This window comes from Inhella sp. (genome assembly GCF_041912635.1).
Classification (GTDB): domain Bacteria; phylum Pseudomonadota; class Gammaproteobacteria; order Burkholderiales; family Burkholderiaceae_C; genus Inhella.
The window spans coordinates 1-49,504 of sequence record NZ_JAYRMO010000038.1 but is presented as its reverse complement, the minus strand read 5'-3'; the positions used below and the strand labels follow the sequence as shown (position 1 = coordinate 49,504).

The 49,504-nt window shown below is 69.0% G+C and carries 62 protein-coding genes; 22 read left to right on the top strand and 40 right to left on the bottom strand.

Features of this window, described 5'->3' with window-relative positions:
* Positions 1-61: 61 nt before the first annotated feature.
* The 3 genes from ACE3QP_RS18930 to ACE3QP_RS18920 form a co-directional block, all read right to left on the bottom strand.
* Entirely contained in the window at positions 62-325 is a 264-nt protein-coding gene (locus tag ACE3QP_RS18930; RefSeq protein WP_374438209.1) for a VOC family protein, read from the bottom strand.
* 335 nt (positions 326-660) lie between these two features.
* Positions 661-885 (bottom strand): hypothetical protein, encoded by a 225-nt coding sequence (locus tag ACE3QP_RS18925; RefSeq protein WP_374438206.1) that lies wholly within the window; start codon positions 883-885, stop codon positions 661-663.
* Between the two features lie 169 nt (positions 886-1,054).
* A complete protein-coding gene (locus tag ACE3QP_RS18920) occupies positions 1,055-1,285 on the bottom strand; it encodes an RNA-binding S4 domain-containing protein (protein WP_374438205.1) in 231 nt (76 codons plus the stop codon).
* Positions 1,286-1,333: 48 nt separating this feature from the next.
* Between ACE3QP_RS18920 and ACE3QP_RS18915 the strand changes: the two genes are divergently transcribed.
* The 3 genes from ACE3QP_RS18915 (at position 1,334) to ACE3QP_RS18905 (ending at position 4,168) form a co-directional block, all read left to right on the top strand.
* Positions 1,334-2,179, top strand: a complete 846-nt coding sequence (locus ACE3QP_RS18915) for a rhodanese-like domain-containing protein (protein WP_374438203.1) — start codon at positions 1,334-1,336, stop codon at positions 2,177-2,179.
* Complete coding sequence (locus tag ACE3QP_RS18910; RefSeq protein WP_374438202.1) at positions 2,169-3,116, top strand: pseudouridine synthase; 948 nt, start codon at positions 2,169-2,171, stop codon at positions 3,114-3,116. The genes ACE3QP_RS18915 and ACE3QP_RS18910 overlap by 11 nt, the downstream gene beginning before the upstream one ends.
* A gap of 155 nt (positions 3,117-3,271) precedes the next feature.
* The gene (locus tag ACE3QP_RS18905) at positions 3,272-4,168 is read left to right on the top strand and encodes a TIGR02285 family protein (protein ID WP_374438200.1); all 897 of its coding nucleotides are present in this window, start codon (positions 3,272-3,274) and stop codon (positions 4,166-4,168) included.
* A 252-nt stretch (positions 4,169-4,420) separates the two neighbouring features.
* On the opposite strand, the gene paaZ is transcribed toward ACE3QP_RS18905, so the two are convergent.
* From paaZ to ACE3QP_RS18850, 11 genes are all read right to left on the bottom strand, one after another.
* Positions 4,421-6,472, bottom strand: a complete 2,052-nt coding sequence (gene paaZ / locus ACE3QP_RS18900) for a phenylacetic acid degradation bifunctional protein PaaZ (RefSeq protein ID WP_374438198.1) — start codon at positions 6,470-6,472, stop codon at positions 4,421-4,423.
* Positions 6,473-7,067: 595 nt separating this feature from the next.
* Positions 7,068-7,604, bottom strand: coding sequence for a GNAT family N-acetyltransferase (locus tag ACE3QP_RS18895; RefSeq protein ID WP_374438196.1), 537 nt, complete (start codon positions 7,602-7,604; stop codon positions 7,068-7,070).
* On the bottom strand, positions 7,601-7,996 hold the full coding sequence (locus ACE3QP_RS18890; RefSeq protein WP_374438195.1) for a VOC family protein: 396 nt from the start codon (positions 7,994-7,996) through the stop codon (positions 7,601-7,603). The genes ACE3QP_RS18895 and ACE3QP_RS18890 overlap by 4 nt, the downstream gene beginning before the upstream one ends.
* Before the next feature lie 32 nt (positions 7,997-8,028).
* Positions 8,029-8,610 (bottom strand): TetR/AcrR family transcriptional regulator, encoded by a 582-nt coding sequence (locus tag ACE3QP_RS18885; protein ID WP_374438193.1) that lies wholly within the window; start codon positions 8,608-8,610, stop codon positions 8,029-8,031.
* The gene (paaE, locus tag ACE3QP_RS18880) at positions 8,607-9,686 is read right to left on the bottom strand and encodes a 1,2-phenylacetyl-CoA epoxidase subunit PaaE (protein ID WP_374438191.1); all 1,080 of its coding nucleotides are present in this window, start codon (positions 9,684-9,686) and stop codon (positions 8,607-8,609) included. The genes ACE3QP_RS18885 and paaE overlap by 4 nt, the downstream gene beginning before the upstream one ends.
* Positions 9,683-10,174, bottom strand: coding sequence for a 1,2-phenylacetyl-CoA epoxidase subunit PaaD (gene paaD / locus ACE3QP_RS18875; protein ID WP_374438189.1), 492 nt, complete (start codon positions 10,172-10,174; stop codon positions 9,683-9,685). Before paaD ends, paaE begins: the two co-directional genes overlap by 4 nt.
* A complete protein-coding gene (paaC, locus tag ACE3QP_RS18870) occupies positions 10,174-10,950 on the bottom strand; it encodes a 1,2-phenylacetyl-CoA epoxidase subunit PaaC (protein ID WP_374438188.1) in 777 nt (258 codons plus the stop codon). Before paaC ends, paaD begins: the two co-directional genes overlap by 1 nt.
* Positions 10,950-11,237: a 1,2-phenylacetyl-CoA epoxidase subunit PaaB gene (gene paaB, locus ACE3QP_RS18865; RefSeq protein ID WP_374438186.1), complete on the bottom strand. Its 288-nt coding sequence runs from the start codon at positions 11,235-11,237 to the stop codon at positions 10,950-10,952. The genes paaC and paaB overlap by 1 nt, the downstream gene beginning before the upstream one ends.
* Positions 11,234-12,235: a 1,2-phenylacetyl-CoA epoxidase subunit PaaA gene (gene paaA, locus ACE3QP_RS18860; protein ID WP_374438184.1), complete on the bottom strand. Its 1,002-nt coding sequence runs from the start codon at positions 12,233-12,235 to the stop codon at positions 11,234-11,236. The genes paaB and paaA overlap by 4 nt, the downstream gene beginning before the upstream one ends.
* Before the next feature lie 3 nt (positions 12,236-12,238).
* Positions 12,239-12,685, bottom strand: coding sequence for a hydroxyphenylacetyl-CoA thioesterase PaaI (gene paaI / locus ACE3QP_RS18855; protein ID WP_374438183.1), 447 nt, complete (start codon positions 12,683-12,685; stop codon positions 12,239-12,241).
* The gene (locus tag ACE3QP_RS18850; protein ID WP_374438181.1) at positions 12,675-13,472 is read right to left on the bottom strand and encodes an enoyl-CoA hydratase-related protein; all 798 of its coding nucleotides are present in this window, start codon (positions 13,470-13,472) and stop codon (positions 12,675-12,677) included. The genes paaI and ACE3QP_RS18850 overlap by 11 nt, the downstream gene beginning before the upstream one ends.
* A gap of 181 nt (positions 13,473-13,653) precedes the next feature.
* Between ACE3QP_RS18850 and ACE3QP_RS18845 the strand changes: the two genes are divergently transcribed.
* The 4 genes from ACE3QP_RS18845 to ACE3QP_RS18830 all read left to right on the top strand — a co-directional run bounded on the left by ACE3QP_RS18845 (position 13,654) and on the right by ACE3QP_RS18830 (position 15,785).
* Positions 13,654-14,274 (top strand): phenylacetic acid degradation protein PaaY, encoded by a 621-nt coding sequence (locus ACE3QP_RS18845; protein ID WP_374438180.1) that lies wholly within the window; start codon positions 13,654-13,656, stop codon positions 14,272-14,274.
* Positions 14,275-14,512: 238 nt separating this feature from the next.
* Positions 14,513-14,827 (top strand): nucleotide pyrophosphohydrolase, encoded by a 315-nt coding sequence (locus ACE3QP_RS18840; RefSeq protein ID WP_374438178.1) that lies wholly within the window; start codon positions 14,513-14,515, stop codon positions 14,825-14,827.
* A complete protein-coding gene (locus tag ACE3QP_RS18835; protein WP_374438176.1) occupies positions 14,824-15,492 on the top strand; it encodes a PolC-type DNA polymerase III in 669 nt (222 codons plus the stop codon). The genes ACE3QP_RS18840 and ACE3QP_RS18835 overlap by 4 nt, the downstream gene beginning before the upstream one ends.
* 107 nt (positions 15,493-15,599) lie before the next feature.
* Positions 15,600-15,785 carry a hypothetical protein gene (locus ACE3QP_RS18830; RefSeq protein ID WP_374438174.1) on the top strand — a complete coding sequence of 62 codons (186 nt, stop codon included), beginning with the start codon at positions 15,600-15,602 and terminating at the stop codon, positions 15,783-15,785.
* A gap of 24 nt (positions 15,786-15,809) precedes the next feature.
* On the opposite strand, the gene ACE3QP_RS18825 is transcribed toward ACE3QP_RS18830, so the two are convergent.
* On the bottom strand, positions 15,810-16,868 hold the full coding sequence (locus tag ACE3QP_RS18825; protein WP_374438173.1) for a hypothetical protein: 1,059 nt from the start codon (positions 16,866-16,868) through the stop codon (positions 15,810-15,812).
* A gap of 109 nt (positions 16,869-16,977) precedes the next feature.
* Between ACE3QP_RS18825 and ACE3QP_RS18820 the strand changes: the two genes are divergently transcribed.
* Positions 16,978-17,961 carry a helix-turn-helix transcriptional regulator gene (locus tag ACE3QP_RS18820; protein WP_374438172.1) on the top strand — a complete coding sequence of 328 codons (984 nt, stop codon included), beginning with the start codon at positions 16,978-16,980 and terminating at the stop codon, positions 17,959-17,961.
* A 47-nt stretch (positions 17,962-18,008) separates the two neighbouring features.
* On the opposite strand, the gene ACE3QP_RS18815 is transcribed toward ACE3QP_RS18820, so the two are convergent.
* Positions 18,009-19,235: a DEAD/DEAH box helicase gene (locus ACE3QP_RS18815; RefSeq protein ID WP_374438171.1), complete on the bottom strand. Its 1,227-nt coding sequence runs from the start codon at positions 19,233-19,235 to the stop codon at positions 18,009-18,011.
* The gene (locus ACE3QP_RS18810) at positions 19,232-19,825 is read right to left on the bottom strand and encodes a cob(I)yrinic acid a,c-diamide adenosyltransferase (RefSeq protein ID WP_374438169.1); all 594 of its coding nucleotides are present in this window, start codon (positions 19,823-19,825) and stop codon (positions 19,232-19,234) included. Before ACE3QP_RS18810 ends, ACE3QP_RS18815 begins: the two co-directional genes overlap by 4 nt.
* A gap of 57 nt (positions 19,826-19,882) precedes the next feature.
* Between ACE3QP_RS18810 and ACE3QP_RS18805 the strand changes: the two genes are divergently transcribed.
* Positions 19,883-20,479 (top strand): lysophospholipid acyltransferase family protein, encoded by a 597-nt coding sequence (locus ACE3QP_RS18805; RefSeq protein ID WP_374438167.1) that lies wholly within the window; start codon positions 19,883-19,885, stop codon positions 20,477-20,479.
* 1 nt (position 20,480) lies between these two features.
* Here the strand turns inward: ACE3QP_RS18805 and ACE3QP_RS18800 are convergent, their stop codons facing one another.
* Complete coding sequence (locus ACE3QP_RS18800) at positions 20,481-20,756, bottom strand: hypothetical protein (RefSeq protein WP_374438165.1); 276 nt, start codon at positions 20,754-20,756, stop codon at positions 20,481-20,483.
* Between the two features lie 102 nt (positions 20,757-20,858).
* Here ACE3QP_RS18800 and ACE3QP_RS18795 point away from each other — a divergent pair, with 102 nt between their 5' ends.
* The 3 genes from ACE3QP_RS18795 to ACE3QP_RS18785 are packed head-to-tail and all read left to right on the top strand — an operon-like array spanning position 20,859 to position 22,960.
* Entirely contained in the window at positions 20,859-21,014 is a 156-nt protein-coding gene (locus ACE3QP_RS18795) for a hypothetical protein (protein ID WP_374438163.1), read from the top strand.
* The gene (locus tag ACE3QP_RS18790) at positions 21,011-21,550 is read left to right on the top strand and encodes a protein tyrosine phosphatase family protein (RefSeq protein ID WP_374438161.1); all 540 of its coding nucleotides are present in this window, start codon (positions 21,011-21,013) and stop codon (positions 21,548-21,550) included. Before ACE3QP_RS18795 ends, ACE3QP_RS18790 begins: the two co-directional genes overlap by 4 nt.
* Positions 21,551-21,574: 24 nt before the next feature.
* On the top strand, positions 21,575-22,960 hold the full coding sequence (locus tag ACE3QP_RS18785) for an FAD-binding oxidoreductase (protein WP_374438159.1): 1,386 nt from the start codon (positions 21,575-21,577) through the stop codon (positions 22,958-22,960).
* Between the two features lie 18 nt (positions 22,961-22,978).
* Here the strand turns inward: ACE3QP_RS18785 and ACE3QP_RS18780 are convergent, their stop codons facing one another.
* The 6 genes from ACE3QP_RS18780 to ACE3QP_RS18755 form a co-directional block, all read right to left on the bottom strand.
* Complete coding sequence (locus tag ACE3QP_RS18780) at positions 22,979-24,481, bottom strand: SpoVR family protein (RefSeq protein WP_374438211.1); 1,503 nt, start codon at positions 24,479-24,481, stop codon at positions 22,979-22,981.
* 107 nt (positions 24,482-24,588) lie between these two features.
* Positions 24,589-25,842 (bottom strand): YeaH/YhbH family protein, encoded by a 1,254-nt coding sequence (locus ACE3QP_RS18775; RefSeq protein WP_198113381.1) that lies wholly within the window; start codon positions 25,840-25,842, stop codon positions 24,589-24,591.
* 13 nt (positions 25,843-25,855) lie between these two features.
* The gene (locus ACE3QP_RS18770; protein ID WP_374438157.1) at positions 25,856-27,778 is read right to left on the bottom strand and encodes a PrkA family serine protein kinase; all 1,923 of its coding nucleotides are present in this window, start codon (positions 27,776-27,778) and stop codon (positions 25,856-25,858) included.
* A 248-nt stretch (positions 27,779-28,026) separates the two neighbouring features.
* Positions 28,027-28,914 (bottom strand): ParB/RepB/Spo0J family partition protein, encoded by an 888-nt coding sequence (locus ACE3QP_RS18765; RefSeq protein ID WP_198113321.1) that lies wholly within the window; start codon positions 28,912-28,914, stop codon positions 28,027-28,029.
* A gap of 19 nt (positions 28,915-28,933) precedes the next feature.
* A complete protein-coding gene (locus ACE3QP_RS18760; RefSeq protein WP_374438155.1) occupies positions 28,934-29,479 on the bottom strand; it encodes a hypothetical protein in 546 nt (181 codons plus the stop codon).
* A complete protein-coding gene (locus tag ACE3QP_RS18755) occupies positions 29,476-30,009 on the bottom strand; it encodes an RBBP9/YdeN family alpha/beta hydrolase (protein ID WP_374438153.1) in 534 nt (177 codons plus the stop codon). The genes ACE3QP_RS18760 and ACE3QP_RS18755 overlap by 4 nt, the downstream gene beginning before the upstream one ends.
* 55 nt (positions 30,010-30,064) lie before the next feature.
* Between ACE3QP_RS18755 and argC the strand changes: the two genes are divergently transcribed.
* From argC to ACE3QP_RS18740, 3 genes are read left to right on the top strand one after another with little or no spacing between them, the layout of a single operon-like run.
* Entirely contained in the window at positions 30,065-31,006 is a 942-nt protein-coding gene (gene argC / locus ACE3QP_RS18750) for an N-acetyl-gamma-glutamyl-phosphate reductase (protein WP_374438152.1), read from the top strand.
* On the top strand, positions 30,996-33,134 hold the full coding sequence (locus ACE3QP_RS18745) for a protein kinase (protein WP_374438150.1): 2,139 nt from the start codon (positions 30,996-30,998) through the stop codon (positions 33,132-33,134). Before argC ends, ACE3QP_RS18745 begins: the two co-directional genes overlap by 11 nt.
* Positions 33,131-33,655 carry a hypothetical protein gene (locus tag ACE3QP_RS18740; protein WP_374438148.1) on the top strand — a complete coding sequence of 175 codons (525 nt, stop codon included), beginning with the start codon at positions 33,131-33,133 and terminating at the stop codon, positions 33,653-33,655. Before ACE3QP_RS18745 ends, ACE3QP_RS18740 begins: the two co-directional genes overlap by 4 nt.
* On the opposite strand, the gene ACE3QP_RS18735 is transcribed toward ACE3QP_RS18740, so the two are convergent.
* Genes ACE3QP_RS18735 through ACE3QP_RS18685 form a run of 11 tightly spaced genes read right to left on the bottom strand, consistent with a single transcriptional unit; the run spans position 33,646 to position 40,979 of the window.
* Positions 33,646-34,098, bottom strand: coding sequence for a hypothetical protein (locus ACE3QP_RS18735; protein WP_374438147.1), 453 nt, complete (start codon positions 34,096-34,098; stop codon positions 33,646-33,648). The genes ACE3QP_RS18740 and ACE3QP_RS18735 overlap by 10 nt on opposite strands.
* Complete coding sequence (locus tag ACE3QP_RS18730; protein WP_374438145.1) at positions 34,088-34,930, bottom strand: dienelactone hydrolase family protein; 843 nt, start codon at positions 34,928-34,930, stop codon at positions 34,088-34,090. Before ACE3QP_RS18730 ends, ACE3QP_RS18735 begins: the two co-directional genes overlap by 11 nt.
* The gene (locus ACE3QP_RS18725; RefSeq protein WP_374438144.1) at positions 34,920-35,711 is read right to left on the bottom strand and encodes a GNAT family N-acetyltransferase; all 792 of its coding nucleotides are present in this window, start codon (positions 35,709-35,711) and stop codon (positions 34,920-34,922) included. Before ACE3QP_RS18725 ends, ACE3QP_RS18730 begins: the two co-directional genes overlap by 11 nt.
* Positions 35,711-36,067, bottom strand: a complete 357-nt coding sequence (locus tag ACE3QP_RS18720; protein ID WP_374438142.1) for a DUF86 domain-containing protein — start codon at positions 36,065-36,067, stop codon at positions 35,711-35,713. The genes ACE3QP_RS18725 and ACE3QP_RS18720 overlap by 1 nt, the downstream gene beginning before the upstream one ends.
* 3 nt (positions 36,068-36,070) lie before the next feature.
* Positions 36,071-36,367 carry a nucleotidyltransferase family protein gene (locus ACE3QP_RS18715; RefSeq protein WP_374438140.1) on the bottom strand — a complete coding sequence of 99 codons (297 nt, stop codon included), beginning with the start codon at positions 36,365-36,367 and terminating at the stop codon, positions 36,071-36,073.
* A 13-nt stretch (positions 36,368-36,380) separates the two neighbouring features.
* The gene (locus ACE3QP_RS18710; RefSeq protein WP_374438138.1) at positions 36,381-37,151 is read right to left on the bottom strand and encodes a ParA family protein; all 771 of its coding nucleotides are present in this window, start codon (positions 37,149-37,151) and stop codon (positions 36,381-36,383) included.
* Between the two features lie 29 nt (positions 37,152-37,180).
* Complete coding sequence (rsmG, locus tag ACE3QP_RS18705; RefSeq protein ID WP_374438136.1) at positions 37,181-37,825, bottom strand: 16S rRNA (guanine(527)-N(7))-methyltransferase RsmG; 645 nt, start codon at positions 37,823-37,825, stop codon at positions 37,181-37,183.
* Positions 37,822-38,355, bottom strand: a complete 534-nt coding sequence (locus ACE3QP_RS18700; RefSeq protein WP_374438135.1) for a cysteine hydrolase family protein — start codon at positions 38,353-38,355, stop codon at positions 37,822-37,824. The genes rsmG and ACE3QP_RS18700 overlap by 4 nt, the downstream gene beginning before the upstream one ends.
* Positions 38,352-40,328, bottom strand: coding sequence for a tRNA uridine-5-carboxymethylaminomethyl(34) synthesis enzyme MnmG (gene mnmG, locus ACE3QP_RS18695; protein WP_374438134.1), 1,977 nt, complete (start codon positions 40,326-40,328; stop codon positions 38,352-38,354). Before mnmG ends, ACE3QP_RS18700 begins: the two co-directional genes overlap by 4 nt.
* 4 nt (positions 40,329-40,332) lie before the next feature.
* A complete protein-coding gene (locus ACE3QP_RS18690) occupies positions 40,333-40,749 on the bottom strand; it encodes a type II toxin-antitoxin system VapC family toxin (protein WP_374438133.1) in 417 nt (138 codons plus the stop codon).
* Positions 40,746-40,979, bottom strand: coding sequence for a type II toxin-antitoxin system Phd/YefM family antitoxin (locus tag ACE3QP_RS18685; protein WP_374438131.1), 234 nt, complete (start codon positions 40,977-40,979; stop codon positions 40,746-40,748). The genes ACE3QP_RS18690 and ACE3QP_RS18685 overlap by 4 nt, the downstream gene beginning before the upstream one ends.
* A gap of 122 nt (positions 40,980-41,101) precedes the next feature.
* Between ACE3QP_RS18685 and ACE3QP_RS18680 the strand changes: the two genes are divergently transcribed.
* The 5 genes from ACE3QP_RS18680 to ACE3QP_RS18660 all read left to right on the top strand — a co-directional run bounded on the left by ACE3QP_RS18680 (position 41,102) and on the right by ACE3QP_RS18660 (position 43,603).
* Positions 41,102-41,608: a DUF1993 family protein gene (locus tag ACE3QP_RS18680; RefSeq protein ID WP_374438129.1), complete on the top strand. Its 507-nt coding sequence runs from the start codon at positions 41,102-41,104 to the stop codon at positions 41,606-41,608.
* A gap of 92 nt (positions 41,609-41,700) precedes the next feature.
* Positions 41,701-42,039 (top strand): ArsR/SmtB family transcription factor, encoded by a 339-nt coding sequence (locus tag ACE3QP_RS18675; protein ID WP_374438128.1) that lies wholly within the window; start codon positions 41,701-41,703, stop codon positions 42,037-42,039.
* Entirely contained in the window at positions 42,036-42,473 is a 438-nt protein-coding gene (locus ACE3QP_RS18670) for an ArsI/CadI family heavy metal resistance metalloenzyme (RefSeq protein WP_374438126.1), read from the top strand. The genes ACE3QP_RS18675 and ACE3QP_RS18670 overlap by 4 nt, the downstream gene beginning before the upstream one ends.
* A 3-nt stretch (positions 42,474-42,476) precedes the next feature.
* Complete coding sequence (locus tag ACE3QP_RS18665) at positions 42,477-42,965, top strand: arsenate reductase ArsC (protein WP_374438125.1); 489 nt, start codon at positions 42,477-42,479, stop codon at positions 42,963-42,965.
* The gene (locus tag ACE3QP_RS18660) at positions 42,962-43,603 is read left to right on the top strand and encodes an aquaporin (RefSeq protein ID WP_374438124.1); all 642 of its coding nucleotides are present in this window, start codon (positions 42,962-42,964) and stop codon (positions 43,601-43,603) included. The genes ACE3QP_RS18665 and ACE3QP_RS18660 overlap by 4 nt, the downstream gene beginning before the upstream one ends.
* 145 nt (positions 43,604-43,748) lie before the next feature.
* Here ACE3QP_RS18660 and ACE3QP_RS18655 read toward each other — a convergent pair whose 3' ends face one another.
* A complete protein-coding gene (locus ACE3QP_RS18655) occupies positions 43,749-44,168 on the bottom strand; it encodes a hypothetical protein (protein ID WP_374438122.1) in 420 nt (139 codons plus the stop codon).
* A 15-nt stretch (positions 44,169-44,183) separates the two neighbouring features.
* On the opposite strand from ACE3QP_RS18655, the gene ACE3QP_RS18650 reads away from it, so the two are divergent.
* Positions 44,184-44,423: a hypothetical protein gene (locus tag ACE3QP_RS18650; RefSeq protein ID WP_374438120.1), complete on the top strand. Its 240-nt coding sequence runs from the start codon at positions 44,184-44,186 to the stop codon at positions 44,421-44,423.
* Here the strand turns inward: ACE3QP_RS18650 and ACE3QP_RS18645 are convergent.
* From ACE3QP_RS18645 to modB, 4 genes are read right to left on the bottom strand one after another with little or no spacing between them, the layout of a single operon-like run.
* Entirely contained in the window at positions 44,393-45,187 is a 795-nt protein-coding gene (locus ACE3QP_RS18645) for a TOBE domain-containing protein (protein ID WP_374438118.1), read from the bottom strand. The genes ACE3QP_RS18650 and ACE3QP_RS18645 overlap by 31 nt on opposite strands.
* Positions 45,184-45,948 (bottom strand): ATP-binding cassette domain-containing protein, encoded by a 765-nt coding sequence (locus ACE3QP_RS18640; RefSeq protein WP_374438117.1) that lies wholly within the window; start codon positions 45,946-45,948, stop codon positions 45,184-45,186. The genes ACE3QP_RS18645 and ACE3QP_RS18640 overlap by 4 nt, the downstream gene beginning before the upstream one ends.
* Positions 45,945-46,676, bottom strand: coding sequence for a molybdate ABC transporter substrate-binding protein (gene modA, locus ACE3QP_RS18635; protein ID WP_374438115.1), 732 nt, complete (start codon positions 46,674-46,676; stop codon positions 45,945-45,947). The genes ACE3QP_RS18640 and modA overlap by 4 nt, the downstream gene beginning before the upstream one ends.
* Entirely contained in the window at positions 46,676-47,362 is a 687-nt protein-coding gene (gene modB, locus ACE3QP_RS18630) for a molybdate ABC transporter permease subunit (protein WP_374438113.1), read from the bottom strand. Before modB ends, modA begins: the two co-directional genes overlap by 1 nt.
* A gap of 93 nt (positions 47,363-47,455) precedes the next feature.
* Between modB and ACE3QP_RS18625 the strand changes: the two genes are divergently transcribed.
* On the top strand, positions 47,456-49,312 hold the full coding sequence (locus ACE3QP_RS18625; protein WP_374438111.1) for an ATP-binding protein: 1,857 nt from the start codon (positions 47,456-47,458) through the stop codon (positions 49,310-49,312).
* The last annotated feature ends 192 nt before the right edge of the window (positions 49,313-49,504 follow it).

Below are 49,504 nucleotides of genomic sequence, written 5' to 3'. Positions count from 1 at the left end.
GCGCACCTGCGGGTGCTTTTGCTGGCCTTGTTCGGCGTCGTGACACTGGCCGAGTGCCTGCTCAGCTCGCGATTAGCGCCCGACCCAATGGTGCCAGTCGGCGCGAACTGAGTTGTTCAGGGCCGACGAAGTAAGCGGTGTCGGCCGCGAAGGGGCTCCACACCGTGCTGCCCACGCCCTGCGGGTTGTCGGGGCCGTTCCAGCTGAAGGCGGCGCCGCCCCAGGGTTGGACGTCGATGCCCAGGTGCTTCTGGTACCAGGCGGCCAGGGCCTTGGGGTCTTGGGCCTTGAAGAAGATGCCGCCGATGCCGGTAACGCGTTTCATGCGGGCTCGCTTTCGGGTTGGGTTGCAAGGGGCGGCCAAGCTTAGGCCAGGGCCCGGCGGCGCCCTAGCCCCGGCGCGCGCCCAGAACCCACACCGACCACTGCATACCCCAGGAGCGGCAGCTCCTGGCTTCCGGCCGTGGCCACGCCGGCGAGCCGTAGGCGGGTTGGACCGGCGCAGCTCGGGGCCGGCGCTGGCGATGGTGCTTCATGGCGCTAGGCAGGGTTGCGTCTAGCTCAGGACGCGCGGGCCTGCAGGGTTGTTGGTCTGGGGCGCGCAGTGGTGTGAGACAAAGACTCTGGTCTACCCGCCGGACTCGCTCAGTGGCTCGGCATTCAGGAGTCCGTCGGCGCCCGTGCCCTGTCAGCCAAGCCAACCAAGCCCAGTCCCAGCATGACGGCAAGGGCGCTCCAACCCATATCCGCCCAATTCAGTGTGGCCTTGAACCAGATCACACCAGCGATCATCAGGAACAGTCCCAGACAGGCCAGCAGCTTGCGAGGTACCGACAGCGGCGCAAACCATTCTGCGAGGGCTTCAAGTCCGCCCTTGGTGGCCATCTTGGTCCCCGTCCGATGCCCAGGCTGAGGTGCCTGGAGTGTCTGAATGTCCTTGGTCTTCGGGCGAGAAGGAAACCCGCATTCACCGCAGGTGATGGCAGGTCCGGCATTGACCGTCTCACAGGACAAACAGCGCCACCGATAGGGCAGGCCACGACCGCTCATGGCTTCACTGCTCCGGATCCCCATCCACCACCCGCACCGCCGCAGCCCCCAGCTGCGCCACATCACCCGCGCGCAGCTTGCGCCCACGCCGGGTCTCAACCTCGCCGTTGACCTTGACCAGCCCATCGGCAATCACGGCGCGTGCCAGTTCGCGCTGGCCGTTCAGATCGGCGGCCTTGATCAGGGCTTCGAGGGTGATGTGCTCGCCGCGCAGGGGGAAGGTGTCGGGGTTCATGGGCGCAGTATCCGGGCCCGGCTGCGGCCGGGCTTGGACAATCCCGCCATGCCCCGCACTGAATCAGCCACCCTGCTGCACAGCAGCTTCTACCGCTTTCACCCCGTGGCCGACCCGGCCGCCGCGGCCGAGCGGGTGCGCGGGCTGGCGCAGGGCCTGCGCGGGCCCATCGTGCTGGCGGCGGAGGGCATCAGCGGCGCAGTGGCCGGCGTGCCGGCCGATGTAACGGCCTTCGAAGCGGCGCTGCAGGCCAGCGGCCTGTTCGGGCCGCGGCCGCTGGTGTTCAAGCACAGCCCCTGCCGCACGCCGCCGTTCGGGCGGCTCAAGGTCAGCGTCAAGCCGGAGATCGTGGCCCTGGGCCTGCCGCAGGCGCAGGCGCTTCCAGCGCCCGATGAACACGACGACTCGCACCTTTCGCCCCAGGCCTGGCGCGAGCTGCTGGCAAGCGGCAAGGCCGTGCTGCTGGACAACCGCAACCACTTCGAATGGCGCCTGGGCCGCTTTCGCGGCGCGGTGGACCCCGGCGTGCACCACTTCCGCGACTTCGTGGCCTACGTGGAAGCGCACGCGCCGGCCTGGCGCGAAGCTCGGCGCCCGGTGGCCATGTACTGCACCGGCGGCGTGCGCTGTGACAAAACCGCGCCCTGGATGCGCAGCCTGGGCCTGCAGGTGTTCCAGTTGGACGGCGGCATCATGAATTTCTTCCACGCCCTGCAGAACGAGGAAGGGGCGGCCGAGCGCGACTGGGAGGGCGAGTGCTTCGTGTTCGACAACCGGATTGCCCTGGATGCCCGGCTGCAGGAAACCGACACTGCGGCCGAGGCCGTGTTCGACCCCGCGCACCCCGATGAAGCCTGGCGCCTGAACCGCGCCCAGCGCCTGGATGAAGCCTGAGCCCTGGCGCCCACCGCCACGCGCCGGCCTGAACGCCAGCCGCGTGCGCGCCGACACCGGGTACGCCCATGTGCTGGGCTTTCTGCACGCGCGGTTTCCGCACATCCAGGGCTGGCGCGAACGCCTGTGCGCGGGCGATGTACTCGACGCCCTGGGCCACCCCGTGGGCCCCGACACCGCCTGCCCGCCCGGCACCCTGCTCTGGTACTGGCGCCGGCCGTCGCAACCCGAAGCGCCCGTGCCCTTTGAGCTGACCCTGCTGCACCGCTGCGAGCGCCTGGTGGTGGTGGACAAGCCACCCTTCCTGGCCGTCAGCCCGGTGGGCCGGCATGTGCAGGAAACGGTGCTGGTGCGCCTGCAGCAGCAGCTTGGCCTGCAGGACCTGACGCCGCTGCACCGCCTGGACCGTGACACCGCCGGCGTGCTGGCCTTCTGCGTGCAGCCCGCGCACCGCGACGCCTACCAGGCGCTGTGGCGCGAGCGCCGGGTGTGCAAGGTCTACGAGGCCATCGCGCCCTGGCGCGAAGATCTGCCCCTGCCCTTCACCGCCCGCCATCGCCTGGTGGAACCGAAGGACGCGCGCTTCCACCAGCTGCAGGTGGTGGCGGGCGAGCCCAATGCCGAGACCCTGGTCGAGCGCGTGCAAGAGCTGGACCCGGCGACCGTGCCCGGCGCCGCCGCGGGCCAGCGCCTGGCCCTGTACCGGCTGACGCCGCACACCGGCCGCAAGCACCAGCTGCGCGCGCAGCTGGCGGCGCTGGGGCTGCCGATCGTCAATGACCGCATTTACCCGGTGCTGCAGCCCGAGGGGCCGGATGACTACGGGCGGCCGTTGATGCTGCTGGCGCGCTCGTTGGCGTTCGTGGATCCGCTGAACGGATGCGAGCGCCGATTCCAGAGCCGGCAGCGACTGGCAGAGCCCAATACGTCTGGGTGAGCCAGGCGCCCACGTTTGCACGCGGCAGCTTTCATCGGGCTCGTCCGGGTGCCTCTCCTGGAAGCGCTTTGGTAGCGTGGGCCTGTCCGTCCAGAACGGCAGGTTGCAGCAAAGGAATGTCCATGCCGGTGTTACCTAGGGCGGTACGCCAGTGCTTGCACCGCCTTGCGCGCGGGCTGGCAGCGCTGGCGCTGCCCGTGGTGGCCAGCGGCTGGGTCTTCAGTGGCCAGGCCCAGGCGGATTCAATCACCTGGGTCGTGGTGGACCGAGCGCCGGTGATGATCCTGCAGGAAGGCCGGGTGCCGGCCAGCGCGGCGGAACTGGGCGCCGGCAGTGCCGATCAAGGCCTGGCCGCGGTGATCCGCCGCCTGCCGCAGTACCGCCACGAGTTCACGCTCAGCAATGTCGCCAGGATCTGGCTGGACATGGAGCGCGGCCGCAACCTCTGCTATTTCGCGGCGCTGAAGACCCCGGCGCGTCTGGCGGTCGCCACCTTCACGCCGGCCCGGCTGGTGCCACCCCAGGCGGTGCTGGTGCGCAAGGCGCGGCGCCAGGCTCTGGTGGGCAGCGCCACCCGCGTCAGCCTGGCCGAGTTGGTGGCCCGCGCAGGTGCCGAGGGGCGGGTCGAGAAGGGCCGCAGCTACGGCCCCGAGCTGGATGCGCTGCTGGCGGCCAGGCCCTTGGCGTCGGAGTCCGTGCCCAACACCGGGGCCCTGTTGAAGCCGCTGGCACGCGGTCACTTCAGCTTCACCATCGAGTACCCGCAGACCCTGCACTACATGGTGCAGCACGGCCAGATTCCGGACGCGCTGGACCTGATCGACATCCAGGAGGCGGGCAGCTGGAGCGAAAGCTACGTGGCCTGCACGCGCAATGCCTGGGGCCAGAAGGTCATCCAGGACATCGACCGCGCCATTCGCGAAGCCTCCGCCGGCCGTGCCTACCGCTCCGCCGTGATGGCCTGGACGCCGCCTGCGCTGCTGCAAGCCAAGCGGGCGGAGGTGCAGCGCTTCTTTGACGAGCGCAGCCGGGGTGGGCCGCGCATCGAGTGAGGTGCGAGCGTCAAATCCGCAATGGGCAAGCGGCCGCCACGGCCGGCTGTGCCATCAGATGCCGCCAGTGCTGCTCGTACGCGGGCGCGCAGCCAGGGGTCGGTGTAGGTCAGCGGCGGCTCGGGCTGCAGGTCTTCGATCAGATCCAGCATCGCCATCGATTCGGACAGGGCCTGCCTCTTCCACTCCAGGATGGGCACGCGCTCGCAGCAGTTGGCGCCCTCGGCGATGTAGAGCGCCAGCATCGCTGTATCAGGAGGGCTCGCCCTTCTTCGCCACCAGCGTCAAGATCTCATAACTCGCACACAGCTCACCCCGCTGGTTCGTCACCGCCACATCCCAGGCCACCACGCCGGCATTGGCCTGGCCTTCGCGCAGCGGGCGGTCGATCTTGCGCTTGGCGGTCAGGCGCGCCTGGATGGTGTCGCCGATCGCGACCGGGGTGACGAAGCGCAGCGTCTCCAGGCCGTAGTTGGCCAGCACCGGGCCAGGGGCCGGGCTGACGAACAGGCCGGCCGCCGCGCTGAGCACGAAGTAGCCGTGCGCGATGCGCTGGCCGAACTGGCTCTGCTTGGCGGCCACGTCGTCGAAGTGCATGTAGAAGTAGTCGCCACTCAGGCCACCGAAGGCCACGATGTCGGCCTCACCGACGGTGCGGCGGTGGGTCAGCAGGCTCTGGCCCACTTCCACATCTTCGAAGTAGCGGCGGAAGGGGTGGATCTCCGACTCCTGCACCGCGCCCCCGCGCTGGTACTCGCCGGTAACGGCCGTCAGCATGGTGGGTGAGCCCTGCACGGCGCAGCGCTGCAGGTAATGCTTGACGGCGCGCAGGCCGCCCAGTTCTTCGCCACCGCCGGCGCGGCCGGGGCCGCCGTGCTTGAGTTTGGGCAGCGGGCTGCCGTGGCCGGTGCTTTCCAGCGCGGCCTCGCGGTCCAGCACCAGCAGGCGGCCGTGCCAGGCGGCGAAGGTGGGCACGGCCTGGGCGGCCAGCGCGGGTGTCTTGGTGACCAGGCTGCCCACCAGGCTGCCACGGCCCAGGGTGGCCAGGTGCAGGCCTTCCTCGTAGTCGTCGTAGGCCATCAGGGTGCTGACGGGGCCGAAGGCCTCGACGTTGTGCACCTGGGTCTGCTGCAGCGGGCGGTCGCAGCGCAGCAGGGTGGGGGCAAAGAAGGCGCCGTTCTCGGTGCCCTCGCCCTTGGGCGTGAAGCCGTCGCGGCCGCTGAGCAGGATCTCGTTGCCCTCGGCCAGCAGGGCCAGCTTGTCCATCACATCGGCCTGCTGCGCGTGGCTGGCCAGCGCGCCCATGCGCACGCCCTCGATGGCAGGGTCGCCGACGACGATCTTCTTCAGGCGCGCGGTCAGCGCCGCGCCCACGGCGTCCATCAGATGGCGCGGCACGATGGCGCGGCGGATGGCGGTGCACTTCTGGCCGGCCTTGGCGCTCATCTCGCGCGCCACTTCCTTGACGAAGAGCTCGAACTCGGGGTCGTCGGGCGTCACGTCGGGCGCCAGCAGCGCGCAGTTCAGGCTGTCGGCCTCGGCGTTGAAGGGAATGGAGCGGCGCAGCAGATTGGGGTGGCTGCGGAGCTGCATCGCCGTGTCGGCGCTGCCGGTGAAGGTGACGACATCAGGCTCTTCGAGGCGATCAAACAGATCCCCCGTGCCACCGACGATGAGCTGCAGGCAGCCGGCCGGCAGCAGGCCGGAATCCATCATCACGCGCACGGCCTTTTCGGCCACGTAGCTGGTGGCGCTGGCGGGCTTGACGAGGCAGGGCATGCCGGCCAGGTAACTGGGCGCGAACTTCTCCAACATGCCCCAGATCGGGAAGTTGAAGGCATTGATGTGCAGGGCGATGCCTCTTCTCGGCACCAGCACATGGCTGCCGATGAAGTGGTTCTCTTGCCCTAAGCGCATCGGCGGGCCTTCGTGCAGCACGTTGCTGCTGGGCAGGTCCTTGCCGCCGATGGACGAGTACGCGAACAGGGTGCCGATGCCGCCTTCGACGTCGATCCAGGAATCGCTGCGCGTGGCGCCGGTGTGGGCGCTGATGGCATACAGCTCTTCCTTGCGCTCCATCAGGTAGGCGGCCAGGGCCTTGAGGGTTCGGGCGCGGTCCTGGAAGTGGGTGTTCAGCAGGGTACGCAGGCCGGTGGTTCTTGCGTAGGCCACCATCTCCTCGAAGTTCAGTTGTTCTTCGTGGGTGTGGGCGACGACCTTGCCGTTGATGGCGGAGCGCAGGGCCTGCTTGGGGCCTTGGCCGACCCAGCGGCCGGCGATAAAGCTTTGGAGAGTGGTGCTCATGCTGTTCCGTCCTGGTTGCTTGCTTTGCTGTTCGCTTGTTCGCTGCTGGTGTCCATGCCGTGAGAGCCCGCCGGGATTCCGCCCCGGCAGGCGGGTCACTTTCTTTGCTGCGCCAAAGAAAGTGACCAAAGAAAGGCGCTCAATGCACGCAGCCGACCTCGGGTCGGCCGCGATGGCACGGCTGGCTCACATGGCTCCCACACCCCTCCTGGGACTGCGAAAACCTGCCCGCTAAGCTGGCCGGAGTACCGGCCGACTAGACCACCGCAAACCATCACGGGCTCTCTGCGATGAATGGACCCCCAACGCATGCTCCGGCGAGCTCTTGCGCTGGTTGGGGGTCTGTTCTTCGGAGCTTGGCGGTCATGGTCCTGGGTGCCAGGGACGACCGGTACCCCGGGCGCCTTCGTTGTCCTGACCGTCGAAGTCAGATGGGGGCTCGTGTCAGTGTGAGCCCAAGCACCGCCGTCACAGTTCGCCCCTAGGGCGACTGTGTTCTTGAGCGCCTTTCTTTGCCCCGCGTTTCTTTGGCGCAGCAAAGAAATGCGGGTCGGGTGCAGGGGTGAAGCCCCTGCGGGCTGCAACGCAAGAACGCTCAAGCCAAGCCTCCGAGCACGCAAGCCATATGCACCTTCCCAAAGAACTGCCCCGTCTCCACATCCCGCATCGCCATCGGCTCCACACCAAAGCGCTTGAAGCCACAGCGGGCATACAGAGACTCAGCGGCCGCATTGCCCTCGGTCACGGTGAGCCTCACCACCCGCACCCACTCCCGCTCACGCGCCGCCGCCAGCACCGCATGCACCAGATCCGCCCCCAGCCCCAGCCCGCGCGCCTCGGGGGCGACGTACATGCCGAACAGCAGGGCCTTGTGGCAGGTCTTGGGCCGGTTCTCGAACTCCAGGCCGGCGCTGCCCACCAGCACGCCATCGGCAAAGGCGCCAAACACGCACTCCGGGGCATCGGGGGCTTCGCTGGCGCGGGCCAGCCAGAAGCTCATGGGCTGGGCGGCGCGTTCGCTCACCGTGGCGGTAAAGGCGTCCGGGTGCTCGGCGTAGGCGCGCAGGCTCAGAGCCCGGTAGGCGGGGGCATCGTCGGCGCCGAGGCGGCGCACCAGGGTGGTCGCGGTCATGCGGGCTCGTGGCAGACGGCTTCGATGTTGTTGCCGTCGGGGTCGATGACAAAGGCGCCGTAGTAGTTCGGGTGGTAGTGCGGGCGCAGGCCCGGCGCGCCGTTGCAGCGCCCACCGGCCGCCAGCGCGGCAGCGTGGAAGGCATCCACCTGCGCCCGGGTGGCCGCGCGCCAGGCCAGGTGGCAGGCGGTGGTGAAGGGCGCGCCGCCAAAGGGCGAGGGGCCCTGGATCAGCCAGGTGTCGAGCTTGCCGTCGTGGATGAAGCCCTGCATAGACTGGCCGTCGAACTCGAAGCTCGGGCCCTGCGTGTAGCCCAGCGGCGTGAGTGCGGCGGCGTAGAAGGCGGTACTGCGCGCCAGGTCGGCGACGCGAAAGGTCATGTGGTCGAGCATGGTCTTCTCCCTGTGTGTGAGTTGGGGTGGCTTCAGGCGGAGACGGCGGGCAGGCCGCCGAGCAGCAGCTGGGCCACCACCTCGGCCAGCTGCGCGTCGCTCACCGGACCCTCGGGACGGTGCCAGGTGTAGGTCCAGTTGATCATGCCGAACAGCAGCATGGTGACCGGCTTGGCCAGGCCGGCGGTTTCCAGGCCCGGGCGCAGCGCGGCCAGCGCGGCGGCAAAGCCGTTCACCACCTCGCGCTCCAGCTCGCGCACGCGCTGCTGGCGCGGTTCGGGCAGGAACTTCAGGTCTTCGGTGAGCACGCGGTGCTCGTGGCGCGCCGCGGTGTAGACGGCCAGGAAGCGCGCCACCAGCGCTCGCAGCTGCGCCTCGGGCTCCAGGTGCTGCGCGCGCACCTCGCGCACCAGGGCGGCAAGCTTCTCGATATGCGCCTCGCAGATGCGCGCCAGCAGCTCGGCCTTGTCGGGCACGTAGTGGTAGAGCGCGGGCTTGCTCAGGCCGCAGGCCTGGGCGACCTGGCTCATCGCGGTACCGGGGTAGCCGTTCTGGGCGAACAGCCGGGCGGAGACGGCGAGGATGTCTTGCTCGCGGGGGTTGGGTGTATTCACCGTTCGTCAAAACTGAGGGTGACGGTCGGCGTCAACGCATGCGCCTGGCACGCCAACACAAACCCAGCCGCCAGCTCATGCTTCTCCAGCGCGAAGTTGCGGTCCATGCGCACCTCGCCCTCCAGCACCTTGCAGCGGCAGGTGGAGCACACGCCGCTCTTGCAGGAATAAGGCACGTCCATGCCGGCGCGGGCGGCGGCGTCGAGCAGGCTGGGGTCGGAGGCCAGCACCTCGATGACGCGGGTGAAGCCGTCGCGGATGACGGTGACCTGGGCCTGGGCCACATCGCCGGCCTTGATCTCGTGCGGGGCGGGCTTGCCCTGCTGCATCTCGGGCGTGCCGAAGCGCTCGATGTGGATGCGCTCCTCGGCCACGCCTGCGGCGCGCAGCGCGGCCTCGGCCTCATCGTTCATCTGGTAGGGGCCGCAAATGAAGGCGTGCGAGATGCTGGCCGGCGGCACCAGGGTGTTGAGGAAGGCGGCGACCTTGTCGCGGTTCATCACGCCGGCAAAGAGGTCGGACTCGACCGCCTCGTCACTGAACACGGCGTGGATGGCCAGGCGGCCCATGTGCTGGTTCTTCAGGTCCTCGATCTCGTCCTTGAACATGGTCGAGTTGACGCGGCGGTTGCCATACAGCAGCGTGAAGCGGCTCTTGGGTTCGCGCGCCAGCACGGTCTTCATGATGGACAGGATGGGCGTGATGCCCGAGCCCCCGGCGATGCCCAGGTAGTGCCGCGCCTCGGCCGGCGCCAGCGGCACGAAGAAGCGGCCCTGGGGCGGGAAGACCTGCAGGGTGTCGCCGGCCTTGAGTTGCTTGTTGACCCAGTTCGAGAACCTGCCGCCCGCCACCTTGCGCACACCCACGCGCAGCAGGCCGTCGTCGATGCCGGCGCAGATGGAGTAGCTGCGGCGCAGGTCTTCGCCGTCCACCATCGCTCTCAGGGTCAGGTACTGGCCTTGGGTGAAGGCGAACACCTCGCGCAACTCGGCGGGGACGTCGAAGCGGACGATCACCGCCTCTTCGGTATCGGGCTCGACCGCGGCGACCTTCAGCTCATGGAAATGGAGGCTCATAGGGGCTTGAAATATTCAAAGGGTTCGCGGCAGGCCGTGCAGCGGTAGAGCGCCTTGCAGGCGGTGGAGCCGAAGGCCGAGAGGCGTTCGCTCTTGGGCGAACCGCAGCGCGGGCAGGGGATGGACTCGTGCAGGCGCAGGGGCTGGGTGACGGCCGCCGTACCGCTGGGCGGGGCGATGCCGTACTGGCGCAGCTTCTCGCGCGCGGCCTCGCTGATCCAGTCGGTGGTCCAGGCCGGGCTGCGGCGCTGCTCGATGCGCAGGGGCTGAAAGTCTTTCAGCGCGGCACGCACGTCGGCCTCGATCAGCTCGGTGGCCGGGCAGCCGCTGTAGGTGGGCGTCAGCACCACGGTGAAGCCGCCGTCTTCGTCCTCGCGCAGCTCGCGCACGATGCCGAGCTCGACCAGCGAGAGCGCCGGCACCTCGGGGTCCAGCACGGTCTGCAGGACGGCCCAGGCGGCATCGCGGCGCGACTGCACGAGGTTCATCACCAGGTGCCGCCCGGGTAGGCGCGCTGCAGGTATTGCATGTCGCTCAGCAGGTGGCCGAGGTGTTCGCTGTGCGCGCCGTGGCGGCCGCGGTGGGCGTTCGGGCGGTCCTTGGGGAGCTTGAGCGTGGCGCGGGCCAGCACGGGCTCGACCAGGGCGCGCCATTCGGCCTGCAGGCTGGCCCAGGCCGGGCCCAGCTTCTGTGCCTCTGCGGCCGCATCGACCTCGTCGCTTTCAAACAGCTCGCCCAGATAGGGCCAGATGCGCTCCAGCGCGGCCTGCATGCGGGCCTGCGATTCGGCGCTGCCGTCGCCCAGGCGCACGCACCAGTCGGCGCTGTGCTGCAGGTGGTAGCGGGCTTCCTTGAGCGACTTCTCGGCGATGGCGGCCAGCTCGGTGTCGCGGCTGTCCAGCAGCTGGGTCCATAGCAAGTTGAACCAGGCCGCGGTGAGGAAGTTGCGCACCACGGTGAAGGCGAAGTCGCCGGGGCGGCGGCTATCCACCGCGTGCGGCAGTTCGAACAGCACGGGGTTCAGGAACTGGTGCTCCAGGCGCAGCATGGCGAGCTGGTCTTCGTCCAGGCCATCCGCCGCGCCGGCATGCGTGAGCAGGGCGCGCGCCTGGCCCAGCAGGTCCAGCGCCATATTGGCCTGGGCCAGATCCTCTTCCAGGATGGGGCCATGGCCGCACCACTCGCTGTTGCGCTGGCTGAGGATCAGCGCGGCGTCGGCGATGCGCAGCAGGTAGCGCTGTTGCAGGGAATTGCTGAGCTTCATCACATGTGGTCCACGGAAGCGGGCAGCTTGTAGAAGGTCGGGTGGCGGTAGACCTTGTCATCCGCCGGGTCGAAGAGCTGGCCCTTCTCACCGGGGTCGCTGGCCACGATGTGCTCGCTCTTCACCACCCAGATCGACACGCCTTCCTGGCGGCGCGTGTAGACCTCGCGCGCCATCTGCACGGCCATCGCGGCATCGGGTGCATGCAGGCTGCCGCAGTGCTTGTGGTCCAGGCCGCTCTTGGCGCGCACAAAGACTTCCCACAGGGGCCATTCATTGGTGCTCATGCTGCTTCCTTGTGTTGATCGGCTTGCTTGCGGGCATGGGCCAGGGCGGCATCACGCACCCACTGGCCTTCGTCCCAGGCGCGCACCCGTGTGGCCAGGCGTTCGCGGTTGCAGGGGCCGTCGCCGCCCACCACGCGCCAGAACTCGTGCCAGTCGATGGTGCCGAAATCCCAGTGGCCGCGTGCTTCGTTCCACTTGAGGTCGGGGTCGGGCAGGGTGATGCCGAGCAGCTTGGCCTGGTCAACGGTGGCGTCGACGAACTTCTGGCGCAGGTCGTCGTTGCTGTTGCGCTTGATGCCCCAACGCATGCTCTGCTCGCTGTGCAGGCTCTCGCTGTCAGGCGGGCCGAACATCATCAGAGACGGCCACCACCAGCGGTTGACGGCGTCCTGCACCATGGCCTTCTGGGCCTCGGTGCCTTTCTCCATCATCACCAGCAGGCTCTCGTAGCCTTGGCGCTGGTGGAAGCTTTCCTCGCGGCAGACACGGATCATGGCGCGGGCGTAGGGGCCGTAGGAGCAGCGGCACAGCGGCACCTGGTTCATGATGGCCGCGCCATCCACCAGCCAGCCGATGACGCCCACATCCGCCCAGGTGACGGTGGGGTAATTGAAGATCGAGCTGTACTTGGCCTTGCCACTGTGCAGGGCGTCCAGCATCTGGTCTCGGCTGGTGCCCAGGGTTTCGGCTGCGGCGTAGAGGTACAGCCCGTGGCCACCCTCGTCCTGCACCTTGGCAAGAAGAATCGCCTTGCGCTTGAGCGTCGGCGCGCGGCTGATCCAGTTGCCCTCGGGCAGCATGCCGACGATTTCGGAATGCGCGTGCTGGCTGATCTGGCGCACCAGGGTCTTGCGGTAGTGCGCCGGCATCCAGTCCTTGGGCTCGATGTAATCGCCGGCGTCGATGCGGGCTTCAAAAGCGGCCTCGCGCGCCTGGTCTTCGGCCGTGGCGGCAGCCAGCTTGGCTTCCTGTTCCAGGCTCAGGGATTGGGTGTACATGGATCAGTCTCCTGACACGGGAAGTTCGGGGACCACGCGGCGGTCCTTCAAGCGATAGGCACGGCCGCGGAACTCGGCGATCAACTCGCCACGCTGGTTGTGCACCTGCACGTCGTACAAGCCGGTGCGGCCGGTGGCCGCCTTGCGCTGGGCTTTGGCTGTGAGCACATCGCCTTCGCGCGCGCCGGCCACGATGTCGATGCTGTAGCCCGAGGCCACGGTGAGCTGGTTGCCGCTGTTGCAGGCAAAGGCAAAAGCGGAATCGGCCAGGGTGCCGATCAGACCGCCATGGCAGAGCGCGAAGCCGTTCAGCATGTCGGCGCGGATAGGCATGGAAAGCCGCGCCGTGCCGGGGGCTACGGCTTCGAGCTGCATGCCCAGCGCCTGCGAGGCGCGGTCTTGCGCCCACATGGCTTCGGCCACGGCTTGGGCCAACTGCTCAGCGGTCATCGAACTGGGGGGGCCGCTTTTGCATGAAGGCGGCCACACCTTCGGAGTAATCGTGCGCAAAACCGAGCTGGCTTTGGGCGCGGCTTTCGGCGCGCAGCGCGGGCTCGAACTCGCTGCGCTGGGCGGCGTCGAACAGGCGGCGCGTTTCCACCAGGGCGCGGGTGGGCAGGCTGGCCAGGCGCAGGGCAGCGGCCTTGGCAGCGCCGAAGAGCTGGTCCGCCTGCACGGTGCGGGCCACCAGGCCCAGCAGTTCGGCGTCGGTGGCGCTGAGCTTGTCGCCCAGCAGCGCCATTTCCATCGCTTTGGCGCGGCCCACCAGGCGTGGCAGCAGCCAAGTGGCACCGCAGTCCGGGATCAGACCGATCTTGTTGAAGCCGAGCACGAAGACGGCGGCATCGCTGGCGTAGACCAGGTCGCAGCCCATCGCGAGGCTCATGCCCGCACCGGCGGCCACGCCGTTCACCGCACAGACCGTGGGCACGCGGCAGTCGCGCAGCGACAGGGCCATGGGGATGTAGTAGTGGTCGATCAGGTGCCCGATGTCCTTGGGCTTGCCGCCAGGGTTGGGCGCCACGAAGGGGTCGGAGAGGTCTTGCCCGGCGCAAAAGCCGCGGCCCTCGCCGGTGATCAGGATGGCGCGCACGCCCACATCGGCACCCAGGCGGTCGAGCGCTTCGCGGATCTGCACCAGCATGTCGGCGGTGAAGGCGTTCAGCGCCTGCGGGCGGTTCAGGCGCAGGATGGCGATGTTCTCTTCGCGCTCGATCAGGATCTGCGGGTCGGCCATGGGCGGGGCTCCGAAGGCCTGTGGACAAGGCTGTGCAAAGCCTCTGTGCACGGGCGGGACAACAGGTGGATGGGCTGGGGACAGGCGGTGGACGGTGCGATGCTTGGATCTGTTCCAAACGCCTGACCGACCGGTCGGTCGATCATACGGCGAGCTTGTTTGACCGCCATCAGGAAACCCCATGCCCTGCTATGCCATCGACGGTGTGATCCCCGTCGTCCACCCCACCGCCCATGTGCACCCAACCGCCGTGCTGATTGGCGACGTGCACATCGGGCCCGAGGCCTACATCGGCCCAAACGCCAGCCTGCGCGGCGACTTCGGTCGCATCGAGATCCACCAAGGCGCCAATGTGCAGGACTGCTGCGTGCTGCACGGCTTCCCGCGCAAGCTCTGCGTGGTGGAGCGCGACGGCCATGTCGGCCACGGCGCCATCCTGCACGGCTGCCGGGTGGGCGAGGGCGCGCTGGTGGGCATGAACGCGGTGCTGATGGACGAGGTGGTGCTGGGCGCGCGCGCCATCGTGGCGGCACATGCCTTTGTGGCCGCCGGCCAGCAACTGCCGGCCGAGCACCTCATCGTTGGCAGCCCGGCCAAGGTGTTGCGCCCGCTGCGGGCGGAGGAAATGGCCTGGAAGGCCGCCGGCACGGCCACTTATCAACAACTGACGAAGCGCTGCCTGGAATCGCTGCGCGAGGTGCAACCCCTGCCTGAGGCCGAGCCCAACCGACCGCCGCTGCCTGATTTCGAAGTCGCCCCCAAGCTGGAAGCCGCCGGCCGGGACAAGCCTGTGGATGGCTGAAGAACAAGCAAGGGCTTATCCACAGGCCGGGGCCGTTTTTTGAAGTTGTTGTCGTTTTGGGTGCAGCGGCACAGGCCCTCCGCCCACAGCCTCAAACAGGCATCAACTGCTTGTCAGGATTCGGTTTTTTGACTTGTCCACAGTTTCTGGCAGCCTCTACTACGAACACTAATTTAAGAATCTAAAAGTCAATGTGAATAGCAAGACCGAACTTCCCACCCCTTTGCCCGCAAAAAACATGGACCTTTCCGCCTGGCAGCAGCGCTTGCTCGCCTTCGCGGCCGCACGCGACTGGCCCCCCTACCTGAACCCCAAGAACCTGGCGATGGCGCTCAGCGTCGAAGTGGCCGAGCTGGTGGAGTGCTACCAGTGGCTGGACCCCGACCAATCCCGCCGGTTGACGCATGACGAGCCCGGCCGCACCCAGGTGGCCGATGAAATGGCCGATGTGCTGATGTATTTGCTGCACTTGGCGAGAGAAACCGGCATCGACCTGGAAGCCGCCTGCGAAGCCAAGATCCAGCGCAACGCCCAGAAGTACCCGGCGCCATGACTTGGAAGGACAGTGAACTGCTGGCCGTGGTGGACTTCGAGACCACCGGCATGGCCCCCAAGCAAGGTGCCCGCGCCACCGAGGTCGCGGTCGTCTGGGTGCGCGGCGATGACGTGGTGGACCAGTACAGCAGCCTGATGCACACCGGCGTGCCGATTCCGCCTTTCATCGAGCGCCTGACCGGCATCAGCAACCGGATGCTAGAGGCGGCCAACCCGGCCGCCACGGTGATGCGGGAGCTGGCGGAGCGTCAACCACCCTGCCCGCTGGTGGCACACAACGCCGGCTTTGACGCCCAGTTCTGGCGCGACGAAATGCTGCGCGCCGATTGCGCCGCCCATGCCGAGCCGCCGCGCCTGTGCACCGTCAAGCTGGCACGCCGGCTGTACCCGCAGGCCGCCAATTGCAAGCTGGGCACGCTGGCCAGCTTCCATGGGCTGCAGCCCCAGGGGCGTGCCCACCGGGCGCTGGCCGATGCCATGACGACGGCCCTGCTGTGGCTGCAAATGCGCCAGGACATCGTGCACCACCTTGGGTCCGAGCTGGGCGGTGCCCCCGTGAACTTCGCGCTCGCGGACCGCCTGCAGGCCCTGCCCTTCGCGCAGTGGCCCCGGGCCGCGCGCGCCCATGCCAAGTCTTTGGTATTGGGCGAATGCTTGTTATGAGCAGCAAGACCCAGCGGGGCACCGGGACGGTTACGTTTTGATAGATTGCGGGCCCTGATTACTGCACGGCTATGGGAAACCGTCTTGGCACCGCCCGTCCCGATGGGATGTGGAAACTGGTCTTCTATGAGCGCAAAGGCATGCGCATGGTGGTGGACAAGTCCGCCCCCTGGCTGCCCAACCGCGCCGCGGCGGAAAGCTGGGCGCAGTTCTACATGCGGCAGGGTTACCACATCGGACTGCAGTCCCAGGACGGGCGCATTGAGCGCCTCAGTGGGGGGCTTCCCGGCTGACCCGGCTGGCTGAAGCCCTTAGCTTCAGTGCAGTTCCACCCAACCTTCGGTGGCACCTTCTTCGGCATGGTGCTCCACATGGCAGCCCGCCGGTGCCGGCAGCTTCAGCAGCAGGGCTTCCAGGTCCACGCCGCGCAGGGTTTGCAACAGTTCCACCCAGCGGCGCTGCACGCGTGCCTCGCACCACAGGTCCTCCAGCCGCCACAGCAGCTCAACGCCGTCATGCTGGGGCAGACGCAGCGCGTGGGGCGCCAGCGCCGCCCAGAGGGCATGGGCGGCCTGGCGGGCGGGCACGCTGGGCAGGGCGTCGTGCAAGGCGGTGCCGCGCGCGGCCCAGCCGCTCAGGGCGAGCTGGCGGCCCACCCAGGCTTGCAGGGCCTGCTGCGGGTTCAACAGGCGCAGGCGGTTGGGCGGCAGCACGGGCAGGGGGTCCAGGCGGCCGTCTTGCGGCGTCACCAGGCGCACCAGCGCGGCCAGGCGGGCCCAGGCGGCGTCGTCCAGGCCGGCTTCGCTGCCGCCCTGCTGCGCCAGGCGCTCCGCCGTGGCCTGCAATTGGTGTGCGGTGCGGCCAGCCAGGGCCAGCGCGGCCGTGCGGCCCAACTGCACCAGGTGGCCGGCGGCATAGCCCAGGTCCTGGCGCAGGCGGGCCCAGGTGCGCTGTTGCGGATGGTTCAGCTCATCGTGCAGCGCAGCGCGGGTGACCGGGCAGTGGCTGCGGCGCAGCTGGCGCAGGTAATGGGGGGTGAGGAGCTGGTCTTCGAAGGGCAGGCCTTCCTGCCAGGCCTGCAGGCGCAGGGCCAGCCAGCTGCGGGTGCCGGCGGCCACTTCACGCTGGCGCGGCGAGGTGCCGGTCTGCAGCGCGGCATGGAAGCCCTGGAACAGCGGCGAGGCCGGGTGCAGGTGCGCGGCCGGCAGGGCCACATGGTGGAGTGCATGGTCGTAACCCAGTTGCCAGCCGGCGGGGTCGGAAACCGCCTCGGCACTGCGTGGCAGCGGCAGCACCGGCAGCGCGCTGTCTTCAAACAGGAGATCGGTTTGCGGCTCGGCGGGCAGGACACGGCGCAGGGCATTGGGCTTGTGCATGACGGTCTCCAACAAGGGTTGATGTCGAACAGTCTGCCAACCAGGTGGCTCATGACGTGAGCCACCTGCGATACTGGAAAAAATTCCAGATCAGCACTTACCCTGAACAATGGACCGCAGCGAGCGCTTTTACAAGATCGAGATGCTGATTCGTTCGCGCGGCTGCGTGCACATTGACACGCTGCTGGCCGAACTGGAGGTTTCGCGCGCCACCTTGAAGCGCGATCTGCAATACCTGCGTGAGCGCTTGAATGCTCCGATCGAGTACGACGCCCAGTCCAATGGCTACCGTTTCGGGCAGGAAAGCTGGCGCGGCACCAAGCACGAGCTGCCGGGCGTGTGGCTCAGCGAACACGAGCTGCATGCGCTGCTGACCTTGCACCAGATGCTGGCCGGCCTGGACGAGGGCGAACTGCTGGGCCGCCACCTGGCACCGATGTTTGAGCGCATCCACGCCATGCTGGGGCTGGACGAAGCCGGTGCACGCGAGCTGCAGCGCCGCGTCAAGCTCATCAGCACCGCCCGGCGGCGCAGCAAGTCGGCGCACTTCGAGCTGGTGTGCAGCGCGGTGCTGAAGGGCCTGCGGTTGGAGATCGGCTACCGCAAGCGCAGCGGCGGTACCCAGGGCGGCCCGCCCGACATGCGCGAACTCTCACCCCAGCGCCTGGTGCATTACCGCCATGCCTGGTATTTGGATGCCTGGTGCCACCGCAGCGCCGGCCTGCGCCGCTTTGCGCTGGATGCGATGGAATCAGCCCGCTTGCTCGAGGCCAAGGCCCAGCGCCTGCCGCTCAAGACCCTGGAGGCCGAGTTGGACCGTGGCTACGGCATCTTTGCCGGTGGCACCGAGCAGTGGGCCGAGCTGCGTTTCAGCCCTGAGGCCGCGGCCTGGGTGGCGCAGGAGGAATGGCACCCCAAGCAGCAGGCTGAACGCGCGGCCGACGGCAGCCTGCTGCTGCGCCTGCCCTATGTGGACAAGACGGAACTGCTGATGGATTTGCTGCGCCACGCCGGCCAGGTGCAGGTGCTGGCACCGGCCGGGCTGGCGCGCGCCTTTGCAGAGCGCCTGCGCGCGGCGGTGGCTCAGCTTTAGCCTTGCAGGCCGCGCCGGGCCTGCTTGTGTCCAGTTTGTGTCCAGTCTCAGCGCAGGCCGGCCGCGCGCAGTTTGTCCTTCTTGCTCGGGCGCTTGCCCTTGATGCCCCCGGTCGCGGTGGCCTCGCTGGCCAGGACCTCGGGTTCAAAGCCGGCGATCTGTTCGCGCGCCACGCGTTGGCCCTGGCGCTTTTCGATCAGGCGGAAGTGCGACTCGGCATTGGTCGGACTGTCGGCGCAGATGAAGCTGAAGGCCACGCCGGCCTGGCCCATGCGGCCGGCGCGGCCGATGCGGTGGGTGTAGTCGGCCGCGGCACGGGGCAGGTCGAAGTTGATGACGGCGCTCAAGCCCGGCACATGCAGGCCGCGGGCGGCCAGGTCGGTGCAGACCAACACGCGCAGTTGGTTGCTCTTCAGCGCGGCCAACAGGTCGCGCCGGGCCCCTTGGCTGAGCTCGCCGTGCAGGGCGGCGGCCTGTACGCCGTGGTGCGTCAGCTTGTCGGCCACATGCTCGGCCGCATGGCGGCTGGCCACGAAGACCATGGCGCGCGACCAGTCCTCGCTCTTCAGCAAGTGGCGCAGCAGCGGGCCGCGCTGCGCGGCATCGACCTGGATGGTGCGCTGGCTCAAGAGCGTGGGCAGGGCGGCCAGGTCCACGCGCAGGGGATCTTGCAGCAAGGCCTCGGCAATGGCTTGCAGCGGTGCTGGCAGGGTGGCGCTGACCAGCAGGTTCTGGCGCCGGCGCGGCAGCAGGGCTTCGGTGGCCTGCCACTCGTCCTCAAAGCCGCTGGCCATCAGGCGGTCGGCTTCGTCCAGCACCAGCATCTGCACCGCGTCCAGGCCCAAGCCGTTGTGGTCGATGACATCCAGCAAGCGCCCGGGTGTGGCCACGACGCAGTCGGTGCCGCCGCGCAGGCCCATCAGCTGCGGGTTGATGGAAACGCCGCCATGCAGCAGCGCCACCCGGATGCGCTGCGGCAGCGTGCCGGCCAACTCGCGCAGGGTCTCGGCAATCTGCACCGCCAGCTCGCGCGTGGGGGCCAGCACCAGGGCGCGGGGGTCGCGGCCTGCTTCGCTTTGCAGCAGGCGCTGCAGCAGAGGCAGGGCGTAGGCGGCGGTCTTGCCCGAGCCCGTCTCGGCCAGGGCCAGCAGGTCGCGCCCGGCCAGCACGGCAGGAATGGCGGCAGCCTGCACCGGGGTGGGCTCGTCCAGCCCCGCTTGGCGGGCAGCGTGCACCAGTGCGGGCTGCAGGCCCAGTTCGGCAAAGGTGCTCAAGCGTCTTCTGCCTCGGAGCGGGCCAGGCGCTCGCTCTTCCAGTACACGTCGTCGCCGCCCAGACCATCCAGATTGGCGCGGTTCAGCACCCGTGCCAGCACGAACAGCAGGTCGGAGAGGCGGTTCAGGTACTGGCGTGGGGCGTCGTTGACCTGGCCAGCTTCCTCGGCCGCGGTCAGGGCCACCACCGCGCGCTCGGCGCGCCGCGCCACGGTGCGGGCCACATGGGCCAGCGCGGCGCTGCGGGTGCCGGCGGGCAGGATGAATTCCTTCAGGCGTGGCAGGGTGGCGTTGTGGTCTTCCAGCGCCTGATCAAGGCGCAGCACGGCCTCGGGCTTGAGCAGGCTGTAGCCCGGCATGGAAAGCTCGCCACCCAGGTTGAAGAGCTCGTGTTGGATGACGATGAGCAGTTCCCGCACGGCCTCGGGCAAGGGCTCGCAGAGCAGCACGCCGAGCTGGGAGTTGAGTTCGTCCACATCGCCCAGCGCGGCAATGCGCAGGTGGTTCTTGGCCACGCGGCGGCCGTCGCCGAGGCCGGTGCTGCCGTCGTCTCCGGTGCGGGTGGCGATTTGCGTCAGGCGGTTGCCCATGGTCTTGGAAGCGCGAAAGGGGGCCAGCATCTTGCCAGCGCGGCGACACTGCGGGGGATGCAGCTTCAGCGCACCATCTTCACCACCCCGGTGATCCAACCCCTGATGCGGGCCTTTTCACGCGGCTTTTTGCGGCTCAAGGGCTGGCGCCTGGAAGGCAGCCTGCCTCCCGAAGCTCAGCGCTGCGTGCTGATCGCGGCGCCGCACACCAGCAACTGGGACATGCCGTACATGCTGATGTCGGGCTTTGCCTTCGGCCTCAATGTGCGCTGGATGGGCAAGGCCAGCATCTTTCGCTGGCCCTGGGGGCCGCTGATGCGCTGGCTGGGTGGTATCGCCGTGCAGCGCGAACAGCGCGGCAACCTGGTGGCGGCCAGCGTGACGGCGCTGCAGCAGGCCGAGGGCAGCCTGCAACTGCTGATCGCCCCCGAGGGCACACGCAGCCGGGTGCGCGAGTGGAAGACAGGCTTCTACCGGATCGCCGAAGGCGCCGGCCTACCCATCCTGCCAACTTACCTGGACTTCGGCGGCAAGCGCATCGGTCTGGGACCTGTGCTGTGGCCCAGCGGCGATCTGGAAGGCGACGTGGCGCGCCTGCGCGCCTTCTACGCGCCCTACAAGGGCCTGCGCGAAGACCTGTTCGATCCGCAGTGATTCAGCTGTGCCGCTGCCCGCTGCGGTGGCGTGCGGGTGCGGTGGGCTTGCCGCTGGTGGGTTTGTGCGCGTCGCCCGCCACCTCATGGGCGCGGTGCACTTCGGGCGGCTCTACCTGGGCGCTGGGCTGGCTGAATTTGCGGCTGGCCTGCAGCGACCAATCGCCCAGCCAGCGCTTGAGCCAACCGCCGGACCAGGCCGTCCACAGCGCCCACAAGAGTGCCAGCCCGATGGCCAGACCCAGTAACCAAATGCCAGAAGGCAGTTCCGAAGTCATGCGCCCTGCTCCATGGATTGACGCCGCCATGCTGGCACCGTGCGCCCGGGCTGGCAAGCCGGCCGCAGAATGGCCGCTTTCATCCTGAATTGGAGCCTGGCCATGAAAGTCTGTCCGATCGCGGTGGTGGCTGGGTGCCGCAAGTGCCCAGTCTTTTCCGTCTGTCCGCTGAAGTCCGTCATCGGCGATCAGGCGCCGGCCAAGCCGGAGGCGCCAACGAAGGCCGAGGCAGCGCGCAGCAAGAAGGACAAGCGGTGAGCCTGGGACGGCGCCGGCTGCTGGCGGTGCTGCCCAGCCTGGCCCTTGCGCCGGTGCGGGCCGAGCCCGGGCTGGAGGCCCCGAACGTGCTGCAGGTGGCCCCCGATCTGGTGTGCTCCGGCCAGCCCAAGCCGGCGAGCCTGCAGCGCCTGGGAGCGCTGGGCTTTGACGCGGTGATCTACCTGGCGCCGCCCACGGTCGGCGATGCCGTGCCGCAGGAACCCGAGTGGCTGCGCAGCCAGGGCATTGAGTTCGTCAATGTGCCCATGGTCTGGGAGCGCCCGACCTTGGAGCAGGTGGACGAGGTGCTGGGCATTCTGTCCGGCTGGCGCGGCAACAAGCGCAAGGTGCTGGTGCACTGCCAGGTCAACTTCCGTGGCAGCAGCCTGGTGTTCCTACACCGGGTGCTGGGGCGGCAGGAGCCCGCGGAGGCCGCCTGGGCCGACTTGTCGCGTGTCTGGAGCCCCAACCGGACCTGGATGGAGCTGATCCGCTCTGCGCTGCGCCGGGCTGGTCACGGCTTTGAGCCGCTTTAGGCGTTGGCCGCAAGAATCGCGGCCATGAACCGCCTCAGCCCCGCACAGCAGACCGCTCTGCAAACCCTGTTTGGCGAGCGCCTGAGCCAGCGTGCAGCCGACCGCGCCAGCCATGGCCGCGACGAATCCTTCTACGCCCCGGCCGAACCCGAGGCGGTGCTGTTTGCCGAGTCGGTCGAGGACGTCATCGCCCTGGTGGCCTGGTGCCATCAAGAGCGGGTGCCGTTGATTCCCTTTGGTGCGGGCACCTCGCTGGAAGGGCACGTGCTGGCGGTGCACGGTGGCGTGAGCCTGGACCTGATGCGCCTGAACCGCATCCTGCGCATCGATGCCGAGGACTTGACCTGTTCAGTGGAACCAGGCGTGACGCGCGAGCAGCTCAATGCGGCCTTGCGCGACCAGGGCCTGTTCTTCCCCATCGACCCCGGCGCCAACGCGAGCCTGGGTGGCATGGCGGCCACGCGCGCCAGCGGCACGAATGCGGTGCGCTACGGCACCCTGCGCGAGAACGTGCTGGGCCTGCACGCGGTGCTGCCGCCGGGGCAGTTGGTCAAGGCCGGCAGCCGTGCCAAGAAGAGCAGTGCCGGCTACGACCTGGCGCGCCTGCTGGTGGGCAGCGAGGGCACGCTGGGCGTCATCACCGAGCTGACCTTGAAGCTGCACCCGCTGCCCGAGCAGGTGGCAGCCGCGACGGTGCAGTTCCCCAGCGTCGCCGCCGCCGTGCGCACCACCATCGCCTTGGTGCAGTGCGGTGTGCCCATTGCCCGCTGCGAGTTGCTGGACGTGCACGCGGTGCGCGCCGTCAATGCGCACGATGGGCTGGGCTTGGCCGAAGCGCCGCTGCTGCTGCTGGAGTTCCACGGCAGCGCCAGCGGCGTGCGCGAGCAGATCGAGACCGTTCAGGCCTGCGCGGCCGAGCAGGGTGGGTTGCAGTTCGAATGGGCCGAAACGCCCGAGGCGCGCAGCAAGCTCTGGCGCGCCCGCCACCACGCCTACTGGAGCGCGCTGCAAAGCCGCCCCGGCTGCCGCTGCCTGACCACCGATGTCTGCGTGCCGATCTCGCGCCTGGCTGAAGCGGTGGAGACCGCGGTGGCAGCCGCTGAGGCCGCGGGCCAGCCCCATTTCATCGTCGGCCATGTGGGCGACGGCAATTTCCACATCGGCTACCTGATCGACCCGCAGCGCCCCGAGGAACTGGCCCGCGCCGAGGCCCTGGCGGCCGAGCTGGTGGCCTGCGCGCTGGCGCTGGAAGGCACCAGCAGCGGCGAGCATGGCGTGGGCCTGCACAAGCAGGGTTTTCTGCTGCAGGAAGCGGGCGCGCCGGCGGTGGCGGCCATGCGTGCCATCAAGGCGGCGCTCGACCCGCATGGGGTGATGAACCCCGGCAAGATCTTCAACCGCCAGGGCTGAAGGGCCCGATCAGGCTCTTCAGGCCGCCGGTCCGGGCACGCTGAAGTGCTGCACCACCTCGTCCTTGCCGTTCACCGATTCCAGCTGCACGCCAAAGCCCCAGAGCCGCGCCACATGCTTGAGCACTTCCAGCGCGCTCTTGTCCAGCGGGCGGTTCTGGTGCTGGGTGTGGCGCAGGGTCAGGCCGCGGTCGCCGCGCAGGTTGACGTTCCAGACCTGGATATTGGGTTCGCGCGTGCCGAGGTCGTAGTTGGAGGCCAGCACCTGCCGCACATGGCGGTAGCCCTCGGGGTCGTGGATGGCGCTGATCAGGTAGTCTTTCTCGGTCTCATCGTCGAGCACCGAGAAGAGGCGGAAGTCGCGCATCAGCTTCGGGCTCAGGTACTGGGCCACGAAGCTTTCGTCCTTGAAGTTGCGCATGGCGTGCTGCAGCGTGGGCAGCCAGGGCGCGCCGGCCATGTCGGGGAACCATTCCCGGTCCTCGGCCGTCGGGGCCTCGCAGATGCGCTTGATGTCGGTGTACATCGCAAAGCCCAGCGCGTAGGGGTTGAGCGGCTGCATGGGGCGCTGCATCACCACATTGGTGTGCGAACTGAGCCACTCGATCATCATGCCGTCCGCCAGGTAGCCGTCGTCATACATCTGGTTGAGCAGGCGGTGGTGCCAGAAGGTGGCCCAGCCCTCGTTCATCACCTGCGTCTGGCGCTGTGGGTAGAAGTACTGCGCCACCTTGCGCACGATGCGCACGATCTCGCGCTGCCAGGGCTCCAGCAGCGGGGCGTTCTTCTCGATGAAGTAGAGGATGTTTTCCTGCGGCTCGGCCGGGAAGCGGCGCACTTCCTTCTCTTCTTCCTCGGCCCGGCGGGGCAGCGTGCGCCAGAGGTCGTTGATCTGGCGCTGCATGTAGTTCTCGCGCTCTTCCAGCTTGGCGCGTTCCTGCGCCAGCGAGAGCTTGGCCGGGCGGCGGTAGCGGTCCACGCCATGGCTCATCAGCGCGTGGCAGCTGTCCAGCACCTGCTCCACGGCATCCACGCCATGTCGCTCCTCGCACTGCGCCACGTACTTCTTCGCGTAGACGAGGTAGTCGATGATGCTGGAGGCATCCGTCCACATGCGGAACAGATAGTTGCCCTTGAAGAAGCTGTTGTGGCCATAGGCCGCATGGGCTATCACCAGGGCCTGCATGGCCAGGGTGTTCTCCTCCATCAGGTAGGAAATGCAGGGGTCGGAGTTGATGACGATTTCGTAGGCCAGGCCCATCTGGCCGCGCTTGTAGTTGCGCTCGGTGGCGATGAACTCCTTGCCATAGCTCCAGTGCCGGTAGTTCACCGGCATGCCCACGCTCGCATACGCGTCCATCATCTGCTCGGCGCTGATGATCTCCAGCTGATTGGCGTAGGTGTCCAGGCCGTAGCGCTCGGCGGTGGCGCGGATGACCTCGTGGTACTGCTCGATCAGCTCGAAGCTCCAGTCGCTCGGGCTGGGCAGGGGTTGGGTGGGGCGCTGGCTCAGGGGCTTCATTTCCTGCAGGGGGGGCGGCACGCGCCGGCCGCCCCATTCGTGGCGGTCTGCTCCGGTGCTCAGGTGGCGGCGGTTTTCCAGCGAACCCATGGCGTTGAGCTCCGTCGTCATGCCGCGGCACGCCCTTCCTTGCGGAACAGGTCGCGGAACACGGGGTAGATCTGGTTCACCGCGGTGGCCTTGCGCATCGCGAAGTGCGGCACCTCGTCGGCCAGCTGGCTGTACTCATCCCACAGGTTCTGCTCGGGCTCGGCCACCTGCACGTAGGCGAAGTAGCGGCACATGGGCAGGATCTGGGTCTGCAGGATCTCCTTGCAACGGCTGCTGTCGTGGTGCCAGTTGTCGCCATCGCTGGCCTGCGCACCATAGATGTTCCATTGACTCGCCGGGTAGCGCGCCTTCTGGATTTCATCCATCAGCACCAGCGCGCTGCTGACCACGGTGCCGCCGGTTTCGGTGGCGTGGAAGAAGTTCTGCTCGTCCACCTCGGCCGCCTGGGTGTGGTGGCGGATGAAGACCAGCTCGACCTTCTCGTAATGCTTGGTCAGGAACAGGTAGAGCAGGATGAAGAAGCGCTTGGCCAGGTCCTTGCGGCCTTCGTCCATGCTGCCGCTGACGTCCATCAGGCAGAACATCACCGCATTGGTGCTGGGCACCGGCACGCGCACGCGGTTGCGAAAGCGCAGGTCGATCGGGTCCAGATAGGGAATGGCTTCAAGCCGGCGCTTGAGCTCGGCGATCTCGGCCAGCACCTCGGTGCGGCGCGGCTCCATCGCTCGCTCCAGCTCCTCCTCCAGCTCCTGCAGGCGGCGGCGCTTGTCCATGCCCAGCGCAATGCGCCGGCTCAGCGCCCCGCGCATGCTGCGCACCACATGCAAGTTGGTGGGCGAGCCGTCGCTCACAAAGCCGGCACGGTGGGTCTTCCACTCGGGCTGTTCGGTCAGCTCGGTGCGCACCAGGTGGGGCAGGGCCAGGTCCTCGAAGAAGACCTCCATGAATTCCTCGCGGCTGAGGTGGAAGACGAAGTCGTCCTCGCCCTCACCGCTGTCGCTGGCCTGCGAGCCGCCGCCCTGCCCTTGGCCGCCCTGCGGCTTGGGGCTGCGGTCGCCCTTGACGAATTCCTTGTTGCCCGGCCGCACCATTTCGCGCGTGCCGCCCTCGCCATGGTGAAAGGTCGGCTCGCTCAGGTCCTTCTTCGGGATGCGGATGTCCTCGCCCTTCTCGATGTCCTTGATCGAACGGCCATCGATGGCGCGGCGCACGGCGTCCTTGACCTGCTCCTTCACGCGGCGCAGAAAGCGCTCGCGGTTGCCGATGGACTTGTTCTTGCCTGACAGGCGCCGATCGATGATGGACTGCAGCAAGGCCTTCTCCTCAGCTGGACTTCCTCACGCGCAGGTACCACTCGCACAGCAACCGCACCTGCTTGGCCGTGTAGCCCTTGTCCACCATGCGCTGCACGAAGTTCTCGTGCTTCTTCGCGTCTTCGGCGCTGGCCTTGGCGTTGAAGCTGATGACCGGCAGCAGGTCCTCGGTGTTGCTGAACATCTTCTTTTCGATGACGGCGCGCAGCTTCTCGTAGCTGGTCCAACTGGGGTTCTTGCCCTGGTTGTTGGCGCGCGCGCGCAGCACGAAGTTGACGATCTCGTTGCGGAAGTCTTTCGGGTTGGCGATGCCGGCGGGTTTCTCCATCTTTTCCAGCTCGGCGTTCAGCGCGGCGCGGTCGAACACCTCGCCGGTGTCGGTGTCGCGGTACTCGCTGTCCTGGATCCAGTAGTCCGCGTAGGTCACGTAGCGGTCGAACAGGTTCTGGCCGTACTCGCTGTAGCTCTCCAGGTAGGCGGTCTGGATTTCCTTGCCGATGAACTCGGCATAGCGCGGCGCCAGCACCTCCTTGATGAAGCCGACGTACTTCTCCTCGACCTCCTTCGGGAACTGCTCGCGCTCGATCTGCTGCTCCAGCACGTACATCAGGTGCACCGGGTTGGCGGCTACCTCCTGGCTGTCGAAGTTGAAGACCTTGGAGAGGATCTTGTAGGCGAAGCGGGTGCTGATGCCGGCCATGCCTTCGTCCACACCGGCGTAGTCGCGGTACTCCTGCAGGGACTTGGCCTTGGGGTCGGTGTCCTTGAGGTTGTCGCCGTCGTAGATCAGGGCCTTGCTGTAGAGCGAGCTGTTCTCGGGCTCCTTCAGGCGCGTGAGCACGGCGAACTGCGCCATCATCTTCAGCGTGCCGGGCGCGCAAGGCGCGGCGGCGAGCGAGGAGTTGCGGATCAGCTTCTCGTAGATCTTGATCTCTTCGGTGATGCGCAGGCAGTAGGGCACCTTGACGATGTAGATGCGGTCCAGGAAGGCTTCGTTGTTCTTGTTGTTGCGGAAGCTCTTCCACTCGCTTTCGTTCGAGTGCGCCAGGATGATGCCGTCGAAGGGGATCGCACCGAAGCCCTCGGTGCCCTTGAAGTTGCCTTCCTGGGTGGCGGTCAGCAGCGGGTGCAGCACCTTGATCGGCGCCTTGAACATTTCCACGAATTCCAGCAGGCCCTGGTTGGCCAGGCACAGGCCACCGCTGAAGCTGTAGGCGTCGGGGTCGTCCTGGGCGAAGGTTTCGAGCTTGCGGATGTCGACCTTGCCGACCAGGCTGGAGATGTCCTGGTTGTTCTCGTCACCTGGCTCGGTCTTGGCCACGCCGATCTGCTTGAGCACCGAGGGGTAGCGCTTGACGACGCGGAACTGGCGGATGTCGCCACCGAACTCTTCCAGCCGCTTGACGGCCCAGGGGCTCATGATCCGATTCAGGTAGCGGCGCGGAATGCCGTATTCCTTTTCCAGCACCGGGCCGTCCTCGACGGCATCGAACAGGCCGAGCGGCGATTCGTTCACCGGCGAGCCCTTGATGGCGTAGAAGGGCACCTGCTCCATCAGCTGCTTGAGCCGCTCGGCAATCGAGCTCTTGCCCCCGCCCACCGGGCCCAGCAGGTAGAGGATCTGCTTCTTCTCTTCCAGGCCTTGCGCGGCGTGGCGGAAGTAAGCGACCACTTGCTCGATCGCATCCTCAAGACCGTAGAACTCGGCAAAGGCCGGATAGATCTTGATGAGCTTGTTTTGAAAGATGCGCGACAGGCGCGGGTCGTTGCGCGTGTCGATCATCTGTGGCTCGCCGATCGCCTTGAGCATGCGCTCGGGCGCCGTGGCGTAGGCCAGCGGGTTGCGTTTGCATTCGGCCAGGTACTCCTCGATCGTGAGTTCCTCGACCTTGGTGCGCTCATAGCGCGCCGCGAAGTGGCTGATCACATCCATCGCATCCTCCTGTGTCCAGGCGGCATGGGGTGTGAGCTGAAACCGGGCACACAGCCCATGCGGCGTCCAAGCAAAACCGTTGAGCCCATCATGCATCAAATGGGCGCGGCGCGCTTGTGCCGGCGATGACACCCGACCAGGGTGTGCGGAGGAGCGATGGATGGGGCGCGTGTCTCCCGACGCGCGCCCTGCCGCGTTGACTGCGGTTTGGCGAAGCGCGACTTCGGGCCGGGGGAGTGACTAGCGCTTCAAGCGGAGCCAGCCCGCAGCCGCTCGATCACGCCCTGCAGCGCATCCAGCGAACCAAACGCAATCGCCAACTCGCCCGACTGCCCGCGCCGGCCGCTCTTGAGCACGCGGATCTCGACCTGGCTGGCGAGCAGATCGGACAGCTCTTCCTCCAGCCGCAGCAGGTCGCGCGGCTTCTCGTGCTTGACGCGCAGCAGGGGTTTTTGCCGTCCGGCGGCCTGGCGGGCGACGAGCTTTTCGGTGTCGCGCACGCTGAGCTTCTTGGCCACCACCTCGTGCGCGGTGGTGATCTGATGCGCGCCGTCCAGCGCCAGCAAGGCGCGGGCGTGGCCCATGTCCAGGTCGCCGGCCATCAAGAGGTTCTGCACCGGCTCGGCCAATTGCAGCAGGCGCAGCAGATTGGTGGCGGCGGTGCGCGAGCGGCCCACGGCCTGGGCGGCCTGCTCGTGCGTGAGCTGGAACTCGTCGACCAGCCGCTTCAGGCCCTGGGCTTCTTCCAGCGGGTTCAGATCCTCGCGCTGGATGTTCTCGATCAGCGCCATCACGGCGGCCGATTCGTCCGGCACTTCCTTGACGAGCACCGGCACCTCGGTCAGGCCGGCGAGCTGGCTGGCGCGAAAGCGCCGTTCGCCGGCAATGATCTCGTAGCGGTTCGGGCCTACTGGCCGCACCAGGATCGGTTGCATCACGCCCTGGCTCTTGATGCTCTCGGCCAGTTCGTAAAGCGAACCCTCGTCCATGCGCGTGCGCGGCTGGTACTTGCCGGCTTGCAGCTGGTTGACGCGCAGGGTGCTGGGTTGGCCAGCGGGGGCTGGGCTGTCGCTCACCTTGGGGCCGAGCAATGCATCCAGGCCGAGGCCGAGGCCTTTGGGTCGTTTGGTCGCCATGGGGGCGGATTAGACCGCGCTAGAGCGAACGTTCGCGGCGGCGCGCCGCCGGCTGCAGGATCTCGCGGTCCAGGTAGGCGCGCAGCTTCAGGCGTTTGGGGTCCATGCGCTCGGCAGCCTCGCCCAAGTGCTGGTGCAGGGCGCTGACCTTGATCCACAGCAGTTGGCCCTTGAGTCCGAGTTCATGGGCTTCGCGCCATTGATTGGGGAAGCGGGCCTTGAACGCGGGATCCTTCTGCAGGCCGAGCAGGCGGCGCACCGAGGTTTCGTCGACCCAGCAGTCGCGGCCGTCGTCGTGCACGTCCAGCGCATGGCCGGCGAAGGCGTAGTGCTTGCCCTGGCGGTGCCGCATGGGCAGGCGAGTGCCCTCGCGCCACAGGGCCGACAGCAAGCGCTCCATCAATTTGCCGGCCGTCATCACAAGGAACAGCCAGGGCAGGACGCCGATCGGGCCCATCAGGAGGCAGAAGAGCAGCAGCACGACCAGGTAGAAACCGATCCGGATGGCGCGCTCGGTGCGGGGCCGTTGCAGCCACAGCGGATCGTTGTCCGCGTCGTACTTCATGGCGCGGTTCCCAGCAGCCCGCGCAGGTACGAGCGCCCTTGCGGCCACAGGCCCAGGTCGCTGTCGGCATTGACGTGCCCGCAAGCACCCAGGCTGATGCAGCGCGCCCCCCAGGCCTGGGCCAGCGCGGGCGCACGGCCGGCGCGGTCGAAGGGGTCGTCGCTGCTGTGCAGCAGCAGGGCCGAGAAGGGCAGGGGCTGCAGCACCGGTTCGTTCCAGCTCGGGCGCAGGGCGGCGGGCCAGTCGTCCTGGGCCGGGTCGGGCGGGGCCACCAGCAGGGCGCCGGCCACCTTGGCGGTGTGCCGGCTGTGCGCGGCCCAGGCGGCCACCAGATGACAGCCCAGGCTGTGGGCGGCCAGCAGCACGGGGCGGGGCTGGTCGAGCAGCACCTCGTCCAGGCGCGCCATCCAGTCGCCGCGGCGCGGTGTGTTCCAGTCGTGCTGTTGCACGCGCAGGTCGCCGAAGTAAGACTCCCAGAGCGTCTGCCAATGTCCTTCGCCCGAATTCAGCCAACCGGGCAGCAGCAGCACGGAAGGGGCGTTGGGGGACGGAGAATCCGCGACCCCCGGATGAGGAAGTACAGCCATGGCAACGCGCGTTTTTGTGGACGGTCATGAAGGCACCACCGGCCTTCGCATTCATGAGTATCTGGCCGCCCGCGCCGACATCGAGTTGCTGGTGATCGACAGCGACAAGCGCAAAGACGTGCAAGAGCGCGCCCGTCTGCTGAATGCCGCCGACGTGGCCTTCCTCTGCCTGCCCGACGCCGCCGCCAAGGAGGCCGTGGCGCTGATCGATAACCCGAACACCTGCGTCATCGACGCCAGCACCGCGCACCGCACCCAGCCGGGCTGGGCCTTCGGCCTGCCCGAGCTGGCGGCCGACCAGCGCGCCAAGCTGCGCCAGTCCAAGCGCATCGCCAACCCGGGCTGCCATGCCTCGGCCTTCATCCTGGCGGCGCGCCCGCTGGTGGATGCCGGCCTGCTGCCGGCCGATGCGCGCGTGACGGCCAACTCCATCACCGGCTATTCGGGTGGCGGCAAATCCATGATTGCCCAGTACGAGGCGGGCGGCGATACCAAGCTCATGAGCCCGCGCCCCTATGCGCTGACGCTGACGCACAAGCACCAGCCCGAGATGGCCGCGCACACCGGCCTGGCCCACCCGCCGCTGTTCCAGCCCATCGTCGGCCCCTTCTACAAGGGCCTGGCGGTGAGCCTGCCCCTGCACCTGGCCGATCTGAAGCCGGGCACCACGCCCGAGCAGATCCACGCCGTTCTGGCCGCCCGTTACAGCGGCGAGCCCTTCGTGCGCGTGCTGCCGCTGCGTGACGCTGACACGCTGAAGGACGGCTTCTTCGACGTTCAGGGCTGTAATGACACCAACCGCGTCGATCTCTTTGTCTTCGCCAGCGAACGCCACGCGATGGTGATGGCCCGCCTGGACAACCTGGGCAAGGGCGCCAGCGGCGCGGCGGTGCAGAGCATGAACGTACACCTGGGTGTGGACGAGGGCCTTGGTCTCTGAGTTTGCGGATTCGGCGCTCCCCCACGCCGAATGCCTGCCGCGTGACCTGCGCCACTACACGCTCCAGACGCTGCTAGGCGGCGGGGGCGAGGGCAAGGTCTATCTGGCCTGGGACCGGCGCCTCAAGCGCGAGGTCGCCATCAAGTGCGCGCACAGCACGCGCTCGGCGCAGCGGCGGCATCTGCAGGAGGCGCGCATGGGCGCGCGCTGGCGCCACCCCGCCTTCGTGCATGTGTACGAAGCCTGGGAGGAAGACGGCCACAGCGTGCTGGTGATGGAGCGGGTGCAGGGCATGACGCTGGACGAGCGCGTGCTGCGCCAGCGCATGGGCCTGCCCGAGCTGATCGACCTGCTGCGCCAGACCTGCGAGGCGGTGGCCGAACTGCACCGTGCCGGCGTGGTGCACGGGGACCTGAAGGCCACCAATCTGATGGTGGAGGCCGGCGGCCGGCTGCGTGTGCTGGACTTCGGCATGGCACGCTGCATCGACCCCGACCGCTCGCTCTACAACCTCGACCTGCCCAGCGGCGGCACCCTGCGCTTCATGGCCCCCGAGGTGCTGCGCGGCGGGCTGCCCACGCCGCGCGCGGACATCTACGCCCTGGGCCTGCTGCTGGGCATGCTGCTGCGCCTGGTGCCGGCGGACGAGCCCGGCCGCGCCGAACTGGAGCTGCTGGGGCGGCAGATGTCCTCCAGCGAACCCGAGGAGCGCCCGGCGGAGCTCGGCCTGGTGCTGGCGGCCCTGCGCGCCATCGAGGCCCTGCGTGTGCAGCCGCTGCCGCCAACGGCGCTGGCGCGCCCGCGCAGCAGCGGACACGGCCGGTTCTGGGTCGCGAGCCTGCTCGCGTCCGGCCTGCTCGTGGGGGGGCTGGTGCTGTGGCGCCAGCAGGGTTCGCTGCTGGGCGGCTCCGCCGTGTGGGGAGCCGCGCTGCCGCCCAACCCGGCCACGCTGACGACCGAGCTGGACGAGGTGGAAGACTGGCTGCGCCAGCGCTACGACGAGGCCTCGGTGCGCGAGCAGGCCGTGGCCCAGCTCGAGGCCGTGCTGCGCCGCGCACCCGAGCACGCGCGTGCGGCGGCGCTGCTGGCCCTGGCGCACAGCATTTCCTACGCCGCGGACGACCCCGACCTCGGCTGGCTGCAGCGCGCCGAAAGCAGCGTGCAGCGCGCCCTGCAGGCGGACGAACACCTCGCGCTGGCCCATGCCGTGCTCGCCCGCCTGCGCTACCAGCAGGGCCGGCTGGACGATGCCGAGACCGCGCTGAACCGCGCCCTGCGCCTGGACCCGGCCGACTACGAGGCGCTGAGCCTGCGCGGCCAGGTGCTGAAGGCGCGCGGCCAGCGCGAGGCCGCGCAGCAGGCCTTTGAGGCGGCGCTGCAGCGCTATCCGCAGGACCGCCAGCTGGTCAACCGCCTGGGCAGCCTGCATTGGCAGGCCAACCGCCTGGACGAGGCCGAGCGCCTGTTCCGCCAGAACATCGCCCAGCACCCGGCCGGCGCCTCGGCCTATGCCAACCTGGCCGCGGTGCTGCGCCAGCGCGACCGCGCCGACGACGCGCTGGCCGTGCTGCAACGCGGCCTGCAGGTGCAGCCCAACGACCGGCTCTACACCAACCTCGGCGTGCTGCTGTACGAGCAGGCGCGCTACGCGGAGTCCGCTCAGGCGTTTGAGCGCGCCATCAGCGGCCCGGGCGGCAAGCCCAACGAAGCCCTGAACTGGGCCAACTGGGCCGACGCGCTGCGCTGGGTGCCGGGGCAGGACGAGGCCGCCGCCCGAGCCTACCGCCGCGCCCTGCAGCTGCTGGAGGGCAAGGCCCACCCGGACGCCACCGACCTCAGCCGCATGGCCTTGTACGCCGCCCGCCTGCGCGACCCGCGCGCCAGCGCGTGGATGAGCCAGGCGCTGGCGCAGCAGCCGGATTCATCCGCCATGGCCTACCGCGCGGTGCTGGTGCAGGAGGCCCTGGGCCAGCGCGAGGCCGCCTTGCAGTCCCTTGCCTTGGCCCTGCGCCTGGGCCAGCCCCGCCACCTGGTGGAAGCCGAGCCCGAGCTCCAGGCGCTGCGGCGCGACCGCCGCTACCACGACCTTCTCAGCCAGGCCGACACGGCCCCGACAAGCGCCCCATGACCCAAGCCAAGACCTACACCCTGAAAGTCCAGTTCGATGCCGACCAGACCGGCAACAGCCCCTTGTGGGACCTGGTCGACAACCAGGGCAACAACGCCCTGCAGAAGAAGGGCCCGGACACCGGCAATCTGCTGCTGGCGCCAGGCTCGCAGCTCAGCCTCGTCGTGACCGCCACGGCCGAGAAGGGCACCCAGACCACCGGCGCCACGCTGGGCAATGTGGCGCTCATCACTCTGCCGCGCGGCGACACCCTGGAGCCCTCGCTGGTGGCCAGCAGCCCCTACTCGGTGCTGCAACTGCCCGGCTCCTCGTTCACTGTGACGCGGCCGCAGGCGCAGGGCTGGCAGAACGTCTTCACGCTCAACAGCCCGCTGCCGGTGGTGGGCAGCGGCAGTGGGGGCAATCAGGGCACCTGGGAGCTGGCGCTGATCGTCAACGTCACCCTCCAAGGCCAGGGCCCGAACGCGCGCCCGCGGGTGTTGCGCTTTGACCCCGAGGTCAAGGTCGGCGATCAGCGCTGAGGCAAGCGCGAGGGGCAGGCCAGCGCTCCCTGCTGCTCGGCTTGCCGCTGCAGGGTGTCCGCACGCTCGCGCTCGGCGCTGTCCAGCGGCGCATGGCCGCGCCCATAGGGCCAGCCATAGGCCCAGCGGTAGGAGGTGGGCCACCACGGACCGCCGCCGGCCCGCACCCCGCTGAACATCTGGGCCGCCTGTTGGGCGTTGCCCGTCGTGTGCAGCACGCAGGCGCGCAGGGCTTCGTCGGCCTGCAGGCGCGCGGCCGCATCGCCGCCGCGCCAGTAGGCCAGGTCATGGGCCACGCAGCAGTCGCACCAATCAGATTGGGCGTTGCGGTCAGGGTAGAGGCTGCAGCCATCCGTGCGGAATGGCGCCAGGTCCTGGGGGTGCAGCGTGGCGCAGGCCGTGAGCAGCAGCGGGGCCAGGGCGGCCAGCGCCCTACACGCCATGGCGCTTGAACCAAGCCAGGCAGCGGGCCCAGGCGTCCTGGGCGTCGGCCGCCCGGTAGCTGGGCCGGTAGTCGGCATGGAAGGCGTGGGGGGCGTCGCGGTAAAGCACGAACTCGCTGGCCTGGGCGGCACGGTTGCCGGCCCGCAGGGCCTCTTGCATGCGCGCCACGCTGGCCACGGGGATGCCGGTGTCTTGGCCGCCATACAGGCCGAGTACCGGCGCGAGCAGGCTGGCCGCGCGTTCGATCGGGTGGGCGGGCTGCAATGGGCTCGGCTGCCCCACCAGGCGGCCATACCAGGCCACGCCCGCCTTCACGCGGGGCTGGTGGGCGGCGTACAGCCAAGTGATGCGCCCACCGTAGCAAAAGCCCGTCACGGCCACGCGCCTGGGGTCGCCGCCGTTTGCCACCGCCCAGTCCAGGCAGGCGTCCAGATCGCCCAGCACCTGGGCGTCGGGCACCTTGGAGATGACCTCGCGGATCAGGGTCTGCGTGTCGGGCTGCTGGTGGGCGTCGCCCTGGCGTTCGAACAGCTCGGGCGCGAGGCAGAGGTAGCCGGCTTGGGCAAAGCGCCGCGCCACATCGGCAATGTGCTGGTGCACGCCGAAGATCTCGCTGACCAGCAGCACCACCGGCAGCTTGCCCTTGGCCTGGGCGGGCTGGGCGCGGTAGACCGGCAGCGCATGCCCGTCCGGGCGGGCGATCGTGAACTCGGCCGTGCTCAGGCCCGTGGCCGGGGTGTTGATGGCGCTGGCGGTGATGGGCAGGCCGGCCAGCGCGTAGCTGCTGGTGCGGGCCACGAAGTCGCGCCGGGTTGTTTCGTCAGTGGGCATCGGCCTCTTCGGAGCGGTAGTGGTAGCGGTAGGCGGGCACGAAGCCCAGGCCCTGGTAGAGCTTCAGCGCCGGGGCGTTCGCCTCGTCCACCTGCAGATAGGCGTGGCGGCTGCCCTGTTCCAGCGCGCGCTGCAGCAGGGCCTGGCAGAGCGCGAGGGCGTGGCCGCGGCCGCGCTGGGCTTCGGGGGTGAAGATGTCGTACAGGCCGGCCAGGCCATCTTCCAGCGCAAGCTGCCCGCAGGCCAGCAGCTCGTCACCGGGGCTCAGCAGCAGATGGCCCTGGTAGGGCACGCGGCTGGCGGCCAGGCGTTCAAAGTGGGCCGCAATCTGGTCGGGCGGGCTGCCGCGCAGCTGGCCCACCACCTCGGCGTACTGCGCAGGCCCAACCGGCTGCAGGCGGCTGCGGGCCGGCAGCTGCAGGGTCTGGGCCTGCAGGTCCAGCTTGGCCAGCACCAGGGTTTCGTCGAAGCGCCGCCAGCCGCGCGCGGCCAGCTCGGCGTCCAGATCCGGCGGCTGCGTGAAGGGGGTGATGCGCACGATCAGCGGCAGGCCGGCCGAGCTGAAGGCGGCGCGGCAGCGCGACAGCATGATGTCCAGCGGCAGGTGGCCGCGCTGCAGGGCATTGATGCAGCGCGAGCGCTTGGCCTTGCCGGGCGAGAGCCGCAGCAGCCAGCCATCCACGAAGGCCTGCTGCGGCGGCGCGCTGGCGTTCAGGCCGGCGTCTTCGATGCGGCGCGCCAGCGTCGCGGTGGGAGGGGCGTCGCGCGGGCGCAGGGGCATCAGTGCCCATCCTCCAGCAGGGGGCGCAGCAGGCTTTGAAGAGCGGGGATGTCGCGTCCCACGGTCTCCCAGACCTGCGGCCAGTCCACTTCGAAATAGCCGTGAATCAGCGCATTGCGCATGCCGGTGGCGGCACGCAGAGGCAGTTCGGGGTGGGCCAGTACGAACTCCGGGTGGTGGCGCTGCAGATTGCGCGCCGCTTCACCGATGACCTCCAGTGAGCGCACCACGGCATTGCGCGTTTTGCGGTCGGCTGCAAAGGAGGCGCTGTCGAGCCCCTGCGTGAAGGCGGCGATGTCTTCGGCTGCTTCGACGATGTGCCCGAGCACTTCGCGAACCGAGTGCGCGGCCGCCATGGCTCAGACCGGACGCGCTTCAGCGACGATGGCATCGCGCCAGCGTGCCGGCAAAGCGCGCGGAGTCACCACATCCACCTCGATCCCCATCAGTTCCTGCAACTCCACCAGGATGGCACCCAGGTCAAACAACGACATGCCGGGATCCGGGTCGATCAGCAGATCGAGGTCACTGTCGGCCCTGTCCTCATCGCGCAGCACCGAACCGAACACCCGTGGATTGCGCGCACGGTGCGCGCTGACGATGCGGTAGATGGCATCGCGGTGTTGCTGCAGGGCTTCGGAAGGGCGGCGGGACATGGGCTGAATTGAATCAGAGCTGCTGCACCCTCGCCACCATCTCGCGTGCGCAGTCCACGTAGGCCTGCGCGCCCTTGGAGCTGGGGTCGAACACCACCCCCGGCTGGCCGTAGCTGGGGGCCTCGGCCAGGCGCACATTGCGCGGGATGATGGTGTCGAAGACCTTGTCGCCGAAGTGGCCCTTGAGTTGTTCGGCCACCTGGTTCTGCAGGGTGATGCGGGGGTCGAACATGACGCGCAGCAGGCCGATGACCTTGAGGTCGGCGTTCAGATTGCCGTGCACCTGCTTGATGGTGTTGACCAGATCGGTCAGGCCTTCGAGCGCGTAGTACTCGCACTGCATGGGCACCAGCACGCCGTGGGCGCTGCACAGGCCGTTGAGCGTCAGCATGCTCAAGCTGGGCGGGCAGTCGATCAGCACGACGTCGTAGTCGGCATCCACCAGGGCCAGCGCGTCCTTGAGCCGACGCTCGCGTGCTTGCATGCCCACCAATTCCACCTCGGCGCCGGCCAGTTCGCGGTTGGCACCCAGCACGTCGTAGCCACCGAGTTCGCTGCGCTTGCGGGTCTCGGCCACGCTGGCGTTGCCCAGCAGCACGTCATACACGGAGGGGTCGAGGCTGCGCTTGTCCACGCCCGAGCCCATGGTGGCATTGCCCTGAGGGTCCAGGTCCACCAGCAGTGCGCGCTGGCCGATCTTGGCCAGGCCGGCGGCCAGGTTGACGCAGGTGGTGGTCTTGCCGACGCCGCCTTTCTGGTTGGCGATGCAGAAGATCTTGGCCATGTTGTGTGTGCTGCGGAGAGGGCGCGAGATTAACCGCGGGGGCGCATCCAGACGATGCAGCGCTGGGCGTCCAGGCCGGGAACCTGCAGTTGTTCCACGTGAAACACCTCCACGTCGGCGGGCAGGGCGGCGATCTCATCGGCCGGATGCTGGCCCTTCAGGGCCATCCACACGCCACCGGGTGCCAGCAGGCTGCGCGTCAGCTGGACGAAGTCCGCCAGCGAGGCAAAGGCGCGGCTGGTGATGACGGGGAAGGGCGGGCGGTCCAGGGCTTCCACGCGGGCATGCTCGGCGATGAGGTTCTTCAGGCCCAGCTCGGCGCCCACCTGGGCGATGAAGCGGGCCTTCTTGGCCACCGTGTCGACGCAGCTGATGCGCAAGCTGTCGGGGGCCGCGATGGCCCAGGCCACGCCGGGCAGGCCGCCCCCACTCCCCACATCGAGGACGCGCGTGGGCTGGCCCTGGGTGTGGCGCAGCAGCGGGGTCAGGGCGGCCAGGCTGTCCAGCAGGTGCAGGCGCAGCATGCTTTCCGGCTCGCGCACGGCGGTCAGGTTGTAGACCTTGTTCCACTTGGCCAGCAGGGCCAGGTAGTCGAGCAGCTGCTGCCGGCCGGTGGCAGCGAGGGGCAGGTTCAAGGCCTGCAGGCCTTGATCCAGGGTGTCGGACAGATTCATTCGGTGCAGTATTGGGCGGTGCTCAGCAGAGTGACGCCGGCGTCTTCCAGCTCTTCGTTGACCTGCTTGCGCACCTCGGTGGCGCTGTGGCCGGCGCGGGGCCAGGTGTGATGGGCGTCGCGGATCAGGCTGGTGGGCAGGCCGCGCTGCAGGGCGCCCGCCGCGGTGGCCTGCACGCAGAGCTCGCTCTGCAGCCCGGCCAGCACCAGCTGTGTCACGCCCAGACGGGTCAGCGTCTCGGTCAGCAAGGGGTTGCTGAAGGCGCTGGGGGCGGACTTGACGATGCGGGGTTCATGCGGTGCGGGGTCCAGGCGCGGGTCGATCTCGAAGCCCGGGCATTGCGGGTGCAGCGGGGCTTCGGGTTCGTCCTCGGCGTGCTGAATCCAGATCACCGGCTCGCCACGGCGGCGTGCGGCTTCGAGCAGGCGCAGGCAGGCGGCCACCAGCGGGTCGCCGTCCGGCATGGGGTCGCAGCGTTCGCCGTCAAAGGCACCGCGCTGCAGATCGATGAGCAAGAGGGCACGGGTCATGCGGCGTCCTGTTGTGCGAGGGAGCTTGCAGTGTCGTTGTCCGCGAAGCCCTTGAACCTGCCTTTGCGCAAATGGATCAGCAGCAGCGAGATGGCAGCCGGCGTGATGCCCGAGATGCGCGAGGCCTGGCCCAAGGTTTCGGGGCGGTGCTTGGAGAGCTTCTGACGCGCCTCGATGGAGAGGGCGGTGACCTGGGCGTAGTCCAGTTCGGCCGGCAGCTTCAGGTGCTCGAAGGCGGCGGCGCGGGCCACGTCGTCCTGCTGCTTGTCGATGTAGCCGGCGTACTTGGTGGCGATCTCCAGCTGTTCGATGACGGCGGCGGCCAGCTCCGCACCCAGCTCGGCCCGCAATGTTTCACGTGAAACATCGAAGCCCGGTTTGCCAATCCTGCCCGCCTCGGCCACCGCGTCAAAGCTCACGCCCGGGCGGCGCAGCAGGTCCGTCAACCGGTATTCGCGCTCCAGCGCCTTGCCCACCAGGCGCTCGGCCTCGGCCGCCGGCAGGCTGTTCGGATTGACCCAGCTGCTCTTGAAGCGTTCGGCCTCGCGCGCCAGCGCGTCGCGCTTGCGGCAGAAGGCGTCCCAGCGCGCGTCGTCCACCAGGCCGAGCTGGCGGCCGGTTTCGGTCAGGCGCAAGTCGGCGTTGTCCTCGCGCAGTTGCAGGCGGAACTCGGCGCGGCTGGTGAACATGCGGTAGGGCTCGGTCACGCCCTTAGTGATCAGGTCGTCCACCAGCACACCCAGATAGGCCTGGTGGCGCTCGGGCACCCAGGGCTCCTGACCCTTGACCTGCAGCGCGGCGTTGGCGCCGGCGAACAGGCCCTGGGCGGCGGCTTCCTCGTAGCCGGTGGTGCCATTGATCTGGCCGGCGAAGAACAGGCCCTGGATGGCCCTGGTCTCGAAGCTGCTCTTCAGCGCGCGTGGGTCGAAGTAGTCGTACTCGATGGCGTAGCCGGGGCGCAGGATGTGGGCGTGTTCCAGGCCGACCATCGAGCGCACCGCGGCGAGCTGGATGTCGAAGGGCAGGGAGGTGGAAATGCCGTTCGGATAGAACTCGTGCGTCGTCAGGCCCTCGGGCTCCAGAAAGATCTGGTGGCTGTCCTTGCCGGCAAAGCGGTTGATCTTGTCCTCGATGCTCGGGCAGTAGCGCGGGCCCACGCCTTCGATGACGCCGGTGAACATCGGGCTGCGGTCAAAGCCGCTGCGGATGATCTCGTGGGTGCGCTCGTTGGTGTGGGTGATCCAGCAGGGCAGCTGTTTCGGATGCATCGCCGCCGAGCCCATGAAGCTGAACACCGGCACCGGGTCCAGGTCGCCGGGTTGCTCCTCACACCTGGAAAAATCGATCGTCTTGCCATCGATGCGCGGCGGCGTGCCGGTCTTCAGTCGGCCCTGCGGCAACTTCAGTTCCTTCAGCCGGCTGGAGAGCGACACCGCGGGCGGATCCCCCGCGCGGCCGGCCGGGTAGTTCTGCAGGCCGATGTGGATGCGCCCGTCCAGGAAGGTGCCGGCCGTCAGCACCACGGCGCGGCTGCGAAAGCGGATGCCGCTTTGCGTGACGGCGCCCACCACGCGGTCGCCTTCCACCATCAGGTCGTCCACCGCCTGCTGGAACAGCGTCAGGTTCGGCTGGTTCTCCAGCATGCGGCGGATGGCGGCCTTGTAGAGGATGCGATCCGCCTGCGCGCGGGTGGCGCGCACGGCCGGGCCCTTGCTGCCGTTGAGGATGCGGAACTGGATGCCGCCCTCGTCGGTGGCCAGCGCCATCGCGCCGCCCAGGGCGTCCACTTCCTTCACCAGATGGCCCTTGCCGATGCCGCCGATGGAAGGGTTGCAGCTCATCTGGCCCAGGGTCTCGATGTTGTGCGTCAGCAGCAGGGTGTTCACGCCCATGCGGGCCGCGGCCAGCGCGGCCTCGGTGCCGGCGTGTCCGCCGCCAACCACGATGACGTCGAATTCGGTGGGATACAGCATGGGGTCAGGCTTCGATGAGTTGGGTGGCCAGGCCTTCGGCCCGGGCGGCTTCGGCCTGGCGGCGGTCGGCGGTGATGAAGCGGTCGGCGCCGCAGGCCTGGGCGGCGGCCACATGCAGGGCGTCGCTGGCGGGCAGGCGGCCGTGGCGCAGCAGCAGGGTCTGGGTCAGGGCCTCGACGCGGCGGTCCAGATCGACGCGCTCGAAGTCTTCAAAGTCCGCCTGCAGCAGGCCGAGCAGGCGCTGCAGCTCGGGCTCGGGCAGGGCTTCGCGGTGCGCGGCCAGGGCCGAGACCAGCTCGCTGCGGCAATGCGCCGCCACCGCCACCTGATGCGCCTGGGCCAGCGCGGCCTGCACGGCGTCGCGGCCCGGTTCGGCCAGGTAGCGCTTCACCAGGGCCGAGGGGTCGAGCAGGATCTTCACGGTGCGTCCACCAGATGCTGGCTGACCGTGCGGCCATCGGCTGGCGCCAGCTGGGCCGGTTCGATTGCCTGCTTCCAGGCTGGCACGGCATCGCGCGCCTCGGGCCGTACCGGCACCAAGTCGGCCACCGGCTTGCCATGGCGCAGGATGCGCACGGTCTGGCCTTGCTCGACCAGATCCAGCGCGGCCGCCACATGGGCGCGGAATTCGCTGAGGGGCAGGGTGTGCATGGTTTTGTACAAAAACGATGTTTTGTACATTTTGCCAGCGGGCCCCGAGGAAATGCCAGGACAGGGGTATGGGGTGACGTGCTGGAATCAACGCGCCAGCCCCCGCTGGGAGGAGAGTTCCGATGTCGATTTCCATGTGCCAAGCCACCAGCCCGCGCTTCATCAACGGGCTGCTCAATCTCAGCAACATCCTGAAGAAGGCGGCCGAGCATGCGGCCGCCCACAAGATCGACCCCAACGCGCTGCTGCAAGCGCGTCTCTACCCGGACATGTTCCCGCTGACGCGCCAGGTGCAGATCGCCTGCGACCAGGCCAAGGGCGCGGTGGCCCGCCTGGCCGGCCAGGAACCACCCAAGCACGAGGACAGCGAGCAGAGCTTCGACGACCTGCAGGCGCGCATCAAGAAGACCATCGCCTACATCGAGTCCGTGCCCCTGCAGGCCCTGGACGGCAGCGAGAGCCGCGGCATCCACCTCAAGGTGGCCGGCAAGGAACTCACCTTCGTGGGCAGCCAGTACCTGATGGGCTGGGCCTGGCCCAACTTCCATTTCCACAGCAGCATGGCCTACGCCATCCTGCGTCACAACGGCGTGCCGCTGGGCAAGCCGGATTACCTGGGCGAGGTTTGAACCGATGACTCGGTGATCCGGACGGGCCGCAAGGCCCGCCATGCCATACCTTGGTGCTTGCAATAATTCGATAATGCTGGAAACATCGAAGAATGAACGAAGAGCATGTCATCAAGGCCCTGGGCGCCCTGGCCCATCCGGTCCGTCTCACGGTCTTCCGCGCCTTGGTGGTGGCCGGCCCGCAGGGCCTGATCCCCAGCGTGATGCAGGAAGGCCTGGGCGTGCCGCCGGCCACGCTCTCCTTCCATCTGAAGGAACTCAGCGCCGCCGGCCTGATCGCCAGCGAGCGCGAGGGCCGCAGCCTGATCTACCGCGCCGAGTTTGCGCAGATGAACGCCCTGCTCGGCTACCTGACCGCCAACTGCTGCCAGGGCAGCGGCAGCTGCGCCCCCACCCCCTGCTGCCCCGTTCCAACCCAGGAGACCCCATGAAACGCTTCCATGTGCACGCCCATGTGCAAGACCTGCAGGCCAGCATCGCCTTCTACGCCAAGCTGTTCGGCGCCGCGCCCACGCGCGTCGAGGCCGATTACGCCAAATGGATGCTGGACGACCCGCGCATCAACTTCGCCATCTCCACCCGCGGCGGCAAGCCGGGAGTGGACCACCTCGGCATCCAGACCGACAACGCCGAAGAACTGGCCGAGCTGCGCGAGCGCGCACGGGCCGCCGAACTGGCCACCGCCGACGAAGGCCTGACCAGCTGCTGCTACGCGCGCAGCGAAAAGCATTGGATCGAAGACCCGCAGGGCATCGCCTGGGAGCATTTCCACACCCTGGCGGACATCCCCGTCTTTGGCCAGGGCGCCAGCGAAGCGGCCTGCTGCCCTGCGCGCGAGGCCAAGCCGGCCGGCGCCTGCTGCTGAGCCATGGCGCATCACGTCCTGATCCTCTGCACCCACAACTCCGCGCGCAGCGCGTTGGCCGAGGCCATGCTGAACCACTGGGCCCTGCGCCTGGCTCGGCCGATCCAGGCTCATAGCGCCGGCAGCGCCCCGAGCGGCCGCACCAATCCGCACGCGCTGAGCGTGCTGCAGCGCGCTGGCGTCGATGTGAGAGGCCTGCGCAGCAAGAGTTGGGATGAATTTGCGCGTCCCGATGCGCCACGCTTGGATGCGGTGATCACCGTCTGCGACAGCGCTGCCGCCGAGACCTGCCCGATCTGGCCCGGCGCGCCGGTGCAGGTGCACTGGGGCTACCCGGACCCGTCGAACGCGCCTGAAGGCCAGCGCGAGCAGGCCTTCGAGCTGACGCGCCAGGCCCTGGGCTACCGGATGCTGCAGCTGCTGGATCTGCCCTGGGAGCGGCTGGACGCGCCGCAACGCCGCGCAGCACTGATCGAGATCGCGGCGCGATGAACGGCGCATCCACACGCACCCGGCTGCTGGCCGAGGGCCTGGGCACGGCCGGTCTGCTGGCGGTGGTGGTGGGTTCGGGGGTGATGGCCGAGCGCCTGGCCGGCGGCAATGTCGCCGTGGCCCTGCTGGCCAACACGGGCGCCACGGTACTGGGCCTGTGGGTGCTGATCGAGCTGCTGGGACCGCTCAGCGGCGCCCACTTCAATCCGGCGGTGACGCTGGCGCTGAAGGCGCTGCGCCGCTTTGACGGCCCGGTGACGGGTTACATCGCCGCCCAGTTGCTGGGCGCGGCGCTGGGGGTGCTGGCGGTGCACGCCATGTTCGAGTTGCCGCTGCTGCAGCTCTCGGTCAAGCCGCGTGAGGGCGCGGCGCAGTGGCTGTCGGAAGGCTTGGCCACGCTGTGCCTGTTGGCGGTGGTGTTGCGTGCCCCGGTGGGCAAGGCGCCGGCCCTGGTGGCCGCCACGGTCGGGGCGGGCTACTGGGCCACGGCCTCGACCTTCTTTGCCAACCCGGCCGCTGTGCTCGGGCGCATGCTCAGCGACAGTTTTGCCGGCATTGCCCCAGCCAGCGCGCCGGGCTTTGTGGCCGCCCAGCTGGCGGCCGTGCTTCTGGTCTGGGCCCTGTGGCCCAGGCGCTGATCAGGCCAGCAGCTGAACGGCGGTGGCGATCGTCAGGATCAGGGTGCTGACCAGGGCGATGGCCTGGACGGCGATGTAGATGTGACGGTCGGTGTGCAGGGTGGCGGTGGTGTTCATTCGGGTTTCTCCTTAGTTGCGGGGCGCATCATGCCTCAGACTCCGTGAAAACCCTATGACAAATTGTCATCGACCCATCCAGGTAAGGGATGTCAAAGGTCAGGCGCTGCTTGCGTTGACCGAGGTTCCCGTGCCTGCTGGCCGGGCACACTCGGTCGCGATGCCCTTTGCCCAAGCCCTTGCTGCAGCGCGAACCGTCCAGATCGGCGGCGTCGGCAAAGCCGAACTTCTGCAGCGCCTGGCCGCCGCAGAAGTTCAGCTCAACGCAGCCGCGCAGCAGCTGTTTGCCGATGAGCGCTTCAGCACCGCGACTGCGCCTCAGCAGATCCAGGTGCAGCAGATCAGCGTGGCCGACCTTGGCTTGCCGGACGGGGGTGTCATGGCGCAGATCCTGGCGGCGGCCGCAGGGTGCGGCTTGCAGCCCTGCCCGTTGGAGCTCGCGCCGCATCTGAGGCTGCTGCTGTTGGATCAGGCCGAAGGCGCACTGGGCTTTGCGCCCACCCGGCACCAGTCGCCACCGGGTGCGATCAGGGTGGTCTCGGCGCCGCTGTGCGAGGACGATGAGGTGCCCAAGGGCTTCTATCTGCGGCGCATCGAAGGCGTGCTGTGGCTGCGTGGCTACTGGTCATCGGCCGACCACGTACGCCAGCCGGACGAGCAGCTGGTGTTCGCCTACCCCGCCACCGCCACCATCACCGCATAGGCCTTGAAGCAAGCCGTCGCCGGCTGACCGACGCGCAGGTCCAGGGCCTCCACGGCGTCGTGGGTGACGCTGGCGGTGAGCTGCATGCCGCCGGGCAGGGTCAGGCCCACCAGGGCGCCGGTGGCGCCTTTTTCCAGGCGCGAGATGGTGCCGGCGAGCTGGTTGCTGGCCGAGAGCTTGTAGCCGGCGAAGTCCTGCACCAGCACCACCTCGCTGGCCTTGACCATCGCCAGCGCCTCCTGGCCGATCTGCAAATCCAGCGCGGCGGCGGCCTCGGCATTGATGGCGGCGCGCAGCGGCAGGCCGCCGGGCAGTTCCAGCCGCACCTGCACGGTGCTGGGGCCGTGGGTGAGGGCGGCGATGCGGCCGACGAACTGGTTGCGGGCGGTGGTCTTCATGGCACGGCGCCGCAGCAGGGCGGCAAGTTCGGGTTGATCGTGAAACTGGTCGAGCAGCCAGGCTTGCTGCGCGCGCAGGAACTCGGCCTGGCGCTGCTGCAGCTGCTGCCAAGCCTGCAGCAGCGCCTGCGCGGCAGGGGTGAGCTGCGAGCCGCCGCCGCCGCGCCCGCCCTGCTGGGCTTGCACCAGCGGGGTCTGGGCCAGATTGGTGGCTTGGTCGAGCAGCAGCCAGGCGCCCTTGTAGCTGTAGCCGGCGGCGCGGGCGGCGCGCTGCAGCGAGCCGGTTTGCTGCAGGGCTTGCAGCAGTGCAAAGAAGCGCGCGTCCAGGCGGCCGGCCAGGCGCAGATCGGCTTGCAGCAGGCTCATGCGTGCAGCAGCTTTCGTTTGCGTGCCGTCTCGGGGTCGTCGGGTGGCGGGGCCAGGCCGGCGGCTTCGCGGTCCTCGGCGCTGGCGGCGCGCAGGTCCACGCGGCGCTGTACCCGGCCCTCGTCGAACAGATAGGCCTCGTCGGCCAGGGCCAGCAGGTCGTCCACATCGTGGGTGACGAGCAGGGCCGGTACGCCGAACTGCGCGCGCACGCGCTTGAGCTCGGCGCGCAGCTGGGCGCGCAGCATCGGGTTCAGTGCGGCGAAGGGTTCGTCCAACAGCAGCAGGCTGGGCCGCGCCGCCAGGGCGCGGGCCAGGGCCACGCGCTGGCGCTGGCCGCCCGAGAGCCGGTCCGGTCGCGCATGGGCCAGTTCGCTCAGGCCGAAGGCGGCCAGCAGCTCGTCCACGCGCTCGCCATCGGCGCGGCTCAGGCGCTGGTACCAGCGCGTCAGGCCAAAGCCCACATTGGCGCGCACGCTCAGGTGGGGGAACAGCGCGTAGTGCTGGAACAGGTAGCCGACGCGACGCTCGGGCACCGCGCGCCGGATGCCGCGGGCGCTGTCGAACCAGCACTCGCCCTGCACGACGATGCGGCCGCGCTGCAGCGGCAGCAGCCCGGCCACCGCCTGCAGGCTGAGCGATTTGCCCGCGCCCGAGGGGCCGTAGAAGCCCAGCACCGCCGCCGAGCTGGCCAGCTCCACGTCGAGCTGGAACTGGCGCGCGCCCTCGCGCAGCGCGGTGTGCAGGGCCAGTTCAATCATGGGGCGCCGAAGCCCTGCTGCTGCAGCAGGGCCTGAGCCGGCTTGCCGAGCAGGTAGTCGATGAAGGCCTGGGCCAGCGCGGGCTGGCGGCTGTCGCTCACCACCGCCACCGGGTAGCGCACCGGCTCGTGGCCGCCCAGCGTCATCACCACGCGCACCCGGTCTTTGGCGAGCTGCGCATCGCTGCGGTAGACGAAGCCGGCCTCGACCTCGGCGCGCGCCACATAGTCCAGCACCTGGCGCACGTTGTCGGCGGGCACGAGCTTGGGCTGCAGCGCCTGCCACAGGCGCACGCTCTCCAGCGCCTGCTGGGTGTAGCGGCCCACCGGCACGGTGGCGGGCTTGCCGACGGCAATGCGCTTCACGCCCGGCTGGCTCAGATCGGCCAGGCTGGCCAGGGTGCCGTCCGGCGGCGTCACCAGCACCAGCTCGTTGCGGGCGAAGGTGCGACGGCTTGGCGCGGCGATCAGCTTCTGTTCGGCGGCGCGGTCCATCGTGGCCTCGTCGGCGCTGGCGAAGACATCCACGGGGGCTCCTTGCGCGATCTGCTGCAGCAGCTGGCCCGAGGCGGCGAAATTGAAGCGCAGCTTCGCGCCGGGGTGGGCGGCCTCGAAGCCCGGCGCCAGGGCCTTGAAGGCATCGGCCAGGCTGGCCGCGGCCGAGACGGTCAGTTCCTGCGCCTGGACGGACAGGGGCAGCAGCAATAGCAACAGGGCACGGCGCAACATCAGTCGAATCTCCTTGGGGGTCTGGACTGCAGAAAGCGGTTCGAGGCCAGCAGCACCAGCACCGAGAGCGCCGAGACCGCCAGCGAGAGCGCCAGCGCGGCCTCGTCCTGGCCGGCCTGCACATGGTCGTAGATGGCCATGGCGGCGGTCTGGGTCTGGCCGGGGATCGAGCCGGCCACCATCAGCGAGGCGCCGAACTCGCCCAGCGCGCGCGCAAAGGCCAGCAGGGTGCCGGCCAGGATGCCCGACCAGGCCAGCGGCAGCGTGACGCGCAGGAATACCCCCAGGCGCGACTGCCGCAGCGTGCGCGCGGCGGCCTCCAGCTCGGGGTCCACCTGAGCCAGGGCCGTGCTGGCGGCCTTTAACACCAGCGGCAGCGCGACGAGCGTGGACGCCAACACCGCGCCGTGCCAGTGAAAGATCAGCGAGTAGTCGAAGTGCTCGCGCAGCCAGGCGCCGATCGGCCCCTTGCGGCCCATCAGCAGCAGGATGCCGTAGCCCAGCACCGTGGGCGGCAGCACCAGGGGCAGCATGCACAGCGCCTCCAGCAGGCCGCGCCCGGGCAGGCGGGTGCGCGCCACCAGCCAGGCCAGCGCCACGCCCAGCAGCAGCGCGCACAGAGTGGCCAGCGCGGCCACGCGCAGGCTCAGAAGCAGGGGGTCGGAGCCCAGGGCGTCCAGCAGCATGGGCGCAATGTAGCCAACTACATCACGAGGGGCCAGAGGCCCCGCTCGGCCACAGGTCCAGAATGCCGCCCAAACAAAAGGGAGCGTGGCCCCATGACGGACGCAGACTGGCCCTGGCTGCAGGCCGAACAGGCGCGCGCCCTGGCCGAGCCGGACGACGCGCTGGCGCAGTTCGAGGCCGCCTGGCCGCGCTGGCCCGCGCCGGCGGAAGACCCCGGCTGGCGCACCCAGCTGGGCCTGCACCTGGCCGAGCTGCAGCTACGCCTGTGGCGCTTTGACGAACTGGAGCAGCTGCTGCCCGCGCTGCACGAGGCCGCGCAGGCCCAGCCCGACGCGCTGCTGCAGGCCCGCGCGGCCCTGCTGCAGGTCAACCAGGACGTGCGCAAGGGCCGCCTGGGCCTGGCGCTGACTGCCCTGGGCCCGCTGGCCGCGTTGGCCCAGGCGCGCCCCGAGCCGGCCTTACGCGCCCTGCATGCGCTGGCCCTGGCCCGCGTGCTGCAGGGCCAGGGCGAGCACGAACGGGCGCTGGTCTGCCTGGCCGACGCCCTGCCCCTGCTGCCCGCCGCCGGCCTGCCGCGCCAGCTGCCCCTGCTGTGGCTGCGCCGCGCCGCCAGCCACCATGCCCTGGCTCAATGGCCGCAGTACCGCGCGGCGCTGCAGCAGTGCGTGGACCATGCGCTGGCCCAGCGCGACCATGCCGCCGCCTGCAATGCCCTGACCGGCGTGGTGGAGGACCTGACCCGCGCCGGCGAGCACGCAGCCGCCCAGGCCACGCTGCAGCAGGCCGAGGCCCTGCTGGCGCGCGTGCCGGCCCGGCGCGCCCAGCTGGAGGCCGAGGTGCTGGCCGCCGGCGCCCATCTGGCCGCCGCACAGGGCCGCTGGCCGCAGGCGGTGCAGCAGCTGCAGCAGGTGATCGAGCTGAAGCGCGCCAGCAGCACGCGCGCGCAGACCCAGCGCCGCCTGCGCGAGCTGGCGCCCTGGCAGCTGCAGGCCGGCCAGCCTGAAGCCGCCCTGGCCAGCCTGCAGGAAGCGCACGAGCTGGAGCTGGGCGCCCTGCGCGCCGCCCAGGCCGAAGAGCTGGCCCTGAAGACCGAACGCCTGGAGCGCGAGCAGGCGCGCCAGGCCCAGCAGGGCGCCGAGCAGCAGGCCCAGCAGCTGCAGCAGGCCAATGCCGCGCTGGGCGAGGCCCTGCGCGTGCAGCGTGAGCTGCTCGACCAGCTGGTGCAAAGCGGCCGCCAGGCCGCGCTGGGCGCCATGCTGGCCGGTCTGGCGCATGAACTGAACACCCCGCTGGGCAATGCGCTCACGGCCGTCAGCACCACGCAGGAGCGCCTGCGCCAGACGCAGCGCCTGTTCGAGCTGGGCGCTCTGGGCCGGCGCGCGCTGCAGGGCGATCTGCTGGCCGCGCTGGAAGGCAGCGAGCTGGCGCAGCGCAATCTGCAGCGCGTGCTGCAGCTGCTCAGTGGCTATCAGGAACTGAACCCCGAGCTGCTGGCCGCGCGCCCGCGCAGCACGCGCCTGGCCGAGCTGGTGCTGCAGGCCTGGCAGCGTGCCGTGCCGGTCGACACGCCGCTGCAGCTGGAACTGCAGGCCGATGTGACCGCCCAGGTCTGCGCCGACAGCCTGCAGGCCGTGCTGGTGGAGCTGCTGCACAACGTGCAGCGCCACGCCTACCCGGCTGGCCACGCCGGCCGCGTGCAGGTGCGCGCCTGGACAGCCGAGGGCCGCCACCACCTGGAGCTGGCCGACGCCGGCCGCGGCATCCCCAGCGGCCTGCTGCCGCGCATCTTCGACCCCTACGTCTCCACCCAGTTCGGCCAGGGCCGCAGCGGCCTGGGCCTGTTCAGCGCCCAGGTGCTGGTGAACACCCGGTTGCGCGGCCAGCTGCAGGTGCACAGCGCGCCGGGCGAGGGCACGCGCTTCCTGATCGATTGGCCGGTGGCTGCCTGATGCACGGTGGTGCTTCAGTGCGGGGGCTGCGCTGCGTGCCGCTCAGATTGAATCGGACATCTCTATGTCAGAGCTGGCGCGCCAACTCGGCTCCTGATTAGTAATGTGCCTCAGCACCGCCACGGATCTCCGGAATTGGATGCGGCGGACAGCGCGCCACATTCACGATGAGTCGGGCGACGAGGCCGCGCA

Excerpts from the sequence above, each read along its gene's own strand:
- ACE3QP_RS18930 (WP_374438209.1), bottom strand. The coding sequence starts at position 325 with ATGAAACGCGTTACCGGCATCGGCGGCATCTTCTTCAAGGCCCAAGAC.
- ACE3QP_RS18925 (WP_374438206.1), bottom strand. The coding sequence starts at position 885 with ATGGCCACCAAGGGCGGACTTGAAGCCCTCGCAGAATGGTTTGCGCCG.
- ACE3QP_RS18920 (WP_374438205.1), bottom strand. The coding sequence starts at position 1,285 with ATGAACCCCGACACCTTCCCCCTGCGCGGCGAGCACATCACCCTCGAA.
- ACE3QP_RS18915 (WP_374438203.1), top strand. The coding sequence starts at position 1,334 with ATGCCCCGCACTGAATCAGCCACCCTGCTGCACAGCAGCTTCTACCGC.
- ACE3QP_RS18910 (WP_374438202.1), top strand. The coding sequence starts at position 2,169 with ATGAAGCCTGAGCCCTGGCGCCCACCGCCACGCGCCGGCCTGAACGCC.
- paaZ (WP_374438198.1), bottom strand. The coding sequence starts at position 6,472 with ATGAGCACCACTCTCCAAAGCTTTATCGCCGGCCGCTGGGTCGGCCAA.
- ACE3QP_RS18895 (WP_374438196.1), bottom strand. The coding sequence starts at position 7,604 with ATGACCGCGACCACCCTGGTGCGCCGCCTCGGCGCCGACGATGCCCCC.
- ACE3QP_RS18890 (WP_374438195.1), bottom strand. The coding sequence starts at position 7,996 with ATGCTCGACCACATGACCTTTCGCGTCGCCGACCTGGCGCGCAGTACC.
- paaE (WP_374438191.1), bottom strand. The coding sequence starts at position 9,686 with ATGAGCCTCCATTTCCATGAGCTGAAGGTCGCCGCGGTCGAGCCCGAT.
- paaD (WP_374438189.1), bottom strand. The coding sequence starts at position 10,174 with ATGAACCTCGTGCAGTCGCGCCGCGATGCCGCCTGGGCCGTCCTGCAG.
- paaC (WP_374438188.1), bottom strand. The coding sequence starts at position 10,950 with ATGAAGCTCAGCAATTCCCTGCAACAGCGCTACCTGCTGCGCATCGCC.
- paaB (WP_374438186.1), bottom strand. The coding sequence starts at position 11,237 with ATGAGCACCAATGAATGGCCCCTGTGGGAAGTCTTTGTGCGCGCCAAG.
- paaA (WP_374438184.1), bottom strand. The coding sequence starts at position 12,235 with ATGTACACCCAATCCCTGAGCCTGGAACAGGAAGCCAAGCTGGCTGCC.
- paaI (WP_374438183.1), bottom strand. The coding sequence starts at position 12,685 with ATGACCGCTGAGCAGTTGGCCCAAGCCGTGGCCGAAGCCATGTGGGCG.
- ACE3QP_RS18850 (WP_374438181.1), bottom strand. The coding sequence starts at position 13,472 with ATGGCCGACCCGCAGATCCTGATCGAGCGCGAAGAGAACATCGCCATC.
- ACE3QP_RS18845 (WP_374438180.1), top strand. The coding sequence starts at position 13,654 with ATGCCCTGCTATGCCATCGACGGTGTGATCCCCGTCGTCCACCCCACC.
- ACE3QP_RS18840 (WP_374438178.1), top strand. The coding sequence starts at position 14,513 with ATGGACCTTTCCGCCTGGCAGCAGCGCTTGCTCGCCTTCGCGGCCGCA.
- ACE3QP_RS18835 (WP_374438176.1), top strand. The coding sequence starts at position 14,824 with ATGACTTGGAAGGACAGTGAACTGCTGGCCGTGGTGGACTTCGAGACC.
- ACE3QP_RS18830 (WP_374438174.1), top strand. The coding sequence starts at position 15,600 with ATGTGGAAACTGGTCTTCTATGAGCGCAAAGGCATGCGCATGGTGGTG.
- ACE3QP_RS18825 (WP_374438173.1), bottom strand. The coding sequence starts at position 16,868 with ATGCACAAGCCCAATGCCCTGCGCCGTGTCCTGCCCGCCGAGCCGCAA.
- ACE3QP_RS18820 (WP_374438172.1), top strand. The coding sequence starts at position 16,978 with ATGGACCGCAGCGAGCGCTTTTACAAGATCGAGATGCTGATTCGTTCG.
- ACE3QP_RS18810 (WP_374438169.1), bottom strand. The coding sequence starts at position 19,825 with ATGGGCAACCGCCTGACGCAAATCGCCACCCGCACCGGAGACGACGGC.
- ACE3QP_RS18805 (WP_374438167.1), top strand. The coding sequence starts at position 19,883 with ATGCAGCTTCAGCGCACCATCTTCACCACCCCGGTGATCCAACCCCTG.
- ACE3QP_RS18800 (WP_374438165.1), bottom strand. The coding sequence starts at position 20,756 with ATGACTTCGGAACTGCCTTCTGGCATTTGGTTACTGGGTCTGGCCATC.
- ACE3QP_RS18795 (WP_374438163.1), top strand. The coding sequence starts at position 20,859 with ATGAAAGTCTGTCCGATCGCGGTGGTGGCTGGGTGCCGCAAGTGCCCA.
- ACE3QP_RS18785 (WP_374438159.1), top strand. The coding sequence starts at position 21,575 with ATGAACCGCCTCAGCCCCGCACAGCAGACCGCTCTGCAAACCCTGTTT.
- ACE3QP_RS18780 (WP_374438211.1), bottom strand. The coding sequence starts at position 24,481 with ATGAAGCCCCTGAGCCAGCGCCCCACCCAACCCCTGCCCAGCCCGAGC.
- ACE3QP_RS18770 (WP_374438157.1), bottom strand. The coding sequence starts at position 27,778 with ATGGATGTGATCAGCCACTTCGCGGCGCGCTATGAGCGCACCAAGGTC.
- ACE3QP_RS18765 (WP_198113321.1), bottom strand. The coding sequence starts at position 28,914 with ATGGCGACCAAACGACCCAAAGGCCTCGGCCTCGGCCTGGATGCATTG.
- ACE3QP_RS18760 (WP_374438155.1), bottom strand. The coding sequence starts at position 29,479 with ATGAAGTACGACGCGGACAACGATCCGCTGTGGCTGCAACGGCCCCGC.
- argC (WP_374438152.1), top strand. The coding sequence starts at position 30,065 with ATGGCAACGCGCGTTTTTGTGGACGGTCATGAAGGCACCACCGGCCTT.
- ACE3QP_RS18740 (WP_374438148.1), top strand. The coding sequence starts at position 33,131 with ATGACCCAAGCCAAGACCTACACCCTGAAAGTCCAGTTCGATGCCGAC.
- ACE3QP_RS18735 (WP_374438147.1), bottom strand. The coding sequence starts at position 34,098 with ATGGCGTGTAGGGCGCTGGCCGCCCTGGCCCCGCTGCTGCTCACGGCC.
- ACE3QP_RS18730 (WP_374438145.1), bottom strand. The coding sequence starts at position 34,930 with ATGCCCACTGACGAAACAACCCGGCGCGACTTCGTGGCCCGCACCAGC.
- ACE3QP_RS18725 (WP_374438144.1), bottom strand. The coding sequence starts at position 35,711 with ATGCCCCTGCGCCCGCGCGACGCCCCTCCCACCGCGACGCTGGCGCGC.
- ACE3QP_RS18720 (WP_374438142.1), bottom strand. The coding sequence starts at position 36,067 with ATGGCGGCCGCGCACTCGGTTCGCGAAGTGCTCGGGCACATCGTCGAA.
- ACE3QP_RS18715 (WP_374438140.1), bottom strand. The coding sequence starts at position 36,367 with ATGTCCCGCCGCCCTTCCGAAGCCCTGCAGCAACACCGCGATGCCATC.
- ACE3QP_RS18710 (WP_374438138.1), bottom strand. The coding sequence starts at position 37,151 with ATGGCCAAGATCTTCTGCATCGCCAACCAGAAAGGCGGCGTCGGCAAG.
- rsmG (WP_374438136.1), bottom strand. The coding sequence starts at position 37,825 with ATGAATCTGTCCGACACCCTGGATCAAGGCCTGCAGGCCTTGAACCTG.
- ACE3QP_RS18700 (WP_374438135.1), bottom strand. The coding sequence starts at position 38,355 with ATGACCCGTGCCCTCTTGCTCATCGATCTGCAGCGCGGTGCCTTTGAC.
- mnmG (WP_374438134.1), bottom strand. The coding sequence starts at position 40,328 with ATGCTGTATCCCACCGAATTCGACGTCATCGTGGTTGGCGGCGGACAC.
- ACE3QP_RS18685 (WP_374438131.1), bottom strand. The coding sequence starts at position 40,979 with ATGCACACCCTGCCCCTCAGCGAATTCCGCGCCCATGTGGCGGCCGCG.
- ACE3QP_RS18680 (WP_374438129.1), top strand. The coding sequence starts at position 41,102 with ATGTCGATTTCCATGTGCCAAGCCACCAGCCCGCGCTTCATCAACGGG.
- ACE3QP_RS18675 (WP_374438128.1), top strand. The coding sequence starts at position 41,701 with ATGAACGAAGAGCATGTCATCAAGGCCCTGGGCGCCCTGGCCCATCCG.
- ACE3QP_RS18670 (WP_374438126.1), top strand. The coding sequence starts at position 42,036 with ATGAAACGCTTCCATGTGCACGCCCATGTGCAAGACCTGCAGGCCAGC.
- ACE3QP_RS18665 (WP_374438125.1), top strand. The coding sequence starts at position 42,477 with ATGGCGCATCACGTCCTGATCCTCTGCACCCACAACTCCGCGCGCAGC.
- ACE3QP_RS18660 (WP_374438124.1), top strand. The coding sequence starts at position 42,962 with ATGAACGGCGCATCCACACGCACCCGGCTGCTGGCCGAGGGCCTGGGC.
- ACE3QP_RS18655 (WP_374438122.1), bottom strand. The coding sequence starts at position 44,168 with ATGCGGCGCGAGCTCCAACGGGCAGGGCTGCAAGCCGCACCCTGCGGC.
- ACE3QP_RS18645 (WP_374438118.1), bottom strand. The coding sequence starts at position 45,187 with ATGAGCCTGCTGCAAGCCGATCTGCGCCTGGCCGGCCGCCTGGACGCG.
- ACE3QP_RS18640 (WP_374438117.1), bottom strand. The coding sequence starts at position 45,948 with ATGATTGAACTGGCCCTGCACACCGCGCTGCGCGAGGGCGCGCGCCAG.
- modA (WP_374438115.1), bottom strand. The coding sequence starts at position 46,676 with ATGTTGCGCCGTGCCCTGTTGCTATTGCTGCTGCCCCTGTCCGTCCAG.
- modB (WP_374438113.1), bottom strand. The coding sequence starts at position 47,362 with ATGCTGCTGGACGCCCTGGGCTCCGACCCCCTGCTTCTGAGCCTGCGC.
- ACE3QP_RS18625 (WP_374438111.1), top strand. The coding sequence starts at position 47,456 with ATGACGGACGCAGACTGGCCCTGGCTGCAGGCCGAACAGGCGCGCGCC.